A 57209-nucleotide genomic window follows, 5' to 3' on the forward strand; every position below is an offset into this window, starting at 1 on the left:
TTGGGGCCGATCAAGCCGAGGATCTGGCCCTTGTGCATGTCGAAGGACACGCCGTTGAGCGCGATGATGCCGCCGAACACGACGCTGACGTCGCGAACCGCGAGCAGGGGCGATGTCCCCTGCGCGAGCTGTGCCTGCGTCATCTCGTCTCGCTCACGTCATTCAGTGAGCGAAGGAGCGATGCGAACCGCTCCCGATGATGACAAAGGCTATCTGAATCCCTCGGCCACACGCGCAACTTTTCCTCCTGATTTCAGCTTTTTGCTGACGTCTTTTTTGGAATGCGGCATTAGACCCCCGAGCGCCGCTTCGATGTTCCTTACCATCGCTAAGAGACGCGGTCCAATGTCGTTGATCAAACGCTCTTCCGTGAAGCGGAATGCGGGCGCGCCGCAATTGAATGCGTAGGGACCGGTTCCGTCGTTGAGCCTGAGTGCGACGCCGGCGGCGCCGATGTCGTCGTGCCAGTCGCCGACGGAGATCGCAAAACCGTATTTCGCGACGGTTTCGCCGGAACGTTCCAGCCCGTCGCGCATCTTGGGCCAGCGGCTGCCGTAATGTTCGCGCAAGAGGCGCGACAGGTCTGCGCGGTCCGCGTCGTCGAGCGCCCAGAAATAGGCGCGGCCCATCGCGCTGGTTGCAATCGGCACGCGGGAGCCGACGTCAAGTTGAACCCCGACGGTCTCGCTGCCGCGGCTTTGCCCGAAATAGATCATGCTGTGACGGTCGCGGCCGCCGACGGCGACGGCGCCGCCGGTCGCGCGCATCACGTCCTCGCGGAACGGCTCGGACAAATGCCGAACGCCGAGATTGGCGAGCGCGGCGTAGCCGAGCGACATCGCCGCGGGTGTGAGCTGGTACTTCTCGAAGCGGGGAACCGGCGCAAGATAGCCCAGCTTGGTCAAGGTGTAGGTCAGCCGCGACACGGTCGGCTTCGGCAGGTTGGTGCGAGCCGCAATCTCCTGATTGCCGAGAAGGCCGTCATTGGGGTGGAATGCGCGCAATACGTCCAGTCCGCGGGAAAGCGCGACGACGAAATTCCGATCGGTCGCAGTCTTCTTTCCTGTACGCTTCATCCCTGATCTGCTTCTTGCGCGGAGTCGTTGACAAGCCACGTGCTTCAAAATAACCCTGCCGTCAAGATGCGGAATTAAATTCCGCACCGCGAAATCGAACAAAAGTAAATCCCCACCAAGGAGGGAACACCGTGAGCGAAGTGGTCAAGCTTGAGCGTCATGACGAAGTCGGGATCGTCACCGTCGACAGCCCCCCGGTCAACGCGCTGAGTGCCGCGGTCCGCGGTGGTATCCTGGAATGCATCAAGGCCGCCGTCGCCGATCCCGCCATCAAGGGCATCGTGCTGACCTGCGCCGGCCGCACCTTCATCGCGGGCGCCGACATCACCGAATTCGGCAAGCCGCCGAAGCCGCCCGCCCTCAACGACGTGCTGTCCGAGATCGAGAATTCGCCCAAGCCGGTGGTTGCAGCGATCCACGGCACCGCTCTCGGCGGCGGCCTCGAGGTCGCGCTCGCCTGCCATTTCCGCGTCGCGGTGAAAGAGGCCAGGCTCGGCCTGCCCGAGGTGAAGCTCGGACTTCTGCCGGGCGCCGGCGGCACCCAGCGCCTGCCGCGCGCGGTCGGTCCCGAGCTCGCTGTCAAGATGATCGTCGGCGGTGATCCCATTGGTGCTGCGGAAGCGCTCAAGAACGGCCTGATCGAGGAGATCATCGAGGGGCCGGCATCGGGCGGCGAGGCCTTCGTGCGCAAGCTGCTGGCCGAGAAGCGCCCGCTGCGGCTCCTGCGCGACGACGATTCCAAGATCGCGGCGGCCAAGGCCGACCGCTCGATCTTCACCAATGCAGTCGCCGCTATGACCAAGAAATCGCGCGGCCTGGAAGCGCCGTTCGCTGCCGCCGACGCCGTGGGCTACGCCATTGACCTACCTTTCGACGAAGGCCTGAAGAAGGAGCGCGAGGGTTTTCTGAAGCTCGTCGCCAGCGATCAGTCGAAGGCGCAGCGTTATGCGTTCTTCGCCGAGCGCGAGGCTGCCAAGATCGCGGGCGTTCCTGACGGCACCAAGTCGCGTCCCGTGAACCGGGTCGCCATTCTCGGCGCCGGCACCATGGGCGGGGGCATCGCGATGTCCTTTGCCAATGCCGGCGTTCCCGTCACCCTGATCGAGACCGGCGAGGAGCAGCTCAAGCGCGGCATGGGCATCATGCAGAAGAACTGGGAAGCGACCGCCGCGCGCGGCGGCATCCCGGCCGACGCGCCCGCCAAGCGCATGGCGCTGATCAACGGCGTCGTCGGCATCGAGAATGTCGGCGATGCTGACCTCGTCATCGAAGCCGTGTTCGAGACCATGGCGGTGAAGAAGGAAGTGTTCGGCAAGCTCGACCAGTACGTCAAGCCCGGCGCCGTGCTCGCCTCCAACACCTCGTATCTCAACATCGACGAGATCGCGAAGTCGACCAAGCGTCCGCAGGACGTGCTCGGCATGCACTTCTTCTCGCCGGCCAACGTCATGAAGCTGTGCGAGATCGTGCGCGCCGACAAGACCGCGCCGGATGCGCTGGTCACCGCGGTGAACATCGCGCGCAAGATCGCGAAGGTGCCGGCCGTGGTCGGCGTCTGCGACGGCTTTGTCGGCAACCGCATGCTGGCGCAGCGCGGTAAGCAGTCCGAGAAGCTGCTGTTCGAGGGCGCGTTGCCGCAGCAGGTCGACGCTGTCGTCACCAAGTTCGGCATGCCGATGGGACCGTTCGCGATGGGCGACCTCGCCGGCCTCGACATCGGCTGGCGCTCGCGGAAAGACCGCGGCATCAAGTCGGAGATCGCGGACGCGCTGTGCGAAGCCGGCCGCTTCGGCCAGAAGACCGGCAAGGGCTACTACAAGTACGAAGCCGGCAGCCGCTCGGCGCTGCCCGATCCGGAGGTCGAGAAGCTGATCGACGAGACGCTTGCCCGTCTCGGCCGCAAGAAGCGCGTCGTCAGCGATGACGAGATCCTCGAGCGCATGATGTATCCGATGATCAACGAGGGCGCGAAGATCCTCGAAGAGGGCATCGCCGCCCGTCCCTCCGACATCGACGTGGTCTGGCTCTATGGCTATGGCTGGCCGATCTACCGCGGCGGCCCGATGTTCTGGGCCGACAGCGTCGGCCTCAAGCACATCGCCGATCGCCTGGCCTTCTACGCCAAGGCGACCAACGACCCCAGCCTCGAGCCCGCGCCGCTGCTGAAGAAGCTCGCGGCCGAAGGCAAGACGTTCGCCTCGCTGGCGGCGGCGTCGAAGGCGGCGTGATCGGATTGGGTGCCGCTGCAATGTCGCGCTCCGGACAAAGCTCTCTCCGTTCCCTCCCCCCTTGTGGGGGAGGGGCAGGGAGGGGGGTGGCCCCGGGCGAGGTCAGTGTTTGTGGCTACCCCCGTCCCCAACCCTTCCCCACAAGGGGGAAGGGAGCCCGTCCGCCGGTGCCCACCTCACACGACCCGGCGACTACCGTTTTGCAGAGTATCGATCGCCAATGACCCATCCCGGCGAACAGTTTTATCCCGAGGGCGTGCGTTGGGACGACCCCATCGCTCAGGGCTCGCTGCCTGACCTGCTGTCGAAAGCTGCCGCCGATTACGGCCCGCGCACCGCTCTGGAATTTCGAGATCGCCCGATCACATACACGGAGCTCGCAGCTCAGGCCGAGCGCGCGGCGGCGGCGTTTCTGCGCGCCGGCTGCAAGGGCTCCTCCATCGCGCTGTTCCTCGGCAACACGCCCGACCATCCCGTCAATTTCTTCGGCGCGCTGAAGGCAGGCAGCCGCCTCGCGCATCTCTCCCCGCTCGACGGCGAGATCGCGCTGACGCACAAGGTTTCCGATTCCGGCTCGCGCCTGCTCGTGACCTCCAATCTCGCCGCCCTGCTGCCGACCGCGCTGAAGTTCCTTGAAAAGGGACTGATCGACCGCCTCGTCGTCTGCGAGGACGATCATTGGGGCAAGATCGGCACGCCGCAGGCGGCGATCCCGGATGATCCCCGCATCGTCACGTTCAAGTCCTTCGTCGAGGGCGCGAGCGCGCCGGCAGAGTGGCCGGTCGTGACTGCCGACGACGTCGCGCTGCTGCAATATACCGGCGGCACCACCGGCCTGCCCAAGGGCGCGATGCTGACGCACGGCAATCTCACCTCGGCGGTGTCGATCTACGACGTCTGGGGCAAGCCATCGCGCGCCGCGCGGGGCGAGACGATCGAGCACGTGATCTGCGTGCTGCCGCTGTTCCACATCTACGCGCTGACCGTGGTGCTGTTGTCCTCGCTCAGCCGCGGCAATCTGATCTCGCTGCATCAGCGCTTCGACGTCGAAGCCGTCATGCGCGACATCGAGGTCAAGCGCGCGACTTATTTTCCGGGCGTACCGACGATGTGGATCGCGATCGCCGCGCTGCCCGATCTGGACAAGCGCGACTTCTCCTCGCTCGCCACCATCGGCTCCGGCGGCGCGCCGCTGCCGGTGGAGATCGCCAACTTCTTCGAGCGCAAGGTCGGCAAGAAGCTGCGCAGCGGCTGGGGCATGACCGAGACCTGCTCGCCCGGCACCGGCCATCCGCCCACCGGCCCCGACAAGCCCGGCTCGATCGGCCTGATGCTGCCCGGCATCGAGCTCGACGTGGTCGCGCTCGACGATCCCAAGCGCGTGCTTTCGCCGGGCGAAGTCGGCGAGATCCGCATCAAGGGTCCGAACGTCACCAGGGGCTATTGGAACAAACCGGAGGGATCCACGGACGCCTTCGTCGACGGCCGCTTCCTCACCGGGGACATCGGCTATGTCGACGGCGACGGCTATTTCTTCCTGGTCGACCGCAAGAAGGACATGATCATCTCCGGCGGCTTCAACGTCTATCCACAGATGATCGAGCAGGCGATCTACACCATTGCTGGCGTGCACGAGGTGATCGTGCTCGGCATTCCCGACCAGTACCGCGGCGAGGCCGCGAAGGCCTTCATCAAGCTGAAGCCGGAGGCAAAGCCGTTCTCGCTCGACGAGCTGCGCGCGCAACTCACTGGCAAGCTCGGCAAGCACGAATTGCCGGCCGAGGTCGAGTTCGTCGACGACCTGCCGCGTACGCCGGTCGGAAAATTGTCGCGCCACGAATTGCGCCAGCAGCAGAAACCGTCACAATCCACTAAAACCGCATCAGGAGCTCGTTCTTGACCGACGCCGTCATCGTTTCCACCGCCCGCACCCCGATCGGCAAGGCCTATCGCGGCGCGCTCAACGCCACCGAGGGCGCAACTCTGCTCGGCCACGCCATCGGCGAAGCCGTCGCGCGCGCCAAGGTCGATCCGAAGGAGATCGAGGACGTCGTGATGGGCGCGGCGCTGCAGCAGGGTTCGACTGGCGGCAACATCGCGCGCAAGGCGCTGCTGCGCGCCGGCCTGCCCGTCACCGTCGCCGGCACCACGATCGACCGGCAATGCGCCTCGGGCCTGCAGGCCATCGCCCTCGCCGCGCGCTCGGTGATTTTTGACGGCGTCGAGATCGCGGTCGGCGGCGGCGGCGAGTCGATCAGCCTCGTGCAGAACGACAAGATGAACGGCTTCCACGCCCAGGACCCCGCGCTGCTCAAGATCAAGGGCGAGGTCTACATGCCCATGATCGACACGGCGGAAGTCGTCGCCAAACGCTACGGCATCTCGCGCGAGAAGCAGGACGAATATTCGCTGGAGAGCCAGCGCCGCACGGCTGCGGCCCAACAGGGCGGCAAGTTCAAGGACGAGATCGCGCCGATCACGACGCAGATGGCAGTCACCGACAAGGCGACCGGCGCCGTGTCGATGAAGGACGTCACGCTGTCGCAGGACGAAGGTCCGCGCCCGGAAACGACGGCCGAAGGCCTCGCCGGCCTCAAGCCCGTGCGCGGCGAGGGCTTTTCGATCACCGCCGGCAATGCCAGCCAGCTCTCCGACGGCGCCAGCGCTTCCGTGATCATGAGCGACAAAGAAGCTTCCAAGCGCGGCCTCAAGCCGCTCGGCATCTTCCGCGGCTTCGTCTCGGCCGGCTGCGAGCCGGACGAGATGGGCATCGGTCCGGTCTTCGCCGTGCCGCGCCTGCTCAAGCGCCACGGCCTCACCGTCGACGACATCGGTCTCTGGGAGCTGAACGAAGCCTTCGCGGTGCAGGTGCTGTATTGCCGCGACAAGCTCGGCATCGACCCCGACAAGATCAACGTCGATGGCGGCGCGATCGCGGTCGGCCATCCCTACGGCATGTCCGGCGCGCGCCTCACCGGCCACGCTTTGATCGAGGGCCGCCGCCGCAAGGCGAAGTACGCGGTGGTCACCATGTGCGTCGGCGGCGGCATGGGCGCGGCCGGCTTGTTCGAGATTTTGCAGTAATTCACAGGAGGATCCGATGGATCTCGCATTCACGAAAGAAGAGCAGGCGTTTCGCGAGGAAGTGCGGCAGTTCTTCCGCGACAACGTGCCGCCGGATACGCGGCGCAAGATGGTCGAGGGGCGTCACCTCAGCAAGGACGAGATGGTGACGTGGTGGCGCATTCTCAACAAGAAGGGCTGGGGCGTCAGCCATTGGCCCAAGCAATATGGCGGCACCGGCTGGACCAGCGTGCAGCACTACATTTTCAACGAGGAGCTGCAGTCCTATCCGGCGCCGCAGCCACTCGCCTTCGGCGTCAGCATGGTCGGCCCTGTCATCTACACCTTCGGCAACGAGGAGCAGAAGAAGCAGTACCTGCCGCGCATCGCCAATGTCGATGACTGGTGGTGCCAGGGCTTCTCCGAGCCCGGCTCCGGCTCCGACCTTGCCTCGCTCAAGACCAAGGCTGAGCGCAAGGGCGACAAGTGGATCATCAACGGCCAGAAGACCTGGACCACGCTGGCCCAGCACGCCGACATGATCTTCTGCCTGTGCCGCACCGATCCCGGCGCCAAGAAGCAGATGGGCATCTCCTTCATCGTGTTCTCGATGAAGTCGAAAGGCGTCACGGTGCGTCCGATCCAGACCATCGATGGCGGCGTCGAGGTCAACGAAGTCTTCTTCGACGACGTCGAGGTGCCCTACGAGAATTTGATCGGCGAGGAGAACAAGGGCTGGGATTACGCAAAATTCCTGCTCGGCAATGAGCGCACCGGCATCGCCCGGGTCGGCGTCTCCAAGGAGCGGCTGCGCCGCATCCGCGATCTCGCCGGCAAGGTGGAATCCGGCGGCAAGCCGATCATCCAGGACGCCGCGTTCCGCGAGAAGCTGGCAGCCTGCGAGATCGAGCTGAAGGCGCTGGAACTCACCCAGCTCCGCGTCGTCGCCGACGAAGGCAAGCACGGCAAGGGCAAGCCCAATCCGGCTTCCTCGGTGCTCAAGATCAAGGGCTCCGAGATCCAGCAGACCACCACCGAGCTGCTGATGGAAGTGATCGGCCCGTTCGCCGCGCCCTACGACGTGCATGGCGACGACGGCTCGAACGAAGCCATGGACTGGACCGCCCAGATCGCGCCGAGCTACTTCAACAACCGCAAGGTCTCGATCTACGGCGGCTCCAACGAGATCCAGCGCAACATCATCGCCAAGGCGGTGCTGGGGCTGTGAATCAACAATGACGGTGTCGTCCCCCGCGAAGGCGGGGGACCCAGTACGCCGCGGCGGTCGTGAGGACGGCAGGCGGCTGCGTTTACTGGATCCCCGCCTTCGCGGGGATGACGTTTGAGGATGAGGCGACGGCAGGGCAATCCCCGCCGATTTGGAGAGAAACATGGATTTTGATCTGAACGAGGAGCAGCGGCTTCTCAAGGAAAGCATCGACGGCCTGCTGACCGATTCCTACGATTTCGAGCAGCGCAAGAAGTACATGAAGGAGAAGGGCGGCTGGAGCAAAACGGTCTGGCTCAAGCTCGCCGAGCAGGGCCTGCTCGGCCTGCCGTTCAGCGAGGCCGATGGCGGCTTCGGCGGCGGCGGCGTCGAGACCATGATCGTGATGGAAGCGCTCGGCAAGGCGCTGGTGCTCGAGCCGTATCTGGCAACGGTCGTGATCGGCGGCGGCTTCCTGCGCCATGCCGGCACCGACGCGCAGAAGGCCGCGCACGTGCCCGGCATCATCGACGGCAGCAAGACGCTGGCCTTTGCCCAGCTCGAGAAGAACTCGCGCTACGATCTCTTCGACGTCTCGACCACCGCGAAGAAGAAGGGCGACGGCTGGGTCATCGACGGCGAAAAATTCGTCGTGCTCAACGGCGAGAATGCCGACACCTTGATCGTCACCGCGCGTACTAAGGGCGAGCGCCGCGACAAGGCGGGCATCGGCGTGTTCCTGGTGCCGGCGAACGCCAAGGGCGTGACCAAAAAGTCATACCCGACCCAGGACGGCCTGCACGCCGCCGACATTACCCTCACGGGCGTCGAGGTTGGCCCCGACGCGGTGCTCGGCAACCCCGAGGATTCCCTGGCGTTGATCGAGCGCGTGGTCGACGAGGCCCGCATTGCGCTCTGCGCCGAAGCGGTCGGGCTGATGGACGAGTCGCTCAAGACCACGGTCGAATACATCAAAACGCGAAAACAGTTCGGCGTCGCGATCGGCTCGTTCCAATCGCTGCAGCATCGCGCCTCCGACATGTTCGTCGCGGCCGAGCAGGCCCGCTCGATGTCGATGTTCGCGACCATGGCTGGTGATTTCGAGAACGCCAAGGAGCGCTCCAACGCCATCGCCGCGGCCAAGGTGCAGATCGGCAAGTCGCTGAAATTCGTCGGACAGCAGGCGATCCAGCTGCACGGCGGCATCGGCATGACCATGGAGGCGAAGATCGGCCACTACTTCAAGCGCCTCACCATGATCGAGAACTCGTTCGGCGACACCGACTACCACCAGCGCCGCGTCGCGGATGGTGGCGGGTTGATCTGAGGCCAAGCAACGACTGTCATCCCCCGCGAAAGCGGGGGATCCAGTACGCCGCGGCTTCTCGATTCAAGCCGCGCCGCCTCTGGAATACTGGATCGCCCGATCAAGTCGGGCGATGACACCGAGTAAATGGCGTCAGCGGAGCCCAACAACAATGAAAAACACCCCGTTCGATCTCACCGGCAAGGTCGCCGTGGTCACCGGTTCCAGCCGCGGCATCGGCCGCTCCTCCGCCGAGCTGCTCGCAAAGTTGGGCGCCAAGGTCGTGGTCTCCTCGCGCAAGGCGGACGCCTGCAAGGAGGTCGTCGACGGCATCATCGCTTCCGGCGGCGATGCCACCGTCATTCCCTGCAACATCGCGCGCAAGGCCGAGGTCGAGGCGCTGATCGCGGGCGCCACGAAGCATTACGGCAAGATCGACATCCTCGTCTGCAACGCCGCGGTGAATCCCTATTACGGCCCGCTGCTCGATATCACCGATGAGGCTTTCGACAAGATCATGGGCTCGAACGTCAAGAGCAACATCTGGCTCTCCGCGCTCGCGATCCCGCAAATGGCCGAGCGCGGAGGCGGCTCCGTCGTCATCATCTCCTCGATCGGCGGCCTGCGCGGCTCCACCGTGATCGGCGCCTACGGCATCTCGAAGGCCGCCGACTTCGCGCTGTGCCGCTCGCTCGCCGGCGAGTGGGGCCCGAAAGGCGTCCGCGTCAACTGCATCGCGCCCGGCCTCGTCAAGACCGATTTCGCCCGCGCGCTGTGGGAAGACGAAGCCATGCTGAAGCGCCGCACCGCCACCACGCCGCTGCGCCGCATCGGCGAACCCGACGAGATCGCCGGCGCGGTCGCCTATCTCGCTTCCGATGCTTCGAGCTTCATGACCGGACAGACCATCGTCATCGACGGCGGCGTGACCACGGCGGCGGTGTAAGGTCGCACTCCCGTCTCTCCACTGGTCGTCCCGGACAAGCGTAAGCGCAGATCCGGGACCCACCACAGGGAGTGGTTTGGCGAGGACTCGGAGTTGGCAGCTCGCCCCATAATCACTCCCTGGGGTTATGGGTCCCCGCGTTCGCGGGAACGACGACTGAGCTTGGGCTGGGCCCCGCATCCAACCTTGACCTTCCCGCCCTAATCCGCTCCCTTTGGTGCGACACAATCACTCCCTCCAGGGAAACGCCAAGCTAAACGCCAGGGTAAGCGCCATGTCTTTCGTCCTCGCCATCGACCAGGGCACCACCTCCTCGCGCGCGATCGTGTTTCGCGGCGATATATCCATCGCGGCGAAGGCGCAGCAGGAGTTTCCGCAGCATTTTCCGGCCTCGGGCTGGGTCGAGCACGAGCCTGAGGACATCTGGACCTCGACGGTGATGGTCTGCCGCGAGGCGATCGAGCAGGCCGGCATCACCGCGAAGGACATCGCGGCGATCGGCATCACCAATCAACGCGAGACCACCGTGGTGTGGGACCGCGCCACCGGCCAGGCCGTGCACCGCGCCATCGTCTGGCAGGACCGCCGCACAGCCGACATCTGCGCCAAACTCAAGGCCGACGGCCGCGAGCCCGTGATCTCGCAGAAGACCGGCCTGATCATCGACCCCTATTTCTCCGGCACCAAGGTCGCATGGATCCTCGACCACGTCCCCGGCGCGCGGGCGCGCGCCGCGCGCGGCGAGCTGATGTTCGGCACCGTCGACTGCTATCTGCTCTGGCGTCTCACCGGCGGCAAGGTGCACGCCACCGACGCCACCAACGCCTCGCGCACGCTGCTGTTCAACATCCATACCGGACAGTGGGACGACGAACTCTTGGAGATCATCGGCGTGCCGCGCTCGATGCTGCCCGAGGTGAAGGATTCCTCCGCCCGCTTCGGCGAAAGCACGCCCGATCTGTTCGGCGGCGCGATTGCCATCTCAGGCATCGCCGGCGACCAGCAGGCCGCCACCATCGGCCAGGCCTGCTTCCGTCCAGGCATGATGAAGTCCACCTACGGCACCGGCTGCTTTGCCTTGCTCAACACCGGCACCACGCCGGTCGCGTCGAAGAACAAGCTGCTCACCACTGTCGCCTACCAGCTCGATGGCAAACGCACTTACGCGCTCGAAGGCTCGATCTTCGTCGCCGGCTCAGCGGTGCAATGGCTGCGCGACGGCCTCGGCATCATCAAGCACGCCGCCGAGACCGGCCCGCTCGCGGATCAGTCCGACTCCATGCAGAGCGTCTATCTGGTCCCGGCTTTCGTCGGCATGGGCGCGCCCTATTGGAATCCCCGCGTGCGCGGCGCGCTGTTCGGCCTCACCCGCAACACCGGCCCCGCCGAACTCGCCCACGCCGCACTCGAAAGCGTCTGCTACCAGACTTTTGACCTCTGGGCCGCGATGCGCGCCGACTGGCCAAGCTCGGAAACCGCCAGCGTCGTGCTCCGCGTCGACGGCGGCATGACCGCATCGGACTGGACCATGCAGCGCCTCGCGGATTTGCTGGACGCGCCGGTCGATCGCCCCGTGATCCAGGAAACCACGGCCCTCGGCGCCGCCTATCTCGCCGGCCTCCAGGCCGGCGTCTATCCCGAGCCCACCAAATTCGCCGACAACTGGCGCCTCGAACACCGCTTCAAGCCCAACATGAGCCAGGCAACGCGTGAGCGGAAGCTCGCGGGCTGGGCGAGGGCGGTGAAGGGCGTGCTGGCGAGCGACGAGGGGGAGGGGTAGTTTTGGTCGTCCCGGCGAAAGCCGGGACCCATACTCCGCAGCAGATGTTGCGAACGGGACTCGTCGTTCCAACGTCGCCAAACAATCCAAATTCGTGGTTATGGGTCCCGGCCTCCGCCGGGACGACAAAGAATATGTAGCTCGCGCTCGGCTCCACAGGAACCGCAATGACCCTCCCCGACGGCTATTCCGACGTGCCCGCCGGCAAGATCGCCGCCGTCGTCACCCATCTCGAAATGACCGGACCTCCCGCACGCCGTGACGATCCGCCAGGCGCGTGGTCCCTGCGCAAGATCGACACCCCCGCACTTCACTGGTATCGCGATCTCTACCGCCGCGTCGGCGAAGAGTGGCTGTGGTTCTCGCGAGCCCGCATGACGGACGCCGCGCTCGCCGCAATCATCCATGCGCCGGGGATTGAAGTCTACGCACTGCTCGTGGACGGTCGCGACGAGGGCCTGCTTGAGCTGGATTTCCGTCAAACCGGCGAGTGCGAGGTGGTCTATTTCGGCGTCACCGCCGGCTTGATCGGCACGGGTGCCGCCCGCTTCCTGATGAACCGTGCACTGGAGATTGCGTGGTCGCGGGACCTCCGCCGCGCCTGGGTGCATACCTGCACGTTCGATCATCCCTCAGCCGTCGCGTTCTATCAGCGTTCCGGATTTCGTCCGTTCTGGCGCCAAATCGAAATCGCCGACGATCCACGCTTGGACGGCACGGCGCCGCGTACGGCGGCGAGGCATGTGCCGATCATCGAATAGCACGCGGCTGCCTCCACACCGTCATTGCGAGCGCAGCGAAGCAATCCAGGCTGTCTCCGCGGAAATATTCTGGATTGCTTCGCTGCGCTCGCAATGACGGTGTGGGCGCCGCCGTCGCTCTTCCAATCGGCGCATCAACGCGCAGCGGCATCCCCACTTGCTCCGACCGGCAGGTGAATCCCCCCGCGCTACCACACTTCGCCATAGGCGAGCACCGGCAGCGAGGCGCCAAACGCAATGCTCTCCTTCAAAGATATTTGTTGCAGGTGGCGCGCAATGACGATGAACTGGACGGCCCTGCCGGGACCTTCGACTGAGAGGCGCAAGACCCATGTTCCTGATCGGCCAATATGATTCCCCCTTCGTCCGCCGCGTCGCGATTGCGCTGCGGCTTTACGGGCTCGCTTTCGAGCACCGGCCGTGGTCGACCTTCGGCGACGCCGACAAGATCGCGCCGTACAATCCGCTGCGGCGCGTGCCGACCCTGGTGCTCGACGACGACGAGGCGCTGATCGAGAGCACGATCATTTTGGATTATCTCGACGAACTTGTCGGGCCGGAGAAGGCGATGCTGCCGCGCACCGGCGCCGAACGGCGGAAGCATCTGCGCATCTGCGCGCTCGCTTCCGGTCTCGGCGACAAGGCGGTGAGCCTGCTCTATGAACGCGTGCTGCGGAAGGAGCAGCTCGCGCTGTGGGTCGAGCGTTGCCAGGCGCAGATTGGCGACGTGCTGAAGGTGCTGGAGGCCGAGCGCGCCAAGGTGACGACGCCATACTGGCTGGGTGAGCGCATCGGTCACGCGGACATCGCGGTGACCTGCGTCGTCTGCTTCACTCGCGAGGCGCATCCGCAACTGTTCGACGCGTCGCGTTACCCGACGCTGGCTGCGCACGCCGAGCGCTGCGAGGCGCTCGCGCCGTTCCAGGAGATCGTGCAGCCGCTGGCGCCGCCGAAGGGGTGAGCCGCATCAAGCGCCTCTATGCGAACCCGATTTTGATCAGGATCGTCAGGAAAAGGCCTCCGACGACCGCGCAGACCGCGGCACCGATCAGCGGCCCCAGCGCGCCTTCCCGGCTCGCAGGCTCCAGCACCGCATGTCCCGGCTGTTCCGGATCGTAGTAGACTTTGACGTTCTGCCCGGGACGATATTTCGCCGGGGCCTTTTCGGCGACCTCGCGCAGCCCGGAGATCATGGTGCCGCCCCAATCGACTTCGGTGCCGACGAAGTCGCGCTTGCCGACCCTGTAGGCGTAGCGGAGGTCGACTTGATAGCGGTGTTGGAGCTTGCTGGATCGTGACTTGTCGTCGTCGTTCTTCTCCTCGATGATTTCCTCGATCACGTCGCAATGGGTGACCCTGCCGGCCGCCGTCGGCCAGTGCAGGCTGGCGCTCGCCAGCCGGCGCGTCCGGACATACGCTGCGAGGCAGAACACGCCGCCCACGAGCACGATGATCGGCAGCGCGAACGCGAACAGCGGAACGCCGTTGCTGGTGTAGAGCACGTGCCCCGCCAGCGAATGCGCGATGAGCGTGGCGGCAATGACGCCGAACACGATGGTGAACGCCACCAGCGCCGCGAGGTTCTGCGCGGCAGCAGGTTCGAGCAGCGCCTCGGTTGGTTGCTTCGGATCGACATGGACGTCGACATGCGCGCCGACCGGATATCGTCCGATCAGTTTTGCGGCAAGGACCCGCGTCGTGATGACCTGGCCGCCGACAAAGACCTTGTCGCTTTCCAGCTCCTGGCCGCCGGCCTGATAGCGATAGCGGATGACGGGCTTGGCGTCGTTCTGATCGTCCGAGGCGTGCGTCGCCGGCTGATCGACCGTGGAGACCGTGATGACGCCCTCCACCTTGTCCCAGCTCCGCGCGGCCTGCATCCGGCCCCGCATGCGGACCAGATTGAACAGCGTCAATCCAAACAGAAGCACGGCGACGCCGGCGGCAATCTGCGTCCACATCAATTGTTGGGCGTCCAGCATCCGATTCCCCCGCGCCTCGGCCGTGATCGCCATTGGTCGCGGCGAGCGCGCGTTGCGTTCACGGCACTGTCGCCGTTGCGGGAGATCGTGCAGCCGCAGGCCTGCGAAGGCGTGATTCCCGGGGCGTCATTCCGGAACGAAGCGCGCGGACCCGGAATTCCGAGGTTGCGGCGCGAAATTCCTGGTTCGCGCTTTGGCCGGAATGACGGGGGCGACTATTTCCTCCGCGTCACGCCGTTCGCCCGCAGATATTCGTCCAGTTCAAACCCCAGATCCTCAGCACGATCGAAATACGCCTCCGCGGCATCCGGGTCCTTCGCCATCCCTTCGCCGCGCGTGGCCATCACGCCGAGCGCTGCGGCGGCGCGGCCGATGCCGAGATCGGCGGCGCGTTTGTACCAGTGGACGGACTCGCCGAGATCCTTCTCGATGCCAGGCAATTGCCCGGTGGCATAGAGTGCGCCGAGATTGGCGCAGGCGCGCGGCTGGTCGCGTTGTCCGGCCTGCTTCAGGTAGAACACTGCCTTGTTGCGCTCGCCGATGCCTTGCATCGCATAGACGAACAGCTCGAAATAGGCATCGGCGTTGCCGCGCTTCGCCGCTTCGAGATGCAATGCAAGACTTCTGGCCACGTCCTTCGGTTGCCCGCGACCGTTGTAGGCCATCAGCCCCAGGAGGTAGCGCACCGCGCCATCGGGGTCGTCGCCGGCAAGCGCTTTCTGGGCGTAAGCATAGGCGTCGTCATATTTCCTGAACGTCCAATAGAGATTGTACGCCGTGAGATAGGCGCCGTAATCCGAGCCGAGTTCGGCCGCGCGTTTGTAGGCAGCGATCGCAGCGTCGCGATCGCGCGGCACGCCCCAGCCGTTCCAGAGGCAGCGGCCATAGTCGACCCAAGCGTTGGCGTGCCCGCCGAGCGCGACCTCATGCAGCGCTCTTGCAAGCGTGTCGCGACTCTCGACCGGCGCCTGGCTTGCCTCGATCGCCTTGAACAGGGCTACCGCGGCCAAATAGAGCTGGTCATCGCGCGACGGCGAGCGGGGTTGGGCAAGGAGCTGTGTGACGGTTTGCATGGTTCCGCTGGCATCATTTGACTTGGACGGTTGCTGCGCAACCTCGGCCGCCGCCGCCTCGAGCGGGGCAGCATGATGCGAAACAAAGACCCCGCTCAGCATCACTAGGCAGATGGTCAGGATTTCCAGACGATTACGAATGCCATTCTCCCGCGCGCCGATCGGCTCGAAGTGCTGCCCTGGGTCCCGGCTCTGCGGAGCGGCACTTCGTTCCGCCTCGCGTCCGGGACACGAGATCGAAGCACGCGGCATCGAGTGCGGAATCCACGCGGCAGGCGATGATGGAATATTACCAGTGCTTTGCCCGACGGAACAAGCCGCTTCGGCAAGACCGAAATTGCTCAGGGTTTTCAACCCCATCGCTACTGTGCATGGGGTTGTTTTTCAGATTTTTGGTTTTGCAGCTAGAGCGGCGCCTATCCCGCCCCAGCGCGCTTCTTCTGCCAGACCAGGTGCACCGCGCAGGTGCAGCCGGGCGGGTGCGAGGCGAGATCCGCTAAGGTCTCGTCGTTCGCCGCCGTTGCCGCGAAGGCCTTGTCCTCTCGCGACGGGATGTAGTTCAGCACCGGCGCGAGCCAGCGCTCGGCCTCGGCCACCGTCATGCCCTTGCGCGCGGCGTAGTCTTCGACCTGGTCGCGCTCGATCTTGCCGACGCCGAAATAATAGCTCTCGGGGCTGGCGAAATAGAGCCCGGACACGCTGGAGCCCGGCCACATCGCAAAGCTCTCGGTCAGCTTCACGCCGCAGGTCGCTTCCGCATCGAGCAACTCGAACAGCGTCGCCTTCTCGGTGTGATCGGGCTGCGCGGGATAGCCCGGCGCGGGGCGGATGCCCTGATACTTCTCCAGGATCAGATCGTCGTTGGAGAGCGTCTCGTCCGGCGCGTAAGCCCAGAACTCGCGGCGCACGCGCGCATGCATGCGTTCGGCGAAGGCTTCGGCGAGGCGGTCGGCCAGCGCCTTGCACAGGATCGAGGAGTAGTCGTCATTGGCCATCTTGAAGCGGTCGGCGACCGCATCCTCGCCGATGCCGGCCGTGACGACGAAGCCGCCGACATAATCGGGCACGCCCGTGGGCGCGACGAAGTCGGCGAGCGCCGCGTTGAAGCGGCCTTCGCGCTTCTCGAGCTGCTGACGCAGCGTGTGCAGCGTCGCGATCTTCTTCGTGCGGCTCTCGTCGGCATAGAGCGCGATGTCGTCGCCTTCGGCATTCGCTGGCCAGAAGCCTATCGTCGCGCGCGCCCGGAACCATTTTTCCTTGACGATGGTGTCGAGCATCTTGCGCGCGTCGTCGTGGAGCGAGCGCGCGACTTCGCCGACCTTGGCATCGTCGAGAATGGCGGGGAAGCGGCCGGCGAGCTCCCAGGTCTGGAAGAACGGCGTCCAGTCGATGCAGTCGACCAGCTCGGCGAGGTCGTAGTCGTCAAAGCTGCGGATGCCGAGGAAGGTCGGCTTTACCGGCTTGCTTTTGGCAAAGTCGACCGGCACGCGGTTGGCGCGCGCTGCGGCGAGCTTCAGGCGCTTCTTGTCGGCCTGCGCGCGCAGATGTGCGTCCGAGATTTTTGCATATTCGGCACGCACCTCGGCGGCATAGGCTTCGCGCTTCTCGGGCGAGAGCAGCGAGGACGCAACGCCGACGGCGCGGCTGGCGTCGTTGACATGCACGACGGGGCCGGCGCGATAGCTCGGGTCGATCTTGACTGCGGTGTGCACGCGGCTCGTGGTGGCGCCGCCGATCAAGAGCGGCAGCTTGAGGCCCTCGCGCTGCAATTCACCGGCGAAGAATGCCATCTCGTCGAGCGAGGGCGTGATCAGGCCGGAGAGGCCGACGATGTCGGCCTTCTCCGCCTTCACGGTCTCCACGATCTTGGCGGCAGGCACCATCACGCCGAGGTCGATCACCTCGTAATTGTTGCACTGGAGCACGATGCCGACGATGTTCTTGCCGATGTCGTGGACGTCGCCCTTCACGGTCGCGAGCACGATCTTGCCGGCGGAGGAGGAGCCTTCCGTGCCGATGCCATTGGCGAGGTTGCGCGCCTTCTCTTCTTCCATGAACGGCATCAGCCAGGCTACCGCCTGCTTCATCACGCGGGCGGACTTCACCACCTGCGGCAAAAACATCTTGCCGTCGCCGAAGAGATCGCCGACGACGTTCATGCCGGCCATCAGCGGGCCCTCGATCACGTCGAGCGGACGCGAGGAAGCCTTGCGGGCTTCCTCGGTGTCCTGCTCGATGAACTCGGTGATGCCATGCACAAGCGAATACGACAGCCGCTTCGCCACCGGCCATTCGCGCCAGGCGAGATCGGCTTCCTTGGTCTGGGTCTTGTTGCCGCGGAATTTCTCCGCAAGCGCCAGCAGCCGTTCGGACGCGCCGGGATCGCGGTTGAGCACGACGTCCTCGCACACCTGGCGCAGCTCAGGATCGATGTCGTCATAGACGATCATCTGCCCGGCATTGACGATGCCCATGTCCATGCCCGCCTTGATGGCGTGATACAGGAACACCGAGTGCATCGCCTCGCGCACCGGCTCGTTGCCGCGGAACGAGAACGACAGATTGGAGACGCCGCCCGAGATGTGCGCGCCAGGCAGGTTCTGCCGGATCCAGCGCGTCGCCTCGATGAAATCGACGCCGTAATTGTTGTGCTCCTCGATGCCGGTCGCGATCGCGAAGATGTTCGGATCGAAGATGATGTCCTCAGGCGGGAAGCCGACCTTGTTCACCAGGATGTCGTAGGCGCGCTTGCATATCTCGGTCTTGCGCGCGAACGTGTCGGCCTGGCCGACCTCGTCGAACGCCATCACGACGACAGCCGCGCCATGACGGCGGGCGATCTTGGCCTCGTGAATGAACTTCTCCTCGCCTTCCTTCATCGAGATCGAGTTGACGACCGGCTTGCCCTGCACGCATTTCAGGCCGGCTTCGATCACCGAGAATTTCGAGGAATCGACCATCACGGGGACGCGGGCGATGTCGGGCTCGGCGGCGACGAGGTTGAGGAAGGTCACCATCGCAGCTTCGGAGTCGAGCAGGCCCTCGTCCATATTGACGTCGATGATCTGCGCGCCGTTCTCGACCTGGTCGCGCGCGACTTGCAGCGCCGCCGTGTAGTCGCCGGCCGTGATCAGCTTGCGGAAGCGGGCCGAGCCGGTGACGTTGGTGCGCTCGCCGACGTTCACGAACGGGATCGCGTCGGTCAGGATGAAGGGCTCGAGGCCGGACAGCCGCAGGCGCGATGCGATCTCCGGCACGATGCGCGGCTTGTGCGGGGCGACGGCGGCGGCGATCGCCGCGATGTGGTCCGGCGTGGTGCCGCAGCAGCCGCCGACGATGTTGACGAGGCCATCCCGCGCGAACTCGCCGACGAGGCGCGCCATGTACTCGGGCGTCTCGTCATACTGGCCGAATTCGTTGGGCAGGCCGGCGTTCGGGTAAGCACACACGAGCGTGTCGGCGACACGGCCGATATCGGCGATATGCGCGCGCAAATCTTCCGCGCCGAGCGCGCAGTTGAAGCCGATGGTGACGGGTTTAGCGTGCCGCACCGAATGCCAGAACGCTTCCGGCATCTGGCCGGACAGCAGGCGGCCGGACTTATCGGTGATGGTGCCCGACACCATCACGGGCATGTCGATGCCGCGTTCTTCGGTGATCTCGGCGATCGCATAGAGCGCCGCCTTGGCGTTCAGCGTATCGAAGATGGTCTCGACCAGCAGCAGGTCGACGCCGCCGTCGAGCATGCCACGGATCTGCTCGCCATAGGATTTGCGCAGATCGTCGAAGGTGACGGCGCGGTAGCCGGGATTGGAGACGTCGGGAGAGATCGAGGCGGTGCGGTTGGTCGGGCCGATGGCGCCCGCGACGAAGCGCGGCTTGCCGTCCTCGGCCTCGACGCGCCGTGCGGCGTTGCCGGCGAGGCGGGCGCCTTCGCGCGCCATCTCGTAGACGATGTCGGTGAGGTCGTAATCGGCCTGCGCGATCGACGTCGTGGAGAAGGTGTTGGTGGCGACGATGTCGGCGCCGGCGCGCAAATACGCCGCGTGAATGTCCTCGATCGCCCGCGGCTGGGTCAGGATCAACAAATCGTTGTTGCCGCGCAGGTCGCGATGGAAGTCCTTGAAGCGCTCGCCGCGGAAGGCTTTCTCGTCGAATTGCAGGTTCTGGATCATCGTGCCCATGGCGCCGTCGAGCACGAGGATGCGCTCGCGCGCGGCGTTGAGCAGGGCAGTTCGCTTCGGAGAGGTGGGTACGGTCATGTTGTCTTAAGCCGCCTTCTGCGCGCTCTTGGCGCGGATGCCGAGCAAATGGCTGATCGCGAACACGAGATCGGCGCGGTTCATTGTGTAGAAATGGAAAGTGTCGACGCCGTGCTTGGCGAGCTTCTGCACCTGGCCGGCCGCGACGGTCGCGGCCACCAGCTTGCGGGTCTCGGCGTCGTCGTCGAGGCCTTCGAATTTCGCGGCGAACCAATCCGGCACGGTGGTGCCGGCGCGCGTCACGAAATTGCGGGCCTGCTTGAAATTGTGCATGGGCATGATGCCCGGCACGATCGGGATGTCGATGCCGCGCGCCCGCACGCGGTCGAGATAGCGGAAGTAGAGGTCGTTGTCGAAGAACACCTGGGTGATCGCGCGCGTCGCGCCGGCATCGACCTTGGCCTGCAGCGTGTCGATATCATCATCGAAGTCGCGCGCTTCGGGATGCTTCTCGGGATAGGCGGACACGGACACTTCGATGTCGGCATGCCGCTTCTTGATCCCCGCGACGAGCTCGGCCGAGCTCTGATAGCCGTTGGGATGGCTGGCATAGGGCGTGCCGATGCCGCCGGCGGGATCGCCGCGCAGGCCCACGATATGGCGGACGCCGACCTCGTGATAGCGGTCGACGATCTCGTCGATCTCGCCGCGCGAGGCGCCGACGCAGGTCAGATGCGCCGCCGGCAGCAGCGCGGTCTCTTTCAGGATGCGGGCGATGGTCGAATGGGTGCGCTCGCGGGTCGAGCCGCCGGCGCCGTAGGTCACCGAGACGAATTTCGGATCGAGCGGGGCGAGCCGGTTGATGGTCTCCCAGAGATTGCGCTCCATATCTTCCGTCTTGGGCGGAAAGAACTCGAAGGAGATCGCAGGCCGCTTCAGGTGCCCGTCTTGCCCGTCGGCTCGGGCAGGAATCGTCAGATCGGTCATGGCACCACTCGCTCCAGATGTGCCGCCAGATCCTGGCGGCCGACGGTCAGGTCTAGCTTGGGAGAGCCTATGATAGGACAAAGGTAGTTTGATCGACAGCCCATCAATGATGGGAAATGGCCCACTTATGCCAACAATGGACTGAATTATTGAATGTCTATTGGTCTGAATGGGATGTCGATATCTTCATAATAATCCAATTATTTCAATAGTTTGTGCAAAGTTCTGATGGCTGTCTGAGGCGGACGACGTAGGTGGGCAGAGTGGAATCAATGTCATTCGGGTTGCCTTTGGCCCACCCCCTCGCTTTGGTCGAGTGCGCCGGATCGCGGCCTGCACACGTCAGATCTGCGCAGCCGCCCCATTGTCGCCGCGCGGCCCTCCACTAGGTTAGCGCGCCATGATCCCGCTCTCAGTCCTCGACCTCTCCGTCGTCACATCAGGCACCAGGCCTGCCGCGGCGCTGCGCAACAGCATCGACCTGGCGCGCCATGTCGATGGCCTCGGCTATGTCCGCTACTGGCTCGCCGAGCATCACAACCTCGCCTCGGTCGCGAGCCCTGCGCCCGACGTCATGATCGGGCAGATCGCGGCGGTGACGAAGCATATCCGCGTCGGCTCCGGCGGGGTGATGCTGCCCAATCACGCGCCGCTGGTGGTGGCCGAGCGCTTCAAGATGCTGGAGGCGCTGTTTCCCGGCCGCATCGACCTCGGCCTTGGCCGGGCGCCCGGCACCGACGGCGCCACGGCCTATGCGCTACGCAGCCGGCTCGACCGCCGCGAGGGCGACGATTTCCTGGAGCGGCTACACGAACTGATTCTGTGGGAGACCCGCGAATTTCCCGCAGGGCATCCCTACCACAACGTCGTTGCCATGCCCGACGACACCAAACTGCCGCCGATCTGGCTGCTCGGCTCCAGCGATTATTCCTCGGAATTGGCCGCACAGGTCGGCATGGGCTTCGCCTTCGCGCATCATTTCGCGTCCCACGACGCGGTCGACGCGATGGTGCATTATCGCAACCGCTTCCAGCCCTCGGCCTGGCGTGCGAGCCCCGACGCCATCCTCGCAGTCGCCGCCATCACCGCCGATACCGATGAGGAGGCCGAACGGCTTGCTAGCTCGTTCGACCTCAACCGGCTGCGCCGCGACCGCGGTCAATATCTGCCGCTGCCGAGCGTCGAGGAGGCACTGGCCTATCCTTATTCCGACTCCGAGCGCACCTCGATCCTCCGCAATCGCTCCCGCCTGTTCGTCGGCAATCCCGCCACGGTGCAGAAGAAGCTGCAGCCGCTGATCGACGCGAGCAAGCCTGATGAGCTGATGGTCATCACGGCGGTGTACGATCACGAGGCGCGGAAGAAGTCGTATTCGCTGCTCGCGGAGGCGTTCGGGCTGGCGAAGCCGGCGGCCGCATAGGAGCTGCCGTGCCCCGGACGCAGCGCAACGCCCTTCAGCGGTGCGCTGCTGAGCCGGGGCCCATCGCAGCGCCGGGTCGCTTCGCCCCTGGGTCCCGGCTCGCGCTTCGCGCGTCCGGGACACGAGATCAATCCTGCTGCGTCTCGCTGAACGTCGCGCGGAAGGGGTGGCCGGGATACACGCCGACGATGCGGAATTCGCGCGAGAAGAATTTCAGCTCCTCGATCGCGAAAGCGAGACCCTTGTCTTCAGGGTGGCCGTCGACGTCGGCGTAGAACTGCGTGGCGAAGAAATTGCCGTCGACCATGTAGCTTTCGAGCTTGGTCATGTTGACGCCGTTGGTGGCAAAGCCGCCGAGCGCCTTGTAGAGCGCGGCCGGCAAATTGCGCACCCGGAACACAAAAGTCGTGACCAGCGGGCCGGAGCCTTGGGTGGCCCATTTCGGCTCGCGCGCCAGCACCACGAAGCGGGTGGTGTTGTGCGCCTCGTCCTCGATGTCCTCCGCGAGGATGTCGAGGCCGTAGATCTTGGCGGCGAGGCGGGAGGCGATCGCGGCCACCGTCTTGTCCTTGCGCTCGGAGATGTCGCGAGCGCTGCCGGCGGTGTCGGCATGCACGATCGGCTTGACGCCGAGCTTGCGGATGATGCGCCGGCATTGGCCAAGCGCATGCACATGGCTCTCAACGCTCTTGATGTCGTCGAGCTTGGTGCCCTTCACCGCCATCAGCTGATGCCGGACCGGCAGAAACCATTCACCGATGATGAAGAGGCCGGACGCCGGCAAGAGGTGATGGATGTCGGCGACGCGGCCCGCGACCGAATTCTCGATCGGGATCATGCCGAGATCGGCCTCGCCCGAGGAGATCGCCGACAGCGCGTCCTCGAAGGTGGCGCAGGGCATCGGCTCGGCGTCGGGATAGGCCTCGACGATGGCGATGTGGGAATTGGCCCCGGGCTCGCCCTGGAATGCGATCTTCATCTTGCTCATATCTTAAAAGTGCTCCTGGGTCGGCCTTGTAACAGCGGCTCAGGATTTGGAAAGGATGCTGCGGGCGGTTTCCAGGTCCGCCGGCGTGTCGACCCCGCGGGGCACGGTGTCGACGATGGTGAAGTCGATGCGCATTCCGGCCTCGAGCGCCCGGAGCTGTTCGAGCTTCTCCTGCAATTCCAGCGGCGAGGGCGGCAGCGAAACGTAACGCTCCAGCGCGGCGCGGCGATAGGCGTAAAGGCCGATATGGTGGTAACGCGGTCCGTCGCCGGTCGGCGCGGTCGCGCGTGTGAAATAAAGTGCACGCATGCGCTTGCCGCCGAGTGAGGTTCCGATCGCCTTCACGACGCTCGGGGCGAGGTCCTCCTCCTCGGTGTGGATCTGCGAAGCCAGTGTCGCGATGTCCACGGCCGGGTCTTGCAGGGGCGGCAGCACCTCGCGGATGTTGCCGATCGTGATCGTCGGGAAATCGCCCTGCAGATTGACCACGATCTCCGCCTTGCCGTCGGGATCGAGCTTCTGCATGGCCTCGTGGATGCGGTCGGAGCCGGAGGGGTGTGTGGGGCTGGTCATCACGGCCTCGCCGCCATGGGCCGTCACGACCGAAGCGATCTCGGGCGTATCGGTCGCGACCGCGACCCGGCCTATTCCGGCGGCCTCCGCGCGGCGCATCACGTGCACGATCATCGGCAATCCCGCGATATCGGCGAGTGGCTTGCCGGGCAGGCGGGTGGCGGCCATGCGGGCCGGGATCAGCACCAGGATGCGAGGATCGATCATCGGGTCAAGAGCCTGGAAACGGGGCGTTTTCCGCGCCGAGAAATGGGGTGGGGACGGGCCGAAAGCCGGGTCGCTTATACGGGTTGCCAGACCCCGGGCAAACCGATATCTCAATGGCAAAACTCGGGGAAACAATAGGGAACGTTTGATTCTCCCGAGGCTCGTCCTGGCGGCCGCCCGGCCGCTCGATCCTTCTTGCGGTGTGGGGCCTGGCCGGAAATGGACTCTTTCGAACTCAATAAAATCATGGGTGCCGTGCTTGGTACCTGTCTCTTTCTCTTGGTGACCAGCTTTACCGCCCAGGCTCTTTTCTCGCCCAAGATGCCGGAAAAGCCGGGCTTCGAGATCGCCGTGAAGGAAGACGCCGGCCACGGCAAGGAAGGCGGCGCTGCCGCCGCGGCCTCCGAGCCGATCGAAAAGTTGCTCCAGACCGCCTCCGTCGAAAAGGGCGCGGCGGCCGCCAAGAAGTGCGGTGCCTGCCACACTTTCGAGAAGGGTGGCCCGAATCGCGTCGGTCCGAACCTCTATGGCGTCGTCGGCGAGAAGAGGGGTGAGGGCCGCGGCGGCTTCAATTTCTCCGCTGCCATGAAGGGCAAGGGCGGTACCTGGACATTCGACGACCTCAACAAGTTCATCGCCAATCCGAAGGGCTTCATCCCGGGCACTGCGATGGGCTTCGCCGGTATTGCCAAGGATTCCGAGCGCGCCGACGTCATTGCCTATTTGAATTCGCTGTCAGAGCATCCTCAGCCGCTGCCGACCGCGTCGAAGTAAGGCCTCAAGAACCCGATCTTGGAATAAGCGGCCAGGCTGAAAAGCCTGGCCGTTTCCTTATCCGGCCTCGCGGTGACGTTATCGGGGCGTTTGGCCGCATCCGATGGGCCGTCCGGCCTTCCAAGATGAGGAAAAAGCAACATATTCGGTCGAAACCTCGCCTATATTGGGAACTTAAAGGAGTAGCCTCCTTCAAGACAGGAATGTTGATTTGGCCATCACCCGACGTGATCTCCTGCTCACCAGCACTGCGGCCGCAGCGCTCCCCGCCCTCGGTTCCGTAGCGGGCCTTTCCGTCGTCGGCAGTGCCGAGGCGCAATCGGCGAATGAGCTTCCTTGGCGCCATGCCTTGTCGCTGTTCGGAAAGGTCAAGTACCCCGCCGACTTCAAGCGCTTCGACTACGTCAATCCGGAAGCGCCCAAAGGCGGCGTCGCGCGCCAGATCGCGGTCGGCACCTTCGACAATTTCAATATCGTCGTGTCGGGCGTGAAGGGGCAGGTCGCCGGTGCCGTCGCATTCATCTACGAATCCCTCACGACGCCCTCGCTCGACGAAGTCTCGACCGAATACGGCGCGCTGGCCGAGGCCGTCAGCCATCCGGACGATTTCTCTTTCGTCACCTATCGTTTGCGGCCGGAAGCCAAATGGCACGACGGCAAGCCTGTCACCGCGGATGACGTGATCTTCTCGCTCGATTCCTTCAAAAAGCACCACCCGATGTACTCGGCCTATTACAGCCATGTGGTGAAGGCCGAAAAGGTCGGCGAGCGCGAGGTGAAATTCGTATTCGACGCGCCGGGCAACCGCGAACTGCCGCAGATCGTCGGGCAACTCACAGTCCTGCCGAAGCATTGGTGGGAAGGGACCGACGCGCAGGGCCGCAAGCGCGACGTGTCCGCCACCACGCTCGAAGTGCCGCTCGGTTCCGGCCCCTACAGGGTCAAGGACTTCGTTGCAGGACGGTCGATCGCGCTGGAGCGCGTCAAGGACTATTGGGGCCGCGACCTCGCCTCCAATGTCGGTCGCAACAATTTCGACGAGCTGCGCTACGAATATTTCCGCGACGCCACCGTCGCGATCGAGGCCTTCAAGGCCGACCAGGTCGATTGGCGCACCGAGAACAGCGCGAAGAATTGGGCGACAGCCTACGACTTCCCGGCCGTGAGCGAAAAGCGCGTGATCCTCGAGGAGTTCGCCAATCGCAGCTCGGGTGTGATGCAGGCGTTCGTGCCGAACCTGCGCCGCGGCAAGTTCAGTGACCCGCGCGTGCGGCGCGCGCTCAACTATGCGTTCGACTTCGAGGAGATGAACAAGCAGATCTTCTACGGCCAGTACAAGCGCATCAACAGCTATTTCGACGGCATCGACGAGCTCATGGCGACCGGCTTGCCGCAGGGCAAGGAGCTCGAGATCCTCGAGACCGTGCGCGCCCAGGTCCCGCCTGAAGTCTTCACCACGGCCTACACCAACCCGGTCGGCGGCAGTCCGGAAGCCGTGCGCGATAATCTGCGCGAGGCGCTGCGGCTGTTCAAGGAGGCCGGCTACGAGGTGCGCGACCGCAAGCTGACCGACGTCAAGACCGGCGCCCAGTTCACCCTGGAGCTGCTGAACTCGGATCCGAGCTTCGAGCGGATCACGCTGTTCTACAAGCCGTCGCTGGAGCGACTCGGCATTGCGGTGAGCGTGCGGACGGTCGATCCGACCCAATACGAAAACAGGACGCGCGAGTGGGATTTCGACGTCGTCACCAACTCGTGGGGCGAGTCGCAGTCGCCGGGCAACGAGCAGCGCGAATTCTGGTCGTCCAAGACGGCCGACATCGCCGGTTCGCGCAACATTGGCGGCATCAAGAATCCGGCAATCGACAAGCTGATCGAGCGGGTGATCTACGCGAGGGATCGCGACGATCTCGTTGCCGCGACCAAGGCGCTCGACCGCGTGCTGCTGTGGAATCATTACGTCGTGCCGCAATGGACCTATACGAAGGTGCGCACCGCGCGCTGGGACCGCTTCGGCCGGCCGACGGAAATGCCCAGATATGGTCAGTCCGGCTTCCCCTTCATCTGGTGGTACGACGCAGACAAGGCGGCGCGGATCGCAAAGAAGTCGTGAAGGACATTCCCCGCATGACGCAGATGTCACGCCGCCATGTGCTGGCCCTGGGTGTCGGCAGCGCCGTCGGTGCGTCCCTGAATGCGCAGCTACTGCGTGGCGCGCATGCATCCGAGGGCGGGGTTGAGGCGCACGGCATCTCGGCGTTCGGCGATCTCAAATATCCCGCCGACTTCCACCATTTCGACTACGTCAACGTCGATGCGCCGAAGGGCGGCACGTTCTCGCTCATCCCGTCGGTGCGCGCCTACAACCAATCCTATCAGACCTTCAACTCGCTCAACGCCTTCATCCTGAAGGGCGACGGCGCTCAGGGCATGGACATGACCTTCGCGCCGCTGATGGTGCGCGCGAACGACGAGCCTGATGCGATGTACGGGCTTGCAGCCAAATCCGTGCAGATATCGCCGGACAAGCTGGTCTACCGCTTCACGATGCGGCCGGAGGCGAAATTCCACGACGGCACGAAGCTCACCGCGCATGATGCGGCGTTCTCGTTGACGGCGCTGAAGACCAAGGGCCATCCGCTGATCATCGTGCAATTGCGCGACATGGTCAGCGCGGAGGCGGTCGACGACGCAACGCTCGTCGTCACCTTTGCCAAGGGGCGGGCGCGCGATGTGCCGCTCTATGCCGCGAGCCTGCCGATCTTCTCGAAGGCGTACTACGCGTCTCGCCCGTTCGATGAATCGTCTCTGGAGATCCCGCTGGGCTCGGGTCCGTACAAGGTCGGCAAGTTCGAGGTCAATCGCTACATCGAGTATGAGCGGGTGAAGGACTGGTGGGCTGCCGATCTGCCGCCCTGCCGCGGTACCTATAATTTCGATGTCGTGCGCTATGAGTTCTATCGCGACCGCGACGTCGCTTTCGAAGGGTTTACCGGCAAGAACTATCTCTACCGGGAAGAGTTCACCTCACGCATCTGGGCGACGCGATACGACTTCGCGGCCGTGAAGGATGGCCGCGTCAAGCTCGAAATCGTGCCCGACGACACGCCGTCCGGCGCGCAGGGCTGGTTCATCAACACCCGACGCGAGAAATTCAGAGATCCCCGCGTGCGCGAGGCCCTGATCGACGCTTTCGACTTCGAATGGACCAACAAGACCATCATGTACGGCGCCTATGCCCGTACGGTGTCGCCGTTCCAGAACTCCGATCTCATGGCCAGCAATGGGCCTCCGTCGCCGGAAGAGCTGAAGCTGCTCGAGCCATTCCGCGGTCAGGTTCCCGACGAGGTGTTCGCGGCGCCCTTCGCGCCGCCGGTTTCCGACGGATCGGGGCAGGACCGAGCTCTCTTGCGCAAGTCGCAGCAGCTGCTCAACGAAGCGGGCTTTCCGATCAAGGATGGCAAGCGAATGCTGCCGAGCGGAGAGGTGTTCAAGATCGAATTCCTGGCGGAGGAGCCCTCGCTCCAGCCGCATCACGCGCCGTATATCAAGAACTTGGGGACGCTCGGCATCGAGGCGAGCCTCCGCCTCGTCGATGCCGTGCAATATCGCGCGCGCGTGGAGGATTTCGACTTTGACATGACGATCCAGCGCTTCAGCATGTCGGCGACGCCGGGCGATGCCATGCGGGCGTTCTTCTCGTCGCAAGTCGCCGCAACCAAGGGCTCGTACAATCTCGCGGGCGTCGCCAGTCCGGCGATCGACGCCATGATCGAGAAGATCATGGCAGCCGAGAGCCGCGAGGAATTGACTGTCGCCTGCCGTGCCTTTGACCGCCTATTCCGCGCCGGCCGCTATTGGGTGCCGCAATGGTATAACAAGACGCACCGGCTCGCGTATTGGGATCAGTTCAGCCATTCCCAGAAGCTGCCGCGCTACGCCAACGGCGTCGGCGCTCCCGACATCTGGTGGTCCGACCGCGCCAAGGCGGCCAAGCTCGAGCAGGCGAAATAGCCATGAGTGCCTATATCGCCCGCCGCATCCTCCTGATGATCCCGACCTTGCTCGGAATCCTGTTCGTCTCCTTCGTCGTCGTGCAGTTCGCGCCCGGCGGCCCGGTCGAGCGCGTGATCGCGCAGCTCTCGGGGGCCGACACCGGCGGCACCTCGCGGATTTCGGGCGGCAGCGACTTTGCACAGCGCGCGCCCGGGCAGGTCGGGGCGGGGGGCGATGCCATCAACTCGAAATATCGCGGCGCGCAGGGCCTCGATCCCGACTTCATCAAGAAGCTCGAGGCACAGTTCGGCTTCGACAAGCCGGCGCCGGAACGCTTCGCGCTGATGGTTTGGAATTTTGCCCGCTTCGATTTCGGCAAGAGCTATTTCCGCGACGTCAGCGTGCTCCAGCTGATCAAGGAGAAGCTGCCGGTCTCGATCTCGCTCGGCATCTGGCTGACATTGATCACCTATCTGATCTCGATCCCGCTCGGCATCCGCAAGGCGGTGAAGGACGGCACGCGCTTCGACACCTGGACGTCGACCGTTCTCGTGCTGGGCTATGCCATTCCGGGCTTTCTGTTCGCGATCCTCCTCATCATCCTGTTTGCTGGTGGCTCGTTCTTCAACTGGTTTCCGTTGCGCGGACTGACCTCCGACGGCTGGTCGCAGTTTCCCTGGTACTGGAAGATCATCGATTATTTCTGGCATCTGACGCTGCCGCTGATCGCCATGGGGCTCGGTGCCTTCACCACCATGACGTTCCTGACCAAGAACTCGTTCCTGGACGAGATTCGCAAGCAATACGTCATGACTGCGCGCGCCAAGGGCTGCGGCGAGGGCCGGGTGCTTTACGGCCATGTCTTCCGCAATGCGATGCTGATCGTGATCGCGGGCTTCCCCGGGACGTTCATTCACGCGTTCTTTTCAGGCTCGCTTCTGATCGAGACTATCTTCTCGCTGGACGGGTTGGGGCTGCTCAGCTTCGAGAGCGTGCTCAATCGCGACTATCCCGTGGTGTTCGGCACGCTCTACATCTTTTCGTTGGTCGGCCTCGTGATCAACCTGGTCTCCGACCTCACCTATATGTGGATCGACCCACGGATCGATTTCGAGGCGCGGGAGGTCTGATGACGGTTACCGCGCCGACGCCGATCGAGACCACGACCCAGTCTCCGCTGGGTGAGGTCGTTCCGATCACGCGCAAGCCCTTCGCGCCTTCGCCGCTCAACAGGCGGCGGTGGCAGAACTTCAAGGCGAACCGCCGCGGCTACTGGTCGTTCTGGATCTTCATCGCCCTGTTCGTGGTCTCGCTGTTCGCGGAGTTGATCGCCAACGATCGGCCTTTCCTGATCAAGTTCGACGGCCGGCTCTATTGGCCCGCTTTCGTGACCTATTCGGAAACCACCTTCGGCGGCGATTTCGAGACCGCGGCCGACTATCGCGACCCCTATTTGCAGAAGCTGATCAAGGACAAGGGCGGCAGCATCGTCTGGCCCCTGATCCGCTATTCTTACGACACCCACAATCTCGACCTGCCGACACCGGCGCCGTCGCCGCCGACATGGATGCTGACGGAAGCGCAATGCAAGCCGGTGGTGGAGAAGAAGGGGCTGAAGAGCTGCCGCGACCTCGAATATAACTGGCTCGGGACGGACGATCAGGGGCGCGACGTGGTCGCCCGGCTGATCTATGGCTTCCGCATCTCGGTGCTGTTCGGCCTTTGCCTCACCATCGTCTCGTCCGTCATCGGAATCGCAGCGGGAGCGGTGCAGGGATATTTCGGCGGGCGGGTCGATCTCATCTTCCAGCGCTTCATCGAGATATGGACCGCGATTCCCTCGCTCTATCTTCTCCTGATCCTGTCCTCGGTGCTCGTGCCCGGCTTCTTCGTGCTGCTCGGCATCCTCCTGCTGTTCTCCTGGGTCTCGCTGGTCGGTCTGGTGCGGGCCGAGTTCCTGCGCGGACGCAATTTCGAATACATCCAGGCGGCGCGGGCGCTCGGCGTCTCCAACCCCGTCATCATGTTCCGCCACCTGCTGCCGAACGCGATGGTCGCGACCATGACGTTTCTGCCCTTCATCGTGTCGAGTTCGGTGATGACGCTGACGGCGCTCGACTTCCTGGGCTTCGGCCTGCCGCCGGGATCGCCTTCGCTCGGCGAATTGCTATCGCAGGCCAAGGCCAATGTGCAGGCTCCCTGGCTCGGCTTCTCCGGCTTCTTCTCGGTCGCGAGCATGCTGTCGCTCCTGATCTTCATCGGCGAAGCCGTGCGCGACGCCTTCGATCCGCGCAAGACGTTCAGGTAAGCCGATGGACGCGATCAACCAACCCCTGCTCAGCGTGCGCGACCTCTCGGTGGCCTTCCACCAGGGCGGCACCACCACGCTCGCGGTCGACAAGGTCTCGTTCCAGATCAAGCGTGGCGAATGCCTGGCGCTGGTCGGCGAATCCGGCTCCGGCAAGTCCGTCAGCGCGCTCTCGATCCTCAAGCTGTTGCCCTATCCGAACGCCTCGCATCCCTCGGGCAGCATCCGCTTCAAGGGGCAGGAGCTGATCGACCGATCCGAGCAGCAGATGCGGGAGATTCGCGGCAGCGACATCTCCATCATCTTCCAGGAGCCGATGACCTCGCTCAATCCGCTGCACACGATCGAGGCGCAGATCGGCGAGATCATCCAGCTGCACAATCCGACCAGCAATGCGGAGGCGCGCCGGCGGACGCTGGAATTGCTGACGCAGGTCGGTATTCCCGAGCCGGAGACGCGACTGAAGAGCTATCCGCATCAGCTCTCCGGCGGTCAGCGCCAGCGTGTGATGATCGCGATGGCGCTCGCCAACGAGCCGGATCTGTTGATCGCGGACGAGCCGACGACGGCGCTCGACGTCACGGTGCAGGCGCAGATCCTGGCGCTGCTCGCCGAGATCCGCTCGCGGCTCGGCATGAGCTTGCTCTTCATCACCCACGATCTCGGCATCGTGCGCCGCATCGCCGACACCGTCTGTGTCATGAAGAGCGGCGAGATCGTTGAGCAGGGGCCGGTCGAGCAGGTCTTCAAGGGCCCGAAGCATCCCTACACGCGCGACCTGCTCGCGGCGGAGCCGAAACCCGATCCCGCGCCGCCGCAGCCGGATGCGCAGGTGGTGATGTCCGCCAACGATCTGAAGGTCTGGTTTCCGATCAAGCGCGGCCTGATGCGCAAGACCGTCGGCCACATCAAGGCGGTCGACGGCGTCAGCATCGCCGTGCGCAAGGGCGAGACGCTCGGCGTGGTCGGCGAGTCAGGCTCGGGCAAGACCACGCTGGGGCTGGCCCTGCTGCGGCTGATCTCCTCGAACGGACGCATCGTGTTCCTGGGGAAAGACATCCAGGGGCTGCGTTTCAAGGAGATGCGGCCGTTCCGGCGCGACATGCAGATCGTGTTCCAGGACCCGTTCGGCTCGCTCAGCCCGCGCATGTCGGTCGCCGACATCATCGCCGAAGGTCTCTCGGTGCATCAGCCGAAGCTGTCGCACGAAGAGCGCGAGGCGCGCGTCGTCAAGGCGCTGGAGGACGTCGGGCTGAAGCCCGATACCCGCTATCGCTATCCCCACGAATTCTCCGGCGGCCAGCGCCAGCGCATCAGCATCGCGCGGGCGGTGGTGCTGGAGCCGGATTTCGTCGTGCTGGACGAGCCGACCAGCGCGCTCGACATGCTGTTCCAGGCGCAGATGGTCGATCTGTTGCGCGAACTCCAGCGCAAGCGCGAGCTCACCTACATGTTCATCTCGCACGATCTGCGCGTCGTCGCTTCACTTGCGAGCCATCTGATCGTGATGCGCGGCGGCAAGGTCGTCGAAGAGGGGCAGGCCGCCGAGCTGTTCAAGAACCCGAAGACCGAATACACGCGCGCGCTGTTCGCGGCGGCGTTCCGGCTGGAGACGGCGGGCAACGGGTCGGTGGCGACGTAGCCCGTCATTCCAGACGCGCGACATTGCGGCGTCCGGAGCGTTTCGCCGGAGCAGGCTGCACGGGGCAGCCCGCGCAGCCCGCCTTGATGTTACGCGGCGCGTTCCTTGTCTGACGCTTCCTCGAGTGTGGCCGCAGTGTCTTCCAGCTTCTTGTCGTAATTGGCCTCGAGCCTCTCGATACTATCGGCCCACATCCTCAGCATTGAGACCTGGAAGTGCATCATCGGCTTCAAGGCATTCATGCCGATTGCTGTCGCTGCGGCGATGCGCCGTTGAGGGTCGGGCACGAAACGGTTTGCATTGGTGTTGTCTGCCATGCTGTTCGCTCCTTCGCTCTGGTGTTATGACCTAAGCTGTCTGTCCTGTTGCGAACTGCTTGCTTCCAAACGCTCGGCCAGAAGTTGATCTGCCGCGCGGCGCGCGCATTGGTCGTCATGCAATTCATCCAGCTTTTTCAAGTAGGCGACCGCGGCTATCTGCATGAGATCGAAATCATCCTCGCCGGTGCCGCGAAGATTGGAGATGTAGCTGTAGAGGGCGGAACGCCTGTCGTCGTTCTCGCTGATGCCGCTGTGGAGCAGCAAGTAGTTTCGCCAAGCGAACGCACACGCGCCTTCTCTGGCTTGAGAACTCATGGGCACCTCCTAAAGCCAGAGAAAGACTGACGCCGCGTTTCGTTCCGCAAATCTCCTCAGATGTAACGTTGTTCCGTAGCTGCGCCGCAAGGTAAACCATTCTGCCGGTGCCAATGCGCTTGTTCCGTCAGCAACCGCGTCCGAAACCTGTTCGGATGCCCGAGAACAAAGATCGGGTACGATCCCCTCGATCCACGGCCCTAGAGCCGCTTGATCGCGACGACCTCGCTGCCGGCCTGCCTGATCCGCGCAATCGCAGGCTCGATCGCCTCGATCACCGTCGCCATGTGATGCGCGTTGGCGTGAACCATCGTGCTGCCATCGCGGACGATGGCGACATGACCCTTCCAGAAAATGAGATCGCCGCGCAGCAAGCTGCTGCGCTCATGCAGCTCCAGTGCGCGGCCGAGACCGGCCAGTTGCATGTCGCTGTCGCGTGGGCAGCCGATGCCCGCTGATGTCAGCGACACCTGGACGAGCCCTGAGCAATCGATGCCAAAACTACTTTTGCCGCCCCAGAGATAGGGCGTGCCGGCGAAGCGTTCGGCGACCGTCACAAAATCCGGCTCGCGATGATCGAGCGGGGCGAGATGGGCTTTGGGCAAATATTGTCCATCGCGCGTCACGGCGAAGCTGCCGTCCTCGCGCGCCACAGCCAGCCTGGATCCCATCACGAGCGTATCGGCCGGCGGCAGCTTGATCGAGGGACCGGGGAAGGCGAACGTCCGCAGCGCGCTGACCACATGGGTCGGCGTCGCCGAGGGTTTCATGAGCGCTGCATCCGGCAGCCAACCCACATAGCCATCGCCATTGAGCTGGCCCCACGCCCAGCCCTCGCCGTTGCGGTCGTAGACCGTGACGCGTTCGCCGCGCAGCGCCTCCGTCATCAGCATCGCGCCCGACGACGGCTGCTCGCGCACCGACGCGACCGGATCAACCACCTCGAATTCCTCGCCGGTGACGAAGCGATCCGCCTCGACCTTGCCTTCGAGATATTTCGCGGCGAGGTCGCCCCGCGCCGGGGTTATTCGCGGATCATGCATAGCGCTCGCTCAGCAAGGTGTAGATGGCGCGTGCGGCCTGGCACTCGCCGCCTTCGGGACGGGCCGGCTTTGCCGACGGCGTCCAGCCGTAGATGTCGACATGCAGCCAGCTCTTGGCCTGATCGACGAAGCGTTGCAGGAACAGCGCGCAGGTGATCGAGCCGGCAAAGCCGCCTGATGGTGCGTTGGTGATGGTAGCGGTCTTGGAGTCCAGCCAGGAATCGTAAGGCGGCCACAACGGCATGCGCCACAACGGATCGTTCTCCTGCATCGCGCAGCGCGATAGGTCGGCGGCAAGGCTCTCATCATTGGTGTAAAAGGGCGGCAAATCCGGTCCCAGCGCGACACGCGCGGCACCGGTCAGCGTGCCCAGATCGATCAGCAGATCGGGCTTTTCCTCATCAGCCAGCGCCAGCGCGTCGGCGAGCACCAGCCGGCCCTCCGCATCCGTATTGCCGATCTCCACCGTGATGCCCTTGCGCGAAGTGAAGATGTCGAGCGGGCGGAAGGCGTTGCCGGCGACCGCGTTCTCCACCGCCGGAATCAGCACGCGCAGCCGCACCTTCAGCTTCGCATCCATCACCATGCGCGCCAGCGCGAGGACGTTGGCCGCGCCGCCCATGTCCTTCTTCATGATCAGCATGCCGCTCGACGGCTTGAGGTCGAGCCCGCCGGTGTCGAAGCAGACGCCCTTGCCGACCAGCGTCACCTTGGGATGATCGGGATCGCCCCAGCCGATGTCGATCAGCCGCGGCGCGCGGTTCGAGGCCATGCCGACGGCGTGGATCAGCGGGAAGTCCTTCTCCAGATCATCGCCGACGGTGCAGGCGAAGCTTGCGCCGAACTCTGCGGCGAGGTCTTGCGCGGCGGCGGCCAGCTCCGCCGGCCCCATGTCGTTGGAGGGCGTGTTGATGAGGTCGCGCGCGAGCATCGCCGCCTCAGCGATCCGCTCGATCTCGGCCGCATCGATGCCATCGGGCGGCACCAGCCGGACGTCGGGCCTGTCAGCCTTGCGGTAGCGCGCGAAGCGGTAGCGCCCGATCGCAAAGGCGAGCGCCGCCAGCCGTGCATCGTGGGGTGCATTGGCAAAGCGATAGATCCCCGGCGGCAGCAGGCCGGGCAGGGCGCCGGGCCGGAACAGGTCGCGCGATCTCGCCCCCTCGTCCTCGAGGCCGAACAGCACCTGTGCGATTGCGCCGTCGGGCGCAGGCAGCGCCAGATAGGCGCCCGGCTTGGCGGCGAAGGCGCATGCCGCGGCGAACGCGCGTTGCGGCGGCGGCAGCGCCTCGGCGACCTGATCCCAGCTCGATTTGGTGACGAAGGTGATCGGGATGGCGGCGGGCGACGTCTCGAAGACAGAAGGCATTGGCGGGTCCGGATCGTCAGATCAAACGGGTCATGCGAATGGATGAGACTTCGCAGAGTTTCGCCGCCGCTGCAATCGGCTTTGCTGTCACCGTTCGGCGAGCCGCTACTCGCGGCGAGGGGGCCATGCTAGGTTCCGGCAACGGTCGCCAGAGTTGGAGATCAGGCGACCGACGACAAGGCGCGCCGGGAGGAAATGCAATGGAATTTGTGTGGAGCGTGGTCACATTCATTGGCGAGGCCGTTGAGGCGATCTTCGGCTATGTCGAGCATCACCATTGGATCTTCGCGTTCCTTGCCGGCGGTTACGTCTTCTATCTCCACGACCGCTCGGTCCACGCGCGGTTCGATGCGCTCGACAGGCGCGTCGACGAAATCCGCAAACGGCTTGCCATCGAATATTGATCGGGCGAGACCAAACCGTCGTCGCTCGTATCTCGTATCTCGTGTTGAGAACGGTCGTTCCCGCGAGCGCGGTTTCGACCTGCTGCTGCTGGATTGCAACCGCGCAAGCCTGACGACGCTTGCGAGCGGGAATATCGACGAGAGCACGGCCCGGGGGCCGTGTTAACCGGCCGTTAGGGTTAACAGTCTATTGCTGGCGCGTTCGGCTCGATCAATCGGCTCGAGAGTCAAAGCGTCATGCGTCTACGGTTCAGTCTTGCTCGGCTTCTTGCGTCCACCTCGCTGGTCGCGGCGGTGGCCATGGGTCTCGGCGGCTGCACGGGCATGTCGAAACTCTCCGACGTGACGGGCTCGATCGGCGGACCACGGGCAGAGGCGGCTCCCACCGATCCGGCGCGCGCCGTCGAGGTCTATGGCGAGCGCTACCGCGCCAATCCCAAGGATGCCGATGCCGCGCTCGCCTACGGTCAGGCGTTGCGCGCCAACGGTCAGCGCGCCCAGGCCGCCGCCGTGCTCGAGCAGGCGACCATCGCCAATCCCGGCAACAAGGCACTCCTCGCCCAATACGGCCGCGCCCTCGCCGACAACGGCAATTTCCAGCAGGCTTACGACGTGCTGTCGAAAGCGCATTCGCCTGACAATCCGGACTGGCGCCTGCTCTCGGTGCAGGGCACCGCGCTGGACCAGATGGGCCGTCACGAGGAAGCGCGTTCCTACTACGCCAGCGCGCTCAAGATCGCACCGGGTGATCCCGGCGTGCTCTCCAATCTCGGCCTGTCTTACATGTTGTCGAGAGACCTTCCGAAGGCCGAAGAGGCGCTGCGGCAGGCCTACGCCTCGCCGCGTGCGAGCATTCGGGTGCGGCAGAATCTCGGCCTTGTCGTCGGTCTGCAAGGCCGCTTCGCCGAAGCCGAGACCATCGTGAAGGCAGATCTGCCACCGGATCAGGCCGCGGCCAACGTCGCCTATCTCAAGGAGATGCTCAGTCGCAGCGACGCTCCCCGCGGCGCACCGAAGCGGACGCCGGTCGCCTCGCTCAGCCAGCCCGACTGATCAGACCTGATCGTCTCTTCTATCGTCTCATCCTGAAAGCTGCCCGCGAGCCGCATGCGCGGCCCGGGTCTTGCGTCATTGCATCTCGGAGATCTTGATGCCCGTCGGTCCGAGAATGACGACGAACAGCACGGGCAGGAAGAACAGGATCATCGGCACGGTCAGCTTCGGCGGCAGGGCGGCAGCCTTCTTTTCGGCCTCGTTCATGCGCATGTCGCGATTTTCCTGCGCCATGACGCGCAAGGAATGTCCGAGCGGGGTGCCGTAACGCTCCGCCTGCTGAAGCGCGAGACAGACCGATTTGACGCCCTCGAGCCCGGTGCGTCGCGCCAAATTCTCGTAAGCGACCTTGCGATCCTGCAGATAGGATAATTCGGCCGTGGTCAGCGTGAATTCCTCCGACAGCGCGATCGACTGTCCCACGATCTCGGTGGCGACTTTCCGGAACGCCATCTCGACCGACATGCCGGATTCGATGCAGATCAGAAGCAGGTCGAGTGCGTCGGGAAAGGCGCGCTTGATCGAGAGCTGGCGCTTGGAGATCGCATTCCTGAGGAACAGCATCGGCGCCTGGAGGCCGAGATAGGCGGCGCCGATGCAGATGCCGATCTTGATCGGCATGCCCTGCTGCAGATGCGCGATCAAGAAAACGTAGACGACCGAGCCGATGAAGAGCACCATCGGCGCGACCATGCGGGCAAACAGGAAGGTGATGTAGGGTGCCTGACCGCGGTAACCCGCCATGATCAGCTTGTCGCGCGCGGCTTCCTGCGCGAGCCATTTGGTGAGGTTGAAGTCCTCGACGACCTTGGAGACGAGCTGCTTCGGCGTCTGGCGCAGCGTGACCTTTTCGTTCTTGTTAAGGCGCTCACGCTCGCGCTGCCGGATGCGCTCGCGCTCGCTTGCCACCGCCTTCATGCGCTTGGAGAGGCCCTCGCCGGCGAACAGGGGCATCACCAGCGTATAGACGGTGGCGCTGGCGGCAATGGCCGCCAGCATCATGGTCATGAAGTGGACGTCATGTAGTTTCGCGACGAGAAACTGGACCATACTGCACCGTCAGAAATCGAAATTGATCATCTTCTTCATCACCATGATGCCGACCGCCATCCAGACGACGCAGCCGACCAGCATGAGCTGGCCGGTGGGATGGGTCCACAGCACCGAGATGTAATGTGGCGTCGTGAGGTAGACGAGGAACATCACGATCGGCGGCAGCGAGCCGATGATGCCGGCCGAGGCCTTGGCTTCCATCGACATAGCCTGGATCTTTTCCCTCATCTTCTTGCGGTCGCGCAGCACCTTGGAAAGGTTGCCGAGCGCTTCGGAGAGGTTGCCGCCGGATTTCTGCTGGATCGAGATGACGATGCCGAAGAAGTTGGCCTCCGGCAACGGCATGCGATCATAGAGCCGCGAGCAGGCCTCGCCGAGCGGCATGCCGATCGCCTGGGTCTCGATGATCGCCAGAAACTCGCTGCGCAGCGGCTCGGGCGCGTCGGCCGCGACGACCTTGATCGATTCGAACAAGGGCAGGCCTGCCTTGATGCCGCGGACGATCACGTCGACCGCATCGGGCAGTGCCGCCAGGAACTTGGCCTCGCGGCGCTTTTTCAGGAAGCCCAGTGCCCAGCGCGGCAGGCCGAAACCGCCGGCAAAGGCGAGGCCGGCAGCACCGATCAGGCCGCCGCCGGCGAACAGTGCGGCTGCGAAGAACGCGCCCGCCACGGCGGCGGAGACGATCCAGAATTTCTGCGGCGTCCAATCGAGCCCGGCCTGCGACAGGCGGACGGGGAGCGGAGCGCTCTTCTCCTGCAGGCGTCGCGCCTCGAGATCCTTCAGCGTGGTCTCGACCTGCTCGCGGCGCGAGCGCTGGGTCTTTTCGGCCTGGCGGGCCGTGGGTGCCTCGGCGCGCGAGATCGAGGCGCGGCGGCTTTCGGCCTTTCGTTCCCCGGACAGCAGCGGATAGAGGAAGACCCAGGCGATGCCGCCGACCGCCGCGGTGGCAAGGAATGCGAGGGCGAGGACCTGCACGTTCATGCTGACCTGCTCACGTCTTCGGCGCGACTTCCGCCGCGTCCAGCGCAGCGGCAAGGCGCTTCTCGTCGCCGTAATAGCGGGCGCGTTCCCAGAATTTCGGACGGCCGATGCCGGTCGAGCGGTGCCGGCCGATGATCTTGCCGTTGGCGTCCTCTCCGACCATGTCGTAGAGGAAGATGTCCTGGGTGATGATGGTGTCGCCTTCCATGCCCATCACCTCGGTGATGTGGGTGATGCGGCGCGAGCCGTCGCGCAGGCGCGCCGCCTGGACGATGACGTCGATGGAGGCGCAGATCATCTCGCGGATGGTGCGTGATGGAAGCGAGAAGCCTCCCATCGTGATCATGGATTCGCAGCGCGACAGGGCTTCGCGCGGGTTGTTGGCGTGCAGCGTGCCCATCGATCCGTCATGGCCTGTGTTCATGGCCTGGAGCAGGTCGAATGCCTCTGGTCCGCGAACCTCGCCGACGATGATGCGCTCGGGGCGCATACGCAGGCAGTTGCGCACCAGCTCGCGCATGGTGATCTGGCCCTCGCCCTCGATGTTGGGTGGTCGGGTTTCCAGCCGCACCACGTGAGGCTGCTGGAGCTGGAGCTCGGCGGCGTCCTCGCAGGTGATGACGCGCTCGTCATGCTCGATATAGTTGGTCAGGCAGTTGAGCAGCGTGGTCTTGCCGGAGCCGGTGCCGCCGGAGATCAGCACGTTGCAGCGGACGCGGCCGATGATCTGGAGGATTTCGGCGCCTTCCGGCGAGATCGCGCCGAACTTGACGAGCTGATCGAGCGTCAGCTTGTCCTTCTTGAATTTGCGGATGGTGAGCGTGGGGCCGTCGATCGACAGCGGCGGCACGATGGCGTTGACGCGGGAGCCGTCGGCGAGGCGCGCGTCGCAGATCGGCGAGGATTCGTCGACGCGCCGGCCGACCTGGCTGACGATGCGCTGGCAGATGTTGAGGAGCTGCTGGTTGTCGCGGAAGCGAATTCCCGTGCGCTGGATCTTGCCGGCGACTTCGATGTAGACGGTGTTGGCGCCGTTGACCATGATGTCGGCGATGTCGTCGCGCGACAGCAGCGGCTCGAGCGGGCCGTAGCCGAGAACGTCGTTGCAGATGTCGTCGAGCAGTTCCTCCTGCTCGGCGATCGACATCACGATGTTCTTGATCGCGATGATCTCGTTGACGATGTCGCGGATTTCCTCGCGCGCGGACTCCGAATCGAGCTTGGCGAGCTGGGCGAGGTCGATCGCCTCGATCAGCGCGCCGAAGATGGTCGCCTTGACCTCGTAATAATTGTCCGACCGCCGGCTCTCCATGGCCGGAGGCGGCGGCGCCTTGGCAGGCGCAAGCGGCGGCGAGGCGACGGCCGGCGGAGGCGGGGCGCGCGACACCGTCGGCGCCGGAGCCTGGGCAGGCTCGGGCGACACGGCGCCGGGCTTGGGCGCCCGAAGGTCGGTGTCTGTTCCGCTACGCTTACCGAACACTTAACAACTCCATGCGGCGGCTTATTTTCCCCGCAACTTGTCAATCAGGGGTGAAAGCAGGGACGACTTTTGTTTCTTGGTCTCGCTGCGGCCGGTCAGGCGCTGGGCGATCTGAAGGAACATCTCGATCGACTTGTGGTTGGCGGAGATCTCCGCGATCATCTGGCCATTGTTGGCGGCCGAGCCGAAGATCTGCGGCTCGAACGGGATCGAGACGATCGGCTGGCTCTCGATCGCCTTGGCGAACTCCGCGGCGGCGATTTCGGGCCGTTTCGGCACGCCGACCTGGTTCAGGCAGTAGAGCGGTGGCCGGTCGTTGGGGCGCGCGGCCTTCAACAGATCGAACAGATTCTTGGTATTGCGCAAATTGGCGAGGTCGGGCGCGGCCACGATCAGGATGTCGTCCGCTCCGATCAGGGCGCGCTTGGTCCAGCCCGACCATTGATGCGGTATGTCGAGCACGATGCAGGGCATGGTGGAGCGTAGGGTGTCGAACACGGCGTCGAAGGCGTCGGTGCCGAAATCATAGACCCGGTCGAGCGTCGCCGGCGCCGCCAGCAGGCTGAGATGGTCGGTGCATTTCGACAGCAGGCGGTCGATGAAGGCGGTGTCGACGCGATCGGGCGAGAACACGGCGTCGGCAATGCCCTGCGGCGGGTCCTGGTTGTAGTCCAGCCCCGCGGTGCCGAAGGCGAGGTCGAGATCGGCGACGACGGCGTCCATGGCGAGATCGCGCGCGATCGCCCAGGCGACATTGTGGGAGATGGTGGAAGCCCCGACGCCGCCCTTGGCGCCGACCACGGCGATGATGCGGCCAACCGCCTTGGCTTCCGGCGCAGAGAACAGGTTGCAGATCGAGCGCACGACGTCGATCGCGCCGACCGGCGCGAGCACGTAGTCGCTGACACCGCGGCGCACCAGCTCACGATACAGTGTGACGTCGTTGATGCGGCCGATCACGACCACGCGGGTGCCGGCGTCGCAGACGGTGGCGAGCTGGTCGAGCCCGCCCAGCAGGTCGTTGCGTCCGTCGCTCTCGAGCACGATGACGTTCGGCGTCGGGGCCGAACGGTAGGCCTCGGTTGCAGCGGCCATGCCGCCCATCTGGATCTTCAGATGGGCCTTGCCGAGACGGCGGTCTTCGCCGGCCGCCTGGACCGCGGCGGCGGTTTCCACGGTCTCGCAGAAGGCCTGGACCGAGACGCGCGGCGCGGGCGCAATATGCTCCTCGACCGGCGGAGGAGCTGCGTCCGGCTGCTCTTCGTATGTCTGGCGAGCGTAGCTGATCATTTGCCGGTGTCGCTGAGTTTGGCCTTGTCGGCCTCGGGATAGGTGGTCGTCGTCGTGACACCCTTGCGATATTTCTCAAGAGCGGTGATGCGCCGCGGCGTGTAGGACGGAGTTTCAGGCCGCGGCTGCTCGAGGTCCGACGGATTGTCGACCATCGCCGCGAGGTTGCGCTGATAGGCGCAGCCGTAATTGTAGTAGTCCTTGTTCTCGAACCACCTCTTGTTCTTCATCGAAGGGCCGACGTCTTCCGGCCACAGGCCGCAGGGACCCGCGACCGCGGCGATCTTGGAATAAGTGAGCCGGATCGGCGGCAGGAAGCGCTTGTCTTCCGGCTGGTAGGGGCGAACGTTGACGCCGCGCGGCGGAACGCCTGCTCCCGCCAGCATCGCCTGGATTTCACGCATCGTGTCCGCGACCGGACGCGCATTGGGCGTGCCGGACGGCACGTCGATACGGATGGCGCCCGTACCTTCGTGCAACCATGCCGATGCGACACCCATGACGTCAGCGCGCTGGGCGGCGGTCAATCCGCCGCGGGCATGGCCGACGAAGACGACGATCGAACGATTTTGCTCCTCGATCGCGATCGGATGGCGCTGCTTGTAGTCGTCGGGAATGGAGGCCGTGACGGCTTCGTCATGCTGGCATCCGCCGAGCGCGAGCGCCATGCCGACGAGCGCGCCACCGAGACGGATGGCGCGTTTGCGAAGCTGGGGTGGTCTTGTGATCATCGTGAAGTCCCCGTTCCGCCTCAGTCGGTGATGAAGCCGTAGGTGCCGCGGTAGTTCTTGGCCGGTTCGGTCCGGCCGGGCACGCCGTAGATGCGGTTGATATTGCCGAGCAGCTGGGCCTGTGGATCCGCAGGCGGGGCGAAGCCGTCATCCGGCCGCGACAGGTCCTTTGGCGCCACCGCGCGAACGACATAGGGCGTCACGATCACGACCAGCTCGGTCGCGTTGTTGACGAAGTCGCGGCTGCGGAACAGCGTGCCGAGGACCGGGAGCTGCATCAGTCCCGGCAATCCGCTGACTGCCTGCTTGGTCTGCTGCTGGATCAGGCCGGCCATCGCCATCGCGCCGCCGGAGGGAATTTCCAGCGAGGTCTCGGCACGGCGGGTCCTGATCGAGGGCACCGTCACCGAGTTCACCGACGTCGAGGTCACGGCCTGCGACAGCGTGATCGCATTCTCGTTCGACAGCTCCGAGACCTCGGTCATCACCCGCAGGCTGATCTTGCCTTCGCTCAGCACCACGGGGGTGAAGTTGAGCGAGATGCCGAACTTCTTGAAGCTGATCTGGGTGGTACAGACATGCGTGGTGGGATCGCACGCATAGCCCGCCGGCACCGGGAATTCGCCGCCGGCGATGAACGTTGCCGATTCACCGGAGATCGCGGTCAGGTTTGGTTCGGCCAGCGTGCGGATCACGCCAGCGGTTTCCATCGCGCGCAGGGTGGCCTGCACCGACGGCGCCGCGCCGAACTTCGTGGTCAGATTGTTGCCGTCCACGAGGTTGTGGCCGAGAGCGGTGAACGGATTCGAGTTGGAGAAGCTCACCACCGACGTGCCGTAGTTGAGGTTCGCGGTCAGGTCGATGCCGAGCTGCTTGACGATGTTGCGCTGGACTTCGGCCACCGTCACCTTGAGCATGACCTGGTCGCGGCCGCGGACCACGATCGAGTTCACCACCTTGTCGGCGCCGCCGGCCAGGCGTGCGGCGAGGTCATTGGCCTGCTGCGCTTCCATCGGGTTCGCCGCCGTGCCGGTCAGGACGATGCCGTCGCCGAGTCCGTCGATCTGGATGTCTGAATTCGGCAGGACCTGCTTCAGCGCCGCCCGCACGCCGTTGAGGTCGCGCTTGACCGCGATGTCATAGGCCGCGATCTGCTGGCCTGCAGAATCGAAGAACACGATGTTGGTCTGGCCGAGCGCGGCGCCGATGATGTAGGCGCGCTGCGCCGAGCGGACCACCGCATTGGCGATCTTGGGGTCAGCGACCAGCACGTCCTTGATGTCGCGCGGAAGGTCGATCACCACGGACTTGCCGATGCCGAGCGAGAGGAAGCGGGCGTTCATCTGACCGTCGGCAGCGGCCGGCGCGCCGGGGCGATAGTCGGCGGCGACCACGGGGGTCAGCACCGGGTTGAATGCCAGCGCGAAGGCGGCCGAAAACGACAGGGCGCGGACCACGGAGGTTCGCATCGTCGCTATATCTGCCCTGCATTTCATGTCGCCTGTCCTCATCGTGCTTTCGCCGTCGAGCTCGGGACGCCGTAGCGAATGATCGAGACGCCGTCGCGCTTCTGTGCGGATTCGTCGAGCGTGATCTCGCTCATCTTGACGTCGGCAATGCTGCGCAGCGCCAGCGAGAGCGTTCCGGCCTGACGGGCCGAAGAAAGCGCCTGGGTCTGTGCGGAAGTGAGTTCCAGGGTCACGGTCTTGCCGACCACGGCGTTCTGGCCGTCCTTCTCCTTCGGGGCCTGGTCGATGGCGAGGACGCGCACATTGACCAGGATGATCTCGGACGTGATGACGTCCTGGCCTCCGGCGGCCTGGTCCGGGTTCTTGAGGCGGCGCGTGAGCAGGACGTCGACGCGGTCATTGGGCAGGATGAAGCCACCTGCACCGGTCTCCGGCGAGATTTCGGTCGAGATGGCCCGCATGCCGCTGGGCAGGATGGCCGCCATGAATCCGGAGCCCTCGGCCTTGACCAGCTTCTGGTCGCGGATCGGCTCACCCTGAATGAACGGCGCGCGCGCGATCGAACCGGTCACCTGGGTTACGCCCTCGGGACGCTCGTTGCGGCGGATGAAGGTGGCGCTGGCGGTCGCGGCCGGCCAGGTTTGCCATTGCAAATCTTCCGGCTTCACGGTCTGGCCGAGACCGATGTCGTTCTTGGCCACGAGGACGTCGACGGTCGGAAGCTGCGCAACCGGGGCCGGAGGCGGCGCAGAATTGTCCGAGCCGCTCACCAGGTACGCGGCGACACCGCCGGCGCAGATGGCGACCGCCAGGACGACAATGCGTGCCCTATTCATACGCTTCACTTTCCAACAAAACGCCGCGACGCTGCCGCCGCCGTAATCGGCAGTTGACCAGCTATTCGTCAAAGCATGGTTAATGAGGCGTATCTAAATCGCCTTAACGCCGGGTTTACCCGTTGTGTTCAGCGCAGCGCGAGATGAGCGAGATCAATCGCCTTCACCCATTCGGTCTCCGGGTAGACCATCAGCGCACTCAGTGCGAGCGCGATGCCGTAGGGGATGCCGCTCTCCTTGGCATGCAGCCGGGCGAGCCAGGCCTGGCCCGCCAGCCCGTAGGGCAGCGGCCATTGCCGGAACTGGAGCAGGAGCAGCGTCAGCGCCCCGCCGAACAGCGAGGCGTAGAGCAGGAAGTTCATCAGTTGTGCGAAGCCGAACCAGAGTGCGACGGAGGCCGCGACCTTGGCGTCGCCGCCGCCGACCCAGCCCATCGCAAAGCAGGTGAAGGCGATGACCAAAAGAAGCGCGCCGGCGCCGACATGACTGAGCATCTCGTAAGGGGCCATACCGCCGGCGAGGGCAAGCGCGAAGAAGCCGGCGACCAGCGCCAGCGACACGCGGTTCGAGATCGTCATCGTGAAGAGATCGCTCGCGGCAGCAAACGCCATCAGGGCTGGGAAGAGCAGAAGGCGCGCAAGGTCGAGGATCATGGGCTGCGTCTTGAGGCCTGGGTTTGCCGCGGGAACTGGCGTCGGGCGATGCTAGCCGGCAGTGCTAAACAAACCGACAACGGCAGCAAGCGGCCCACGCGGCTGAGGCCGCGGAACGCGTCATTACCAGAGGCTGGCAATGCGCACGCCGAGCGCAGCCGTCGCAAGCAGCAGCGCAAGGCAGACCCAATAGAGCGGCGAGCCGGCCTGTGCAGCCGCCGTCTCGTTTGCCGCGATCGCGGCATCGGTTCTGTACTTACGCAACGCCACTGGAACTCGCCGTCTTCGGAAAAACAAAGGCCCCGGAGATCCGGGGCTTTTGCCGTCGTTCGTCGGTTGCTTACTTCAGCGAGCTGCTGATCGAGGTGAACTTGGCGTTCAGCGTGGTGCCGAGGTTGTTGACGACGGTGATGATGGCCAGCGCGATGCCGGCGGCGATCAGACCGTATTCGATGGCGGTGGCGCCGGATTCATCCTTCGCGAAACGTGCAATCAAGTTCTTCATGAACATAACTCCATCTGGGGTGGGGATCGCCTCGTTCGGCGCCGTCTTTGACCCGATGACCATGAGAGCCGAGCTCTTTCGGTAGAGTTAATTCGATCGGGCAAACCCGCTTGCTGCGCGATGCTTTGGCCCAGAGTGAATTTCGTCTTAAGGCGGCGCCTGTAATTCGTTCCGGTTCCGGATGTACCGTCGGCGCGGCGCCGGCTTCACGCTCCCTTAAATTTAGCGGCGTAGGCGTAACAGAGCTGGAATTCGCAAGAGAGGCGACGATGTCGAGCCTGCCCATGCAAGTCGCCCTGATGCTCGGCGAGACCATCGTCAAGGTGATCCCCATCACCTTCGCGCTCGCTGCGGTCTTCACCGTGCTCGAACATTTCTGGGCCTGCAATGCCGGCGCGCCGTGGTGGCGCAAGCGCGAGATCGTCACCGACATCTGTTACTGGTTCTTCGTTCCGGTGTTCGCCCGCACCATGCGGATCGGACTTCTGATCGTCGGCGCGAGCCTCGTCTTCAACATCCACGACGCCGACGAACTCATCGCCTTCTACGACAATGGCCACGGCCCGCTGTCGTTAATGCCGCTCTGGGTCCAGGCCGGGTTGTTCCTGATCCTGTCCGACTTCATGCTGTATTGGCTGCACCGGCTGTTCCACGGCGGCGGGTTCTGGAAGTACCACGCGATCCATCACTCCTCGGAGGAGATAAGCTGGATTTCGGCGGCCCGCTTCCATCCCGTCAATCTCGTGCTCGGCACGATCGGCGTCGACGTCGTGCTGCTGATGGCCGGCATTTCCCCGAACGCGATGGTCTGGCTCTCCCCGTTCACGACCTTCCATTCGGCCTTCGTGCACGCCAACCTGAATTGGAGCTTCGGGCCGTTCAAATATTTGCTGGCGACGCCGGTGTTCCACCGCTGGCACCACACCTCGCTCGAGGAGGGCGGCGACACCAATTTTGCCGGCACGTTCCCGATCTGGGATGTTCTGTTCGGCACCTTCCGTATGCCCGAGGGTAAACTGCCGCAGGATTACGGCAAGGACGAAGCGACCATGCCGAAGGAGATCGCGGGCCAGTTCGCCTATCCGTTCCGCCGCTAGCCTCGAAGGCGGGAAAACGCCAGTCTGTTCAAACAATAGTCGGCGAGTTTGCGGAACGTTCACGAATTAAGGGCAGGTTAGCCGGGTCGGGCACTGGCTCCGTTGTATCGAGTCGCTTCTGCCGGTTTGTGACGTCCCGGGGGTAAGAGTATGCGTAAGGAATTGCTGCGCCAACGGGCGCGCGTTTGTCTTCTGGTTGCGGCCGCGGTGCTGGCATCGCCGGCTGCGGGCCTTGCCGACCCCACCGCCGACACCATCGCGGTCAATGTCGACCAGGCCAAGCTGGTGCGGCTGCCCGGCAAGGTGGCGACCATCGTGGTCGGCAATCCCCTGATCGCCGACGTCACGCTCCAACCCGGCGGCATGATCGTCGTGACCGGCAAGGGCTATGGTGCCACCAATTTCATCGCGCTCGACCGGGCCGGCGAGATTCTGGTCGATCGCCAGATCCAGGTCGAAGGTCCGAGCGACCGGCTCGTCACCGTCTATCGCGGGATCGAGCGCGAGTCCTACAGCTGCGTGCCGCTTTGCCAGCGTCGCGTGACGCTCGGCGACAGCGACACCTACTTCAATAACACGATGAGCCAGGCCGGCTCGCTGAGCGCCAGTGCCAGCGGTGGTGGCGGCGGTCCGCCCAAGTCCAACTAGCGGCACTGATCGGCGGGTTTGCGCAGCCAGCATCCCGCCAGGCTCGCTTTGGGGATACGAGGCAGAGGGCTCTGCGCCCGCGCCGCGCTTTCCGTGGGCTCGGGGCGCTGCTGGTTAACGCATTCTTAACGGCGCGGTCCGTCGGCTGCGGATCGCCTGAAACACTTAGACAATCAGTTTCCGCTATTGAACGGGACAGTTGATCGCCCGTTGCTGGGGAATTTGACGCGATGCCATCGCCTGCACCTTCGAGATTCACACTCCGGAAAGCGCTAGGCCGGTTTTGCGGCAACCGCCGCGGTTCCGCGGCCGTCGAATTCGCCCTGGTCGCACCGATGTTCTTCGGGCTGCTGTTCGCCATCGTCGAAACGGCGCTCATGTTCTTCGCGAGCCAGGTGCTCGAGACCATCACGCAAAATTCCGCGCGCGCGATTCTGACCGGCCAGGCGCAAGCGCAGGGCGGTTCAGTGGCGGCCTGTCAGACCACGCCCAACGTGGTCATGGCGTGCGACCAGACGACGTTCAAGGCTTATGTGTGCACGCAGATCCCGGCGCTGTTTGATTGCAGCAAGCTCTACGTCGACGTCGTGAGCACCAGCTCCTTCGGATCGCTAAGCCTGACGAACTACGGCGATTCCTGCAATTTCAACCCGACCGGCATGCAGTACAGTGCCGGGACCTCCGGCCAGGTGGTCGTGGTGCGGCTGTTCTATCAGTGGCCGCTCATCGTCACCGGCCTCGGTTACAATATCGGGTGCAGCAACAAACGGCTGATGGTGGCTACCATGGCCTTCAAGAACGAACCCTTCTGAGACAGATGGATCCGAGCGGACCGATGCAGGCGATTGTGAATATCTGGCGGAATGCACGTTGTTCCGTGCGCGACTTCGTCGCCGACAAGCGCGCGCTCGCGGCGACGGAATTTGCGGTCATCGTCCCGCTGATGCTGGTGATGTTCTTCGGCACCGTCGAGTTCTCGTCGGCCGTGGCGATAGATCGCAAGGTCACATTGATCGCGCGGGCTCTGTCCGATTTGGCATCGCAGTCGGTCAAGCTCACCGATGCCGACATGAAGGATACGTTCACGGCGAGCATCTCGGTCATCATGCCCTACGACGCTACCCTGGTGAAGGGCACGGTCTCCCAGATCCAGATCGATGCCAACAGCATCGCCACGATCCAGTGGAGCAGGGCCGGCACCATTGCGAGCGGTGCGACGCAAGCGACGCTGGCGACCTCGGCCCGCAAGCCCGGCGACAAGGTCACCAGCATGATTCCTGCGTCGCTGTTGATTCCGTCGACCTACCTCATACTCAGCGAGGCGAGCTACACTTACACGCCTTCCGTAGGCTATGTGTTGAAGTCGAGCATACCCTTGGGCGATCTGTCCTACACCCGACCGCGCCAGGTCGCCTGCGTTCCCTATCCCTATCCAGATAACAACAACCAATCGACGTGCTGACATCCGCGAGCAGGCGCTAAAATGAAAAAGGCCGTGCGTCGCGCACGGCCTTCTTGTTTTCTTTGGCTTGCGCGAGCCGATCGGCCCAACGCTCGGAGGCTCAGCCTTCGGAGCGGAGGTTGTCCGCTGCCGACTTGCCGGAACGGCGGTCGGCCACGATCTCGTAGGAAAGCTTCTGGCCTTCACGCAGCGTGCCGAGGCCCGCACGCTCCACAGCGCTGATGTGGACGAACACGTCCTGGCCGCCGTCGTCGGGCTGAATGAAGCCGAAGCCCTTGGTCGCGTTAAACCACTTCACGGTTCCCATGCTCACGGGGATAGTCCCTTCTCAGATAACACAATGTTAGAGCCTGCTTGCGCAGGCCGGTTAGATCGAATTTTTGGAAGGGTCGTCAGCGTGTCTGAACCGGCTGTACCGGTGGATGCTAATGTCGTCCGGCCGAAAATCGATAAATTCATTTTATCGGAATTGAGGCCTCAAAACAATCCGGACATGCACGATTTTTTGATCCGCCGCGATGTCCGCGGCGGATCCACATAAAGGTCGGAATCTTAGTTCCGCTCAGGCGCCTAGCGACGGCGGAACTGACCGCCGCGCTGGCCCGGACGAGGTGGTCCACCCACCCCGCTGGGACGCTCGTCCTTGTGGCGGAAAATCAGCCGGCCCTTCTCGAGGTCATAGGGCGACATCTCCACCGTCACGCGGTCGCCTGCCAGCGTCTTGATGCGGTTCTTCTTCATCTTGCCGGCGGTATAGGCGACGATCTCGTGTCCGGCGTCGAGCTGCACGCGGTAGCGTGCGTCGGGGAGGATTTCGGTGACCAGTCCTTCGAACTGGATCAGCTCTTCCTTAGCCATGAATTTCTCCAGGTCGTGGACGGCTAGTGCGAATAGGGTTTGCGGTTCGGTTGGCCGTTCGGCCGACTCTCACGGCGCAAAAAGGCAACGCCTTGTATCCCATCAGCTGCCCCGGCGCTATGCGCGGAACGCTGTTCTGGACGACTGCCTGCAGAAGAATGCGTCTTCCCGCCAGAGCGTGGACGACGAGACCCCTTTGAGCCCTTCGGGCCATTGCCGGGCCGCCCGTCAGCATGTCGCGCTTCGCCGCCATGTCGGCCTTCACCGGGGCGTCCATCGCCGTGCTTGCCGGCGCTATGGTGGCGTCCGTCGGAATGTCGTTCGTCGCTACGACGCCCGTCACCGTGGCGTCCCTCGCCATGCCTTGCACCTTGCGGACGCTGGCCCGGGCGGCCTCCGCGACCCTGTCGTTGCTGCGGCGCGGGAGGACCCGCATCGCGGCGGCCGGCGTCGGTGCGGAGATCTTCGCGCGGCAGTGCCACCTTGATCAGCCGTTCGATGTCGCGGAGATAGCTGAGTTCCTCGCCGCCTGCGACCAGCGAGATCGCGGTGCCGTCGGCGCCGGCGCGCGCGGTGCGGCCGATGCGGTGGACGTAGGTTTCCGGCACGTTGGGCAGGTCGAAATTGATGACGTGGCTGATGCCGTCGACGTCGATGCCGCGGGCGGCGATGTCGGTGGCGACCAGGGTGCGGATCTCGCCCGAGCGGAACTGGGCAAGCGTCCTTTCGCGATGGTTCTGCGACTTGTTGCCGTGGATGGCGCTGGCGGGGATGCCTGCCTTCTCGAGCGACTTCACCACCTTGTCCGCGCCGTGCTTGGTGCGAGTGAAGACCAGGGCGCGGTTGACCGGCTCGTCCTTCAGAAGCTTGGTCAGGAAGGCGGGCTTGGCGGAGAAATCGACCTGGACGATGCGTTGATTGATGCGCTCGGCGGTCGAGGAGACAGGGGTCACCGCGACGCGGGCGGGATCCCGCAGCATCGCGTTTGCAAGCTCGGCGATGTCCTTCGGCATGGTGGCCGAGAAGAACAGCGTCTGCCGCTTGATCGGCAGCTTGGCGACGATTTTGCGGATGTCGTTGATGAAGCCCATGTCGAGCATGCGGTCGGCTTCATCGAGCACGAGGAACTCGACGCTCGACAGTTTCAGCCCGTTGCTCTGCACGAGGTCGAGCAGGCGGCCGGGGGTGGCGACCAGCACTTCGACGCCCTGCATCAGCGAGCGGACCTGGCGGCCCATCGGAACGCCGCCGATGGCGAGCGTCGAGGACAGGCGGATGTGGCGGCCATAGGCGTTGAAGCTGTCGAGGATCTGGCCGGACAGTTCGCGGGTCGGCGACAACACCAGGACGCGGGTCGTCTTGGGCTGTGGCTTGATACGGTGCTCGAGCAGGCGATGCAGGATCGGCAGCGCGAAGGACGCGGTCTTGCCGGTCCCGGTCTGGGCGATACCGACGACGTCGCGGCCGGTCAGCGCCGTGGGAATGGTCTGGGCCTGGATGGGGGTGGGGGTGACGTAGTTCTCTTCTTGAAGAGCGCGCGCGATGGGTTCGGCGAGGCCGAAGTCCTGAAACGAAGTCAAAAGAGGGGTTCTTTCCATGTCAAAAGCGCAACGCCCGGCGCATTCAGCGCGGCGCACGCAAAAGGGTGTCGAGAAGACACCTGCGTGTTTGGGGTGTCGGATGGCTTGGGAGATATGGGGCAAGCCAGAGGCCCGTAAGGGCTTAAGAACACGCGGCTCGCGACGACCGCTTGATTCGCAAGAGGTCTCGGCCGCTCATATGGAACATCGAGGGGGCGCTTTCAAGGCAAGCTCGCCCAAAATGGCGATTGCAGTGCAAAAATAGTTATGCCGGAAATTTAGCCAGAACGGGCATTTTGCTTAGAAAACGACCAGCCTGCCGCTTTGGCATACATTTGGATTGCTCAAGATTTGGGCTGGTTCCGGGGCGGGAAACTTTGATTTCTGGCAGTTTTGTCAGCAAAACCAATTGGTTGGCAGGTGCCCAGTCCATGGCATGGTTCTTGCGAATCCGTTAATCGCAGGCGGCCGTGGGGCCGTTTCGCAGCGTTTTTCACGTCTGCGTCAGGGAGATGAGACACTCATGTTTAGCAAATCCACTCACGATATAGCGGCGTCATTTAGCCGCCGCGGCGTGCTCGCCGCGACCGCCGGACTGGTGCTCGGTCTGGCTTCATTGACTGGCGCCAAGGCCGCGGATGACACCATCAAGGTCGGCGTGCTGCACTCCCTTTCCGGCACCATGGCCATCAGCGAAACCACGCTGAAGGACACCATCCTTTTCCTGATCGACGAGCAGAACAAGAAGGGCGGCGTTCTCGGCAAGAAGCTCGAGGCCGTCGTCGTCGACCCCGCGTCGAACTGGCCGCTGTTCGCCGAAAAGGCGCGCGAGCTGATCACCAAGGACAAGGTCTCGGTCGTGTTCGGCTGCTGGACCTCGGTGTCGCGCAAGTCGGTGCTGCCCGTCTTCAAGGAGCTGAACAACATCCTGTTCTACCCCGTGCAGTACGAGGGTGAGGAGAGCGAGCGCAACGTGTTCTACACGGGTGCAGCGCCGAACCAGCAGGCGATCCCCGCCGTCGACTACCTGATGAAGGACGAGAAGGTGAAGCGCTGGGTGCTCGCGGGCACCGACTACGTCTATCCGCGCACCACCAACAAGATCCTGGAAGCCTATCTGAAGTCGAAGGGTGTCGCCCAGGAAGACATCATGATCAACTACACGCCGTTCGGTCACTCCGACTGGCAGACGATCGTGGCCGACATCAAGAAGTTCGGCTCGGCCGGCAAGAAGACCGCGGTGGTCTCGACCATCAACGGCGACGCCAATGTTCCCTTCTACAAGGAACTCGGCAACCAGGGCATCAAGGCGAAGGACATCCCGGTCGTCGCGTTCTCGGTGGGTGAAGAAGAGCTCGCCGGCATCGACACCAAGCCGCTGGTCGGCCATCTCGCCGCCTGGAACTACTTCCAGTCGATCAAGTCGCCGGAGAACGAGAAGTTCATCAAGGCATGGCAGGCCTACACCAAGAATCCGAAGCGCGTGACCAACGATCCGATGGAAGCGCACGTGATCGGCTTCGACATGTGGGTCAAGGCGGTCGAGAAGGTGAAGTCGACTGATCCGGACAAGGTGATCGACGCTCTCCCGGGCATTGAAGCCAAGAACCTGACCGGCGGCGTGTCGAAGATGCTGCCGAACCACCACATCACCAAGCCGGTGTTCATCGGCGAGATCAAGGGCAACGGCCAGTTCGACGTGGTCTGGAAGACCCCGGGTCTCGTCGCGGGCGATGCCTGGTCGAAGGAGCTCGACGGCTCCAAGGACCTGGTCGGCGACTGGGTCGGCAAGAAGTGCGGCAACTTCAACACCAAGACGAACAAGTGCCTCGGTTCGGGCTCCTGATCCGGATCTGACACGCCATAGCACGCCCGGAGAAGGCGGCGATCCCGCCGCCTTCTCCACTCATTTCTGCCGGGGTCATTCACAGTGCCAGCCCATTTGTCCGCGCGCCTCTGCTCGCTTGCGCTCTCGTTGTTCCTGATCGCGTTCACGCTGCCGGCCCTCGCCGGTCCGTTCGAGGATGCGGTCGCCAAATTCGCCAACGATGATTATTCCGATACCGACGAGGCGATCGGTGTGGTCGCAAGCAGCGGCAATCCGCTGGCTTTCCCCATCATCAGTGCGCTTCAGGACGGCCGCCTGATGGCCGACCTCGACAGCAAGAAGGTTTACGTCACCGGCACCGACGGCAAGTCGATCGATGCCGCGACCGGCCAGGCGGTGGCCAGCGTTCCCGACAGCGCGAGTGCGGTCCGCCTCAACAACCGCCTGCGCCGCAGCGTCGACGCCGCGCTGGGCAGCCTGACGCTTCAGTCGCCGGACGTCGGGACGCGGCTCCAGGCAGCGCAATCCGTCTTCAAGTCGCATGAGGAGACCGCGCTCGAGGCGGTCGACGGTGCGCTCGCCAAGGAAACCAACAGATCCGTCAAGGCTGCGCTCGGCGACGCCCGCGCGGCCATCCTGCTGTTCAAGTCGGACGCCACCGAAGTCGAGAAGCTGGAGGCGGTGGCCACCCTCAAGGGGCGCGGCGATCAGGAGGCACTGGCCCTGCTCACAGGCATGGGCGACCAGCCGGCGTCGGTGACCAAGGCCGCCGCGAGCGCGATCGGCTCGATCCAGAACTCGCTCGCGGTCTGGTCCATGGTGCAGAATGCCTGGTACGGCCTCTCGCTCGGCTCGGTGCTGCTGCTCGCCGCGATCGGGCTCGCCATCACCTTCGGCGTGATGGGCGTGATCAACATGGCGCACGGCGAGATGGTGATGATCGGGGCCTACACCACCTTCGCGGTGCAGGAGGTGATCCGCACCCGCTATCCCGGCCTGTTCGACTATTCGCTATTGATCGCGGTGCCGTTGGCCTTTGTCGTCGCCGGCGCGATCGGCGTGCTGATCGAGCGCAGCATCATCCGTTTCCTCTACGGGCGTCCGCTGGAGACGCTGCTCGCGACCTGGGGCCTGTCGCTGGTGCTGCAGCAGGCCGTGCGCACCATGTTCGGCCCGACCAACCGCGAGGTCGGCAATCCCTCCTGGATGAGCGGCGCCTTCGAGCTCGGCCAGATCACCATCACCTATAACCGGCTCTGGATCCTCGTGTTCACGCTCGCCGTGTTCGCGATCCTGCTCGCGATGCTGCGCTACACCGCGCTCGGCCTCGAGATGCGCGCGGTGACGCAGAACCGCCGCATGGCGGCCTCGATGGGCATCGCCACCTCGCGCGTCGACGCGCTGACCTTCGGGCTCGGCTCCGGCATTGCCGGCATCGCCGGCGTGGCGCTGTCGCAGATCGACAATGTCAGCCCCAATCTCGGCCAGAGCTACATCATCGACAGCTTCATGGTCGTGGTGTTCGGCGGTGTCGGCAATCTCTGGGGCACGCTGGTCGGCGCCTTCACGCTCGGCATCGCCAACAAGTTCCTGGAGCCGGTCGCCGGCGCCGTGCTCGGCAAGATCGCCATCCTGGTTCTCATCATCCTGTTCATTCAAAAGCGCCCGCGCGGCCTGTTCGCGCTCAAGGGCCGTGCGGTGGAAGCATGACCCCTCACATGCTGACGCGATCGCTGGACCGCAGCGCGACGATCTTCCTTGCCGTCGTCGCGGCCTGCGGCATCCTCATCCCGCTCTCCAATTTGCTGCTGCCCGCGGGCTCGTTCCTGCAGGTGCCGACTTATCTGGTCGCGCTCTGGGGCAAATATGTCTGCTACGCGATCCTCGCGCTTTCGATCGATTTGATCTGGGGCTATTGCGGCATTCTCTCGCTAGGCCACGGCGCCTTCTTCGCGCTTGGCGGCTACGCGATGGGGATGTATCTGATGCGGCAGATCGGCACCCGCGGCGTGTACGGCAATCCGATCCTGCCCGACTTCATGGTGTTCCTGAACTATTCGAAGCTGCCCTGGACCTGGTACGGCTTCGACATGTTCTGGTTCGCGGCGCTGATGGTGCTGCTCGTGCCCGGCCTGCTGGCCTTCTGCTTCGGCTGGCTCGCGTTCCGCTCCCGTGTCACCGGCGTGTATCTGTCGATCATCACGCAGGCCATGACCTATGCGCTGCTGCTCGCCTTCTTCCGCAACGACTTCGGCTTCGGCGGCAACAACGGCCTGACCGACTTCAAGGACATTCTCGGCTTCAACGTGCAGGCGGAGGGCACCCGCGCGGCGCTGTTCGCGCTGAGCTGTCTGGCACTGATCGCAGGCTTCCTGATCTGCCGCGCCATCGTCTCCTCCAAGCTCGGCAAGGTGCTGATCGCGGTGCGTGACGCGGAGTCGCGCACGCGCTTCCTCGGCTACCGCGTCGAATCTTACAAGCTGTTCGTGTTTACGGTCTCGGCCTGCATGGCCGGCGTCGCCGGCGCGCTCTACGTGCCGCAGGTCGGCATCATTAATCCAAGCGAATTCGCGCCCGGCAATTCGATCGAGGCGGTGATCTGGGTCGCGGTCGGCGGCCGCGGCACGCTGGTCGGCGCCGCGCTCGGGGCCGTCGTCGTCAACTACGCCAAGACGTTTTTCACCTCGGGCGTGCTGGCGCCGTACTGGCTGTTCATGCTGGGCGCATTGTTCATCCTGGTGACGCTGCTGCTGCCCAAGGGCATTGTCGGCACTTTTAACGCCTGGTGGGACTCGTCGAAAGATAAGCGCAACGCCGCGAGCGCTGCGGCCGAAGACGGCGTCACCGAACCCAAGATGGCGGAGTAGGCGCAAATGAACGTCATGGATAACCGCGCGACCTCCGCAATGCTCTATCTCGACGGCGTGCACGTCTCGTTCGATGGCTTCCACGCCATCAACAATCTGTCGCTGACACTCGAGCCCGGCGAGATGCGCGCCATCATTGGTCCCAACGGTGCCGGCAAGACCACGATGATGGACATCATCACCGGCAAGACCAAGCCCGACGAGGGCACGGTTCTGTTCGACGGCGTCACCGATTTGACGCGACTGGACGAGACTCGCATCGCCGAGCTCGGCATCGGCCGCAAGTTCCAGAAACCGACCGTGTTCGAGAGCCAGACCGTGCAGGACAACCTCCTGCTCGCGCTCAATGTCGATCACAGTGTCAAGGGTACGCTGTTCTGGCGCGGCAGCAAGGCCGAGTCCGAGCGCATCGACAAGGTGCTGGAGACGATCCGTCTCACCGAGGCCCGCAACCGACTTGCCGGCAGCCTCAGCCACGGCCAGAAGCAGTGGCTCGAGATCGGCATGCTGCTGGCGCAGGACCCGAAACTGCTCCTCGTCGACGAGCCCGTCGCGGGCATGACCGACGTCGAGACGCATCTGACAGCCGAGCTGCTGAAAGAGATCAACAAGACCCACACCGTGATGGTGGTCGAGCACGACATGACCTTCGTGCGCGAGCTCGGTGTCAAGGTCACCTGTCTGCACGAAGGCACCGTGCTCGCCGAAGGAACCATCGACCAGGTCTCGTCCAACGAGCGGGTCATCGAAGTCTATCTGGGACGCTGAGCGATGCTTGAGGTCAAGGATATCAATCTGTTCTACGGCGCGGCGCAGGCGCTGCGCGGCGTCTCGATCTCGGCCGAGCC

Annotated in this window: 52 protein-coding genes and 1 pseudogene (1 of these 53 running past the window's edge); 27 read left to right on the top strand and 26 right to left on the bottom strand. The window is 64.3% G+C overall.

Going from position 1 to position 57209, the window contains the following annotated elements; genetic code table 11:
* A pseudogene (livG, locus tag RAD10_RS21715) lies at positions 1 to 143 on the bottom strand (high-affinity branched-chain amino acid ABC transporter ATP-binding protein LivG); the annotation flags it as partial.
* Positions 144 to 209: 66 nt separating this feature from the next.
* Positions 210 to 1076, bottom strand: coding sequence for an IclR family transcriptional regulator (locus RAD10_RS21720; protein ID WP_028142130.1), 867 nt, complete (start codon positions 1074 to 1076; stop codon positions 210 to 212).
* Between the two features lie 131 nt (positions 1077 to 1207).
* Here RAD10_RS21720 and RAD10_RS21725 point away from each other — a divergent pair, with 131 nt between their 5' ends.
* The 8 genes from RAD10_RS21725 (at position 1208) to RAD10_RS21760 (ending at position 12367) form a co-directional block, all read left to right on the top strand.
* Positions 1208 to 3304 (top strand): 3-hydroxyacyl-CoA dehydrogenase NAD-binding domain-containing protein, encoded by a 2097-nt coding sequence (locus tag RAD10_RS21725; protein WP_461619195.1) that lies wholly within the window; start codon positions 1208 to 1210, stop codon positions 3302 to 3304.
* Between the two features lie 220 nt (positions 3305 to 3524).
* Entirely contained in the window at positions 3525 to 5204 is a 1680-nt protein-coding gene (gene pimA / locus RAD10_RS21730) for a dicarboxylate--CoA ligase PimA (RefSeq protein WP_461619196.1), read from the top strand.
* A complete protein-coding gene (locus RAD10_RS21735) occupies positions 5201 to 6388 on the top strand; it encodes an acetyl-CoA C-acyltransferase (RefSeq protein WP_461619197.1) in 1188 nt (395 codons plus the stop codon). Before pimA ends, RAD10_RS21735 begins: the two co-directional genes overlap by 4 nt.
* Before the next feature lie 16 nt (positions 6389 to 6404).
* Complete coding sequence (pimC, locus tag RAD10_RS21740) at positions 6405 to 7595, top strand: pimeloyl-CoA dehydrogenase large subunit (protein ID WP_018318818.1); 1191 nt, start codon at positions 6405 to 6407, stop codon at positions 7593 to 7595.
* Positions 7596 to 7758: 163 nt separating this feature from the next.
* Positions 7759 to 8901 carry a pimeloyl-CoA dehydrogenase small subunit gene (gene pimD, locus RAD10_RS21745; protein ID WP_461619198.1) on the top strand — a complete coding sequence of 381 codons (1143 nt, stop codon included), beginning with the start codon at positions 7759 to 7761 and terminating at the stop codon, positions 8899 to 8901.
* 151 nt (positions 8902 to 9052) lie between these two features.
* Positions 9053 to 9826: an SDR family NAD(P)-dependent oxidoreductase gene (locus tag RAD10_RS21750; RefSeq protein WP_461619199.1), complete on the top strand. Its 774-nt coding sequence runs from the start codon at positions 9053 to 9055 to the stop codon at positions 9824 to 9826.
* Positions 9827 to 10100: 274 nt separating this feature from the next.
* A complete protein-coding gene (gene glpK / locus RAD10_RS21755; protein WP_104462086.1) occupies positions 10101 to 11606 on the top strand; it encodes a glycerol kinase GlpK in 1506 nt (501 codons plus the stop codon).
* 167 nt (positions 11607 to 11773) lie between these two features.
* The gene (locus RAD10_RS21760; protein ID WP_461619200.1) at positions 11774 to 12367 is read left to right on the top strand and encodes a GNAT family N-acetyltransferase; all 594 of its coding nucleotides are present in this window, start codon (positions 11774 to 11776) and stop codon (positions 12365 to 12367) included.
* A 188-nt stretch (positions 12368 to 12555) separates the two neighbouring features.
* On the opposite strand, the gene RAD10_RS21765 is transcribed toward RAD10_RS21760, so the two are convergent.
* The gene (locus tag RAD10_RS21765; RefSeq protein ID WP_461619201.1) at positions 12556 to 12693 is read right to left on the bottom strand and encodes a hypothetical protein; all 138 of its coding nucleotides are present in this window, start codon (positions 12691 to 12693) and stop codon (positions 12556 to 12558) included.
* 5 nt (positions 12694 to 12698) lie between these two features.
* Between RAD10_RS21765 and RAD10_RS21770 the strand changes: the two genes are divergently transcribed.
* Positions 12699 to 13328, top strand: a complete 630-nt coding sequence (locus RAD10_RS21770) for a glutathione S-transferase family protein (protein ID WP_461619202.1) — start codon at positions 12699 to 12701, stop codon at positions 13326 to 13328.
* A 16-nt stretch (positions 13329 to 13344) separates the two neighbouring features.
* Here RAD10_RS21770 and RAD10_RS21775 read toward each other — a convergent pair whose 3' ends face one another.
* From RAD10_RS21775 to metF, 4 genes are all read right to left on the bottom strand, one after another.
* On the bottom strand, positions 13345 to 14349 hold the full coding sequence (locus tag RAD10_RS21775; RefSeq protein ID WP_461619203.1) for a DUF3592 domain-containing protein: 1005 nt from the start codon (positions 14347 to 14349) through the stop codon (positions 13345 to 13347).
* Positions 14350 to 14564: 215 nt separating this feature from the next.
* Positions 14565 to 15782 carry a tetratricopeptide repeat protein gene (locus tag RAD10_RS21780; RefSeq protein ID WP_461619204.1) on the bottom strand — a complete coding sequence of 406 codons (1218 nt, stop codon included), beginning with the start codon at positions 15780 to 15782 and terminating at the stop codon, positions 14565 to 14567.
* Positions 15783 to 15838: 56 nt separating this feature from the next.
* Positions 15839 to 19684: a methionine synthase gene (metH, locus tag RAD10_RS21785; RefSeq protein WP_461619205.1), complete on the bottom strand. Its 3846-nt coding sequence runs from the start codon at positions 19682 to 19684 to the stop codon at positions 15839 to 15841.
* 6 nt (positions 19685 to 19690) lie between these two features.
* Entirely contained in the window at positions 19691 to 20611 is a 921-nt protein-coding gene (gene metF / locus RAD10_RS21790; RefSeq protein WP_461619206.1) for a methylenetetrahydrofolate reductase [NAD(P)H], read from the bottom strand.
* 400 nt (positions 20612 to 21011) lie between these two features.
* Between metF and RAD10_RS21795 the strand changes: the two genes are divergently transcribed.
* Entirely contained in the window at positions 21012 to 22031 is a 1020-nt protein-coding gene (locus RAD10_RS21795; protein ID WP_461619207.1) for an LLM class flavin-dependent oxidoreductase, read from the top strand.
* A 127-nt stretch (positions 22032 to 22158) separates the two neighbouring features.
* Here RAD10_RS21795 and RAD10_RS21800 read toward each other — a convergent pair whose 3' ends face one another.
* Together RAD10_RS21800 and RAD10_RS21805 are read right to left on the bottom strand one after the other, a co-directional pair.
* Positions 22159 to 23019 (bottom strand): prephenate dehydratase, encoded by an 861-nt coding sequence (locus RAD10_RS21800; RefSeq protein ID WP_461619208.1) that lies wholly within the window; start codon positions 23017 to 23019, stop codon positions 22159 to 22161.
* Between the two features lie 39 nt (positions 23020 to 23058).
* On the bottom strand, positions 23059 to 23799 hold the full coding sequence (locus RAD10_RS21805) for a 3-deoxy-manno-octulosonate cytidylyltransferase (RefSeq protein WP_104462082.1): 741 nt from the start codon (positions 23797 to 23799) through the stop codon (positions 23059 to 23061).
* Positions 23800 to 24018: 219 nt separating this feature from the next.
* On the opposite strand from RAD10_RS21805, the gene RAD10_RS21810 reads away from it, so the two are divergent.
* The 6 genes from RAD10_RS21810 (at position 24019) to RAD10_RS21835 (ending at position 32519) form a co-directional block, all read left to right on the top strand.
* Positions 24019 to 24573 (top strand): c-type cytochrome, encoded by a 555-nt coding sequence (locus tag RAD10_RS21810; protein ID WP_092254355.1) that lies wholly within the window; start codon positions 24019 to 24021, stop codon positions 24571 to 24573.
* Positions 24574 to 24784: 211 nt separating this feature from the next.
* Positions 24785 to 26686, top strand: coding sequence for an extracellular solute-binding protein (locus tag RAD10_RS21815; RefSeq protein WP_461619209.1), 1902 nt, complete (start codon positions 24785 to 24787; stop codon positions 26684 to 26686).
* Between the two features lie 14 nt (positions 26687 to 26700).
* On the top strand, positions 26701 to 28587 hold the full coding sequence (locus tag RAD10_RS21820; RefSeq protein WP_461619210.1) for an extracellular solute-binding protein: 1887 nt from the start codon (positions 26701 to 26703) through the stop codon (positions 28585 to 28587).
* Between the two features lie 2 nt (positions 28588 to 28589).
* On the top strand, positions 28590 to 29699 hold the full coding sequence (locus RAD10_RS21825; RefSeq protein WP_091955929.1) for a microcin C ABC transporter permease YejB: 1110 nt from the start codon (positions 28590 to 28592) through the stop codon (positions 29697 to 29699).
* Complete coding sequence (locus RAD10_RS21830; RefSeq protein ID WP_026202073.1) at positions 29699 to 30877, top strand: ABC transporter permease; 1179 nt, start codon at positions 29699 to 29701, stop codon at positions 30875 to 30877. Before RAD10_RS21825 ends, RAD10_RS21830 begins: the two co-directional genes overlap by 1 nt.
* Before the next feature lie 4 nt (positions 30878 to 30881).
* A complete protein-coding gene (locus RAD10_RS21835; RefSeq protein WP_461619211.1) occupies positions 30882 to 32519 on the top strand; it encodes an ABC transporter ATP-binding protein in 1638 nt (545 codons plus the stop codon).
* A gap of 89 nt (positions 32520 to 32608) precedes the next feature.
* Here the strand turns inward: RAD10_RS21835 and RAD10_RS21840 are convergent, their stop codons facing one another.
* From RAD10_RS21840 to RAD10_RS21855, 4 genes are all read right to left on the bottom strand, one after another.
* A complete protein-coding gene (locus tag RAD10_RS21840; protein ID WP_461619212.1) occupies positions 32609 to 32836 on the bottom strand; it encodes a hypothetical protein in 228 nt (75 codons plus the stop codon).
* A 24-nt stretch (positions 32837 to 32860) separates the two neighbouring features.
* A complete protein-coding gene (locus tag RAD10_RS21845; protein WP_461619213.1) occupies positions 32861 to 33154 on the bottom strand; it encodes a hypothetical protein in 294 nt (97 codons plus the stop codon).
* A gap of 200 nt (positions 33155 to 33354) precedes the next feature.
* A complete protein-coding gene (locus RAD10_RS21850) occupies positions 33355 to 34197 on the bottom strand; it encodes a C40 family peptidase (RefSeq protein WP_461619214.1) in 843 nt (280 codons plus the stop codon).
* Entirely contained in the window at positions 34190 to 35563 is a 1374-nt protein-coding gene (locus RAD10_RS21855) for a leucyl aminopeptidase family protein (protein WP_461619215.1), read from the bottom strand. Before RAD10_RS21855 ends, RAD10_RS21850 begins: the two co-directional genes overlap by 8 nt.
* Before the next feature lie 200 nt (positions 35564 to 35763).
* On the opposite strand from RAD10_RS21855, the gene RAD10_RS21860 reads away from it, so the two are divergent.
* Positions 35764 to 35967 (top strand): hypothetical protein, encoded by a 204-nt coding sequence (locus RAD10_RS21860; RefSeq protein WP_091955935.1) that lies wholly within the window; start codon positions 35764 to 35766, stop codon positions 35965 to 35967.
* 237 nt (positions 35968 to 36204) lie between these two features.
* Positions 36205 to 37020 carry a tetratricopeptide repeat protein gene (locus RAD10_RS21865; RefSeq protein WP_461619216.1) on the top strand — a complete coding sequence of 272 codons (816 nt, stop codon included), beginning with the start codon at positions 36205 to 36207 and terminating at the stop codon, positions 37018 to 37020.
* A 75-nt stretch (positions 37021 to 37095) separates the two neighbouring features.
* Here the strand turns inward: RAD10_RS21865 and RAD10_RS21870 are convergent, their stop codons facing one another.
* From RAD10_RS21870 to RAD10_RS21915, 10 genes are all read right to left on the bottom strand, one after another.
* A complete protein-coding gene (locus RAD10_RS21870; protein WP_461619217.1) occupies positions 37096 to 38070 on the bottom strand; it encodes a type II secretion system F family protein in 975 nt (324 codons plus the stop codon).
* A gap of 9 nt (positions 38071 to 38079) precedes the next feature.
* Positions 38080 to 39057, bottom strand: a complete 978-nt coding sequence (locus RAD10_RS21875) for a type II secretion system F family protein (RefSeq protein WP_461619218.1) — start codon at positions 39055 to 39057, stop codon at positions 38080 to 38082.
* A 10-nt stretch (positions 39058 to 39067) separates the two neighbouring features.
* Positions 39068 to 40537, bottom strand: coding sequence for a CpaF family protein (locus RAD10_RS21880; protein ID WP_461619219.1), 1470 nt, complete (start codon positions 40535 to 40537; stop codon positions 39068 to 39070).
* 21 nt (positions 40538 to 40558) lie between these two features.
* Positions 40559 to 41827 (bottom strand): AAA family ATPase, encoded by a 1269-nt coding sequence (locus tag RAD10_RS21885; RefSeq protein ID WP_461619220.1) that lies wholly within the window; start codon positions 41825 to 41827, stop codon positions 40559 to 40561.
* Complete coding sequence (locus RAD10_RS21890; protein ID WP_461619221.1) at positions 41824 to 42558, bottom strand: CpaD family pilus assembly protein; 735 nt, start codon at positions 42556 to 42558, stop codon at positions 41824 to 41826. Before RAD10_RS21890 ends, RAD10_RS21885 begins: the two co-directional genes overlap by 4 nt.
* Positions 42559 to 42578: 20 nt before the next feature.
* Complete coding sequence (locus tag RAD10_RS21895) at positions 42579 to 44054, bottom strand: type II and III secretion system protein family protein (RefSeq protein WP_461619222.1); 1476 nt, start codon at positions 44052 to 44054, stop codon at positions 42579 to 42581.
* Positions 44055 to 44065: 11 nt separating this feature from the next.
* The gene (gene cpaB / locus RAD10_RS21900) at positions 44066 to 44863 is read right to left on the bottom strand and encodes a Flp pilus assembly protein CpaB (RefSeq protein WP_461619223.1); all 798 of its coding nucleotides are present in this window, start codon (positions 44861 to 44863) and stop codon (positions 44066 to 44068) included.
* Between the two features lie 128 nt (positions 44864 to 44991).
* Entirely contained in the window at positions 44992 to 45516 is a 525-nt protein-coding gene (locus tag RAD10_RS21905) for an A24 family peptidase (protein WP_028142098.1), read from the bottom strand.
* Between the two features lie 123 nt (positions 45517 to 45639).
* Complete coding sequence (locus RAD10_RS21910) at positions 45640 to 45780, bottom strand: hypothetical protein (RefSeq protein ID WP_461619325.1); 141 nt, start codon at positions 45778 to 45780, stop codon at positions 45640 to 45642.
* 76 nt (positions 45781 to 45856) lie between these two features.
* Entirely contained in the window at positions 45857 to 46021 is a 165-nt protein-coding gene (locus RAD10_RS21915) for a Flp family type IVb pilin (RefSeq protein ID WP_007599783.1), read from the bottom strand.
* Positions 46022 to 46290: 269 nt separating this feature from the next.
* On the opposite strand from RAD10_RS21915, the gene RAD10_RS21920 reads away from it, so the two are divergent.
* The 4 genes from RAD10_RS21920 to RAD10_RS21935 all read left to right on the top strand — a co-directional run bounded on the left by RAD10_RS21920 (position 46291) and on the right by RAD10_RS21935 (position 49228).
* Entirely contained in the window at positions 46291 to 47118 is an 828-nt protein-coding gene (locus RAD10_RS21920) for a sterol desaturase family protein (RefSeq protein WP_461619224.1), read from the top strand.
* Positions 47119 to 47268: 150 nt separating this feature from the next.
* Complete coding sequence (locus RAD10_RS21925; RefSeq protein ID WP_461619225.1) at positions 47269 to 47766, top strand: pilus assembly protein N-terminal domain-containing protein; 498 nt, start codon at positions 47269 to 47271, stop codon at positions 47764 to 47766.
* 230 nt (positions 47767 to 47996) lie between these two features.
* Positions 47997 to 48578, top strand: a complete 582-nt coding sequence (locus RAD10_RS21930; RefSeq protein ID WP_461619226.1) for a TadE/TadG family type IV pilus assembly protein — start codon at positions 47997 to 47999, stop codon at positions 48576 to 48578.
* A 23-nt stretch (positions 48579 to 48601) separates the two neighbouring features.
* Positions 48602 to 49228: a TadE/TadG family type IV pilus assembly protein gene (locus RAD10_RS21935; RefSeq protein ID WP_461619315.1), complete on the top strand. Its 627-nt coding sequence runs from the start codon at positions 48602 to 48604 to the stop codon at positions 49226 to 49228.
* 100 nt (positions 49229 to 49328) lie between these two features.
* Here RAD10_RS21935 and RAD10_RS21940 read toward each other — a convergent pair whose 3' ends face one another.
* The 3 genes from RAD10_RS21940 to RAD10_RS21950 form a co-directional block, all read right to left on the bottom strand.
* Positions 49329 to 49541, bottom strand: a complete 213-nt coding sequence (locus RAD10_RS21940; RefSeq protein ID WP_028142093.1) for a cold-shock protein — start codon at positions 49539 to 49541, stop codon at positions 49329 to 49331.
* Between the two features lie 257 nt (positions 49542 to 49798).
* Entirely contained in the window at positions 49799 to 50086 is a 288-nt protein-coding gene (gene infA / locus RAD10_RS21945) for a translation initiation factor IF-1 (RefSeq protein WP_008131890.1), read from the bottom strand.
* A 23-nt stretch (positions 50087 to 50109) separates the two neighbouring features.
* The gene (locus tag RAD10_RS21950; protein WP_461619227.1) at positions 50110 to 51684 is read right to left on the bottom strand and encodes a DEAD/DEAH box helicase; all 1575 of its coding nucleotides are present in this window, start codon (positions 51682 to 51684) and stop codon (positions 50110 to 50112) included.
* 505 nt (positions 51685 to 52189) lie between these two features.
* On the opposite strand from RAD10_RS21950, the gene urtA reads away from it, so the two are divergent.
* The 5 genes from urtA to urtE form a co-directional block, all read left to right on the top strand.
* Positions 52190 to 53512 carry an urea ABC transporter substrate-binding protein gene (gene urtA / locus RAD10_RS21955; RefSeq protein ID WP_026202068.1) on the top strand — a complete coding sequence of 441 codons (1323 nt, stop codon included), beginning with the start codon at positions 52190 to 52192 and terminating at the stop codon, positions 53510 to 53512.
* Positions 53513 to 53596: 84 nt separating this feature from the next.
* On the top strand, positions 53597 to 55204 hold the full coding sequence (gene urtB, locus RAD10_RS21960; protein WP_461619228.1) for an urea ABC transporter permease subunit UrtB: 1608 nt from the start codon (positions 53597 to 53599) through the stop codon (positions 55202 to 55204).
* Positions 55201 to 56361, top strand: a complete 1161-nt coding sequence (urtC, locus tag RAD10_RS21965; protein WP_461619229.1) for an urea ABC transporter permease subunit UrtC — start codon at positions 55201 to 55203, stop codon at positions 56359 to 56361. Before urtB ends, urtC begins: the two co-directional genes overlap by 4 nt.
* 6 nt (positions 56362 to 56367) lie before the next feature.
* Positions 56368 to 57129 (top strand): urea ABC transporter ATP-binding protein UrtD, encoded by a 762-nt coding sequence (gene urtD / locus RAD10_RS21970; RefSeq protein WP_018318771.1) that lies wholly within the window; start codon positions 56368 to 56370, stop codon positions 57127 to 57129.
* A 3-nt stretch (positions 57130 to 57132) separates the two neighbouring features.
* Positions 57133 to 57209, top strand: partial view of an urea ABC transporter ATP-binding subunit UrtE gene (urtE, locus tag RAD10_RS21975; protein WP_018318770.1) — the 5' end (the start) only. It continues 619 nt past the right edge of the window; 77 of the gene's 696 nt are visible here — the first part of the coding sequence; its start codon is at positions 57133 to 57135; its stop codon lies off the right edge, out of view.

The sequence above is a fragment of the Bradyrhizobium sp. 23AC genome (genome assembly GCF_054863025.1).

Coding starts and splice junctions, on each gene's coding strand:
- RAD10_RS21720 (WP_028142130.1), bottom strand. CDS start 1,076: ATGAAGCGTACAGGAAAGAAGACTGCGACCGATCGGAATTTCGTCGTC.
- pimA (WP_461619196.1), top strand. CDS start 3,525: ATGACCCATCCCGGCGAACAGTTTTATCCCGAGGGCGTGCGTTGGGAC.
- pimC (WP_018318818.1), top strand. CDS start 6,405: ATGGATCTCGCATTCACGAAAGAAGAGCAGGCGTTTCGCGAGGAAGTG.
- pimD (WP_461619198.1), top strand. CDS start 7,759: ATGGATTTTGATCTGAACGAGGAGCAGCGGCTTCTCAAGGAAAGCATC.
- RAD10_RS21750 (WP_461619199.1), top strand. CDS start 9,053: ATGAAAAACACCCCGTTCGATCTCACCGGCAAGGTCGCCGTGGTCACC.
- glpK (WP_104462086.1), top strand. CDS start 10,101: ATGTCTTTCGTCCTCGCCATCGACCAGGGCACCACCTCCTCGCGCGCG.
- RAD10_RS21760 (WP_461619200.1), top strand. CDS start 11,774: ATGACCCTCCCCGACGGCTATTCCGACGTGCCCGCCGGCAAGATCGCC.
- RAD10_RS21770 (WP_461619202.1), top strand. CDS start 12,699: ATGTTCCTGATCGGCCAATATGATTCCCCCTTCGTCCGCCGCGTCGCG.
- RAD10_RS21775 (WP_461619203.1), bottom strand. CDS start 14,349: ATGCTGGACGCCCAACAATTGATGTGGACGCAGATTGCCGCCGGCGTC.
- RAD10_RS21780 (WP_461619204.1), bottom strand. CDS start 15,782: ATGGGGTTGAAAACCCTGAGCAATTTCGGTCTTGCCGAAGCGGCTTGT.
- metH (WP_461619205.1), bottom strand. CDS start 19,684: ATGACCGTACCCACCTCTCCGAAGCGAACTGCCCTGCTCAACGCCGCG.
- metF (WP_461619206.1), bottom strand. CDS start 20,611: ATGACCGATCTGACGATTCCTGCCCGAGCCGACGGGCAAGACGGGCAC.
- RAD10_RS21795 (WP_461619207.1), top strand. CDS start 21,012: ATGATCCCGCTCTCAGTCCTCGACCTCTCCGTCGTCACATCAGGCACC.
- RAD10_RS21800 (WP_461619208.1), bottom strand. CDS start 23,019: ATGAGCAAGATGAAGATCGCATTCCAGGGCGAGCCCGGGGCCAATTCC.
- RAD10_RS21805 (WP_104462082.1), bottom strand. CDS start 23,799: ATGATCGATCCTCGCATCCTGGTGCTGATCCCGGCCCGCATGGCCGCC.
- RAD10_RS21810 (WP_092254355.1), top strand. CDS start 24,019: ATGGACTCTTTCGAACTCAATAAAATCATGGGTGCCGTGCTTGGTACC.
- RAD10_RS21820 (WP_461619210.1), top strand. CDS start 26,701: ATGACGCAGATGTCACGCCGCCATGTGCTGGCCCTGGGTGTCGGCAGC.
- RAD10_RS21825 (WP_091955929.1), top strand. CDS start 28,590: ATGAGTGCCTATATCGCCCGCCGCATCCTCCTGATGATCCCGACCTTG.
- RAD10_RS21830 (WP_026202073.1), top strand. CDS start 29,699: ATGACGGTTACCGCGCCGACGCCGATCGAGACCACGACCCAGTCTCCG.
- RAD10_RS21835 (WP_461619211.1), top strand. CDS start 30,882: ATGGACGCGATCAACCAACCCCTGCTCAGCGTGCGCGACCTCTCGGTG.
- RAD10_RS21840 (WP_461619212.1), bottom strand. CDS start 32,836: ATGGCAGACAACACCAATGCAAACCGTTTCGTGCCCGACCCTCAACGG.
- RAD10_RS21845 (WP_461619213.1), bottom strand. CDS start 33,154: ATGAGTTCTCAAGCCAGAGAAGGCGCGTGTGCGTTCGCTTGGCGAAAC.
- RAD10_RS21850 (WP_461619214.1), bottom strand. CDS start 34,197: ATGCATGATCCGCGAATAACCCCGGCGCGGGGCGACCTCGCCGCGAAA.
- RAD10_RS21855 (WP_461619215.1), bottom strand. CDS start 35,563: ATGCCTTCTGTCTTCGAGACGTCGCCCGCCGCCATCCCGATCACCTTC.
- RAD10_RS21860 (WP_091955935.1), top strand. CDS start 35,764: ATGGAATTTGTGTGGAGCGTGGTCACATTCATTGGCGAGGCCGTTGAG.
- RAD10_RS21865 (WP_461619216.1), top strand. CDS start 36,205: ATGCGTCTACGGTTCAGTCTTGCTCGGCTTCTTGCGTCCACCTCGCTG.
- RAD10_RS21870 (WP_461619217.1), bottom strand. CDS start 38,070: ATGGTCCAGTTTCTCGTCGCGAAACTACATGACGTCCACTTCATGACC.
- RAD10_RS21875 (WP_461619218.1), bottom strand. CDS start 39,057: ATGAACGTGCAGGTCCTCGCCCTCGCATTCCTTGCCACCGCGGCGGTC.
- RAD10_RS21885 (WP_461619220.1), bottom strand. CDS start 41,827: ATGATCAGCTACGCTCGCCAGACATACGAAGAGCAGCCGGACGCAGCT.
- RAD10_RS21890 (WP_461619221.1), bottom strand. CDS start 42,558: ATGATCACAAGACCACCCCAGCTTCGCAAACGCGCCATCCGTCTCGGT.
- RAD10_RS21895 (WP_461619222.1), bottom strand. CDS start 44,054: ATGAAATGCAGGGCAGATATAGCGACGATGCGAACCTCCGTGGTCCGC.
- cpaB (WP_461619223.1), bottom strand. CDS start 44,863: ATGAATAGGGCACGCATTGTCGTCCTGGCGGTCGCCATCTGCGCCGGC.
- RAD10_RS21905 (WP_028142098.1), bottom strand. CDS start 45,516: ATGATCCTCGACCTTGCGCGCCTTCTGCTCTTCCCAGCCCTGATGGCG.
- RAD10_RS21915 (WP_007599783.1), bottom strand. CDS start 46,021: ATGAAGAACTTGATTGCACGTTTCGCGAAGGATGAATCCGGCGCCACC.
- RAD10_RS21920 (WP_461619224.1), top strand. CDS start 46,291: ATGTCGAGCCTGCCCATGCAAGTCGCCCTGATGCTCGGCGAGACCATC.
- RAD10_RS21925 (WP_461619225.1), top strand. CDS start 47,269: ATGCGTAAGGAATTGCTGCGCCAACGGGCGCGCGTTTGTCTTCTGGTT.
- RAD10_RS21930 (WP_461619226.1), top strand. CDS start 47,997: ATGCCATCGCCTGCACCTTCGAGATTCACACTCCGGAAAGCGCTAGGC.
- RAD10_RS21935 (WP_461619315.1), top strand. CDS start 48,602: ATGCAGGCGATTGTGAATATCTGGCGGAATGCACGTTGTTCCGTGCGC.
- infA (WP_008131890.1), bottom strand. CDS start 50,086: ATGGCTAAGGAAGAGCTGATCCAGTTCGAAGGACTGGTCACCGAAATC.
- RAD10_RS21950 (WP_461619227.1), bottom strand. CDS start 51,684: ATGGAAAGAACCCCTCTTTTGACTTCGTTTCAGGACTTCGGCCTCGCC.
- urtA (WP_026202068.1), top strand. CDS start 52,190: ATGTTTAGCAAATCCACTCACGATATAGCGGCGTCATTTAGCCGCCGC.
- urtC (WP_461619229.1), top strand. CDS start 55,201: ATGACCCCTCACATGCTGACGCGATCGCTGGACCGCAGCGCGACGATC.
- urtD (WP_018318771.1), top strand. CDS start 56,368: ATGAACGTCATGGATAACCGCGCGACCTCCGCAATGCTCTATCTCGAC.